The 44,795-nt window shown below is 75.2% G+C and carries 40 protein-coding genes; 15 read left to right on the top strand and 25 right to left on the bottom strand.

Annotated features, from left to right (window positions below; all coding sequences use genetic code 11):
* The 5 genes from ACFVU7_RS22405 to ACFVU7_RS22385 form a co-directional block, all read left to right on the top strand.
* A partial coding sequence (locus ACFVU7_RS22405) for a hypothetical protein (RefSeq protein WP_388046659.1) occupies positions 1–88 on the top strand: 88 nt, incomplete at its 5' end.
* 86 nt (positions 89–174) lie between these two features.
* Positions 175–645: an SRPBCC family protein gene (locus ACFVU7_RS22400; RefSeq protein WP_074004792.1), complete on the top strand. Its 471-nt coding sequence runs from the start codon at positions 175–177 to the stop codon at positions 643–645.
* Positions 646–679: 34 nt separating this feature from the next.
* Positions 680–1,603 carry an alpha/beta fold hydrolase gene (locus ACFVU7_RS22395; RefSeq protein ID WP_388046645.1) on the top strand — a complete coding sequence of 308 codons (924 nt, stop codon included), beginning with the start codon at positions 680–682 and terminating at the stop codon, positions 1,601–1,603.
* Positions 1,604–1,608: 5 nt separating this feature from the next.
* Complete coding sequence (locus ACFVU7_RS22390) at positions 1,609–2,274, top strand: 4'-phosphopantetheinyl transferase (RefSeq protein WP_074004793.1); 666 nt, start codon at positions 1,609–1,611, stop codon at positions 2,272–2,274.
* Positions 2,275–2,460: 186 nt separating this feature from the next.
* Positions 2,461–3,150 carry a hypothetical protein gene (locus ACFVU7_RS22385; protein WP_388046643.1) on the top strand — a complete coding sequence of 230 codons (690 nt, stop codon included), beginning with the start codon at positions 2,461–2,463 and terminating at the stop codon, positions 3,148–3,150.
* A gap of 121 nt (positions 3,151–3,271) precedes the next feature.
* Here the strand turns inward: ACFVU7_RS22385 and ACFVU7_RS22380 are convergent, their stop codons facing one another.
* From ACFVU7_RS22380 to ACFVU7_RS22365, 4 genes are all read right to left on the bottom strand, one after another.
* Complete coding sequence (locus tag ACFVU7_RS22380; RefSeq protein WP_388046641.1) at positions 3,272–3,835, bottom strand: hypothetical protein; 564 nt, start codon at positions 3,833–3,835, stop codon at positions 3,272–3,274.
* A gap of 156 nt (positions 3,836–3,991) precedes the next feature.
* Positions 3,992–5,149 (bottom strand): GDSL-type esterase/lipase family protein, encoded by a 1,158-nt coding sequence (locus tag ACFVU7_RS22375; RefSeq protein ID WP_388046639.1) that lies wholly within the window; start codon positions 5,147–5,149, stop codon positions 3,992–3,994.
* 91 nt (positions 5,150–5,240) lie between these two features.
* Positions 5,241–5,819, bottom strand: coding sequence for a TetR/AcrR family transcriptional regulator (locus ACFVU7_RS22370; RefSeq protein ID WP_074004797.1), 579 nt, complete (start codon positions 5,817–5,819; stop codon positions 5,241–5,243).
* Positions 5,820–5,948: 129 nt separating this feature from the next.
* Positions 5,949–6,956, bottom strand: a complete 1,008-nt coding sequence (locus tag ACFVU7_RS22365) for an AraC family transcriptional regulator (RefSeq protein ID WP_049653291.1) — start codon at positions 6,954–6,956, stop codon at positions 5,949–5,951.
* 192 nt (positions 6,957–7,148) lie between these two features.
* On the opposite strand from ACFVU7_RS22365, the gene ACFVU7_RS22360 reads away from it, so the two are divergent.
* Complete coding sequence (locus ACFVU7_RS22360; protein WP_049653290.1) at positions 7,149–7,643, top strand: DUF1772 domain-containing protein; 495 nt, start codon at positions 7,149–7,151, stop codon at positions 7,641–7,643.
* 149 nt (positions 7,644–7,792) lie between these two features.
* On the opposite strand, the gene ACFVU7_RS22355 is transcribed toward ACFVU7_RS22360, so the two are convergent.
* The 4 genes from ACFVU7_RS22355 to ACFVU7_RS22340 all read right to left on the bottom strand — a co-directional run bounded on the left by ACFVU7_RS22355 (position 7,793) and on the right by ACFVU7_RS22340 (position 11,482).
* On the bottom strand, positions 7,793–8,488 hold the full coding sequence (locus ACFVU7_RS22355; RefSeq protein WP_388046637.1) for a polysaccharide deacetylase family protein: 696 nt from the start codon (positions 8,486–8,488) through the stop codon (positions 7,793–7,795).
* 206 nt (positions 8,489–8,694) lie between these two features.
* Positions 8,695–9,297 carry a DUF1772 domain-containing protein gene (locus tag ACFVU7_RS22350; protein ID WP_049653286.1) on the bottom strand — a complete coding sequence of 201 codons (603 nt, stop codon included), beginning with the start codon at positions 9,295–9,297 and terminating at the stop codon, positions 8,695–8,697.
* A 179-nt stretch (positions 9,298–9,476) separates the two neighbouring features.
* A complete protein-coding gene (locus ACFVU7_RS22345) occupies positions 9,477–10,313 on the bottom strand; it encodes an NmrA family transcriptional regulator (RefSeq protein ID WP_181970918.1) in 837 nt (278 codons plus the stop codon).
* Between the two features lie 335 nt (positions 10,314–10,648).
* Complete coding sequence (locus ACFVU7_RS22340; protein ID WP_388046635.1) at positions 10,649–11,482, bottom strand: NAD(P)H-binding protein; 834 nt, start codon at positions 11,480–11,482, stop codon at positions 10,649–10,651.
* 113 nt (positions 11,483–11,595) lie between these two features.
* Here ACFVU7_RS22340 and ACFVU7_RS22335 point away from each other — a divergent pair, with 113 nt between their 5' ends.
* Positions 11,596–12,123 (top strand): hypothetical protein, encoded by a 528-nt coding sequence (locus ACFVU7_RS22335; RefSeq protein WP_388046633.1) that lies wholly within the window; start codon positions 11,596–11,598, stop codon positions 12,121–12,123.
* A gap of 50 nt (positions 12,124–12,173) precedes the next feature.
* Here ACFVU7_RS22335 and ACFVU7_RS22330 read toward each other — a convergent pair whose 3' ends face one another.
* From ACFVU7_RS22330 to ACFVU7_RS22295, 8 genes are all read right to left on the bottom strand, one after another.
* Positions 12,174–15,029 (bottom strand): condensation domain-containing protein, encoded by a 2,856-nt coding sequence (locus tag ACFVU7_RS22330; protein WP_388046631.1) that lies wholly within the window; start codon positions 15,027–15,029, stop codon positions 12,174–12,176.
* On the bottom strand, positions 15,026–16,921 hold the full coding sequence (locus ACFVU7_RS22325; RefSeq protein ID WP_388046630.1) for a non-ribosomal peptide synthetase: 1,896 nt from the start codon (positions 16,919–16,921) through the stop codon (positions 15,026–15,028). The genes ACFVU7_RS22330 and ACFVU7_RS22325 overlap by 4 nt, the downstream gene beginning before the upstream one ends.
* 148 nt (positions 16,922–17,069) lie before the next feature.
* On the bottom strand, positions 17,070–18,935 hold the full coding sequence (locus tag ACFVU7_RS22320) for an amino acid adenylation domain-containing protein (RefSeq protein WP_388046628.1): 1,866 nt from the start codon (positions 18,933–18,935) through the stop codon (positions 17,070–17,072).
* Between the two features lie 54 nt (positions 18,936–18,989).
* Positions 18,990–22,082: an amino acid adenylation domain-containing protein gene (locus ACFVU7_RS22315; protein ID WP_388046626.1), complete on the bottom strand. Its 3,093-nt coding sequence runs from the start codon at positions 22,080–22,082 to the stop codon at positions 18,990–18,992.
* Positions 22,083–22,434: 352 nt separating this feature from the next.
* The gene (locus ACFVU7_RS22310) at positions 22,435–23,772 is read right to left on the bottom strand and encodes a non-ribosomal peptide synthetase (protein ID WP_388046624.1); all 1,338 of its coding nucleotides are present in this window, start codon (positions 23,770–23,772) and stop codon (positions 22,435–22,437) included.
* 126 nt (positions 23,773–23,898) lie between these two features.
* A complete protein-coding gene (locus ACFVU7_RS22305) occupies positions 23,899–25,224 on the bottom strand; it encodes an MFS transporter (RefSeq protein WP_380778027.1) in 1,326 nt (441 codons plus the stop codon).
* 411 nt (positions 25,225–25,635) lie between these two features.
* A complete protein-coding gene (locus tag ACFVU7_RS22300) occupies positions 25,636–26,760 on the bottom strand; it encodes a PP2C family protein-serine/threonine phosphatase (RefSeq protein WP_388046622.1) in 1,125 nt (374 codons plus the stop codon).
* A 141-nt stretch (positions 26,761–26,901) separates the two neighbouring features.
* A complete protein-coding gene (locus tag ACFVU7_RS22295; protein WP_388046620.1) occupies positions 26,902–27,567 on the bottom strand; it encodes a maleylpyruvate isomerase family mycothiol-dependent enzyme in 666 nt (221 codons plus the stop codon).
* Positions 27,568–27,638: 71 nt separating this feature from the next.
* Between ACFVU7_RS22295 and ACFVU7_RS22290 the strand changes: the two genes are divergently transcribed.
* Positions 27,639–28,760 carry a LysR family transcriptional regulator gene (locus ACFVU7_RS22290; RefSeq protein ID WP_388046618.1) on the top strand — a complete coding sequence of 374 codons (1,122 nt, stop codon included), beginning with the start codon at positions 27,639–27,641 and terminating at the stop codon, positions 28,758–28,760.
* Here ACFVU7_RS22290 and ACFVU7_RS22285 read toward each other — a convergent pair.
* The gene (locus ACFVU7_RS22285; protein WP_388046617.1) at positions 28,673–29,827 is read right to left on the bottom strand and encodes an erythromycin esterase family protein; all 1,155 of its coding nucleotides are present in this window, start codon (positions 29,825–29,827) and stop codon (positions 28,673–28,675) included. The genes ACFVU7_RS22290 and ACFVU7_RS22285 overlap by 88 nt on opposite strands.
* A gap of 146 nt (positions 29,828–29,973) precedes the next feature.
* Between ACFVU7_RS22285 and ACFVU7_RS22280 the strand changes: the two genes are divergently transcribed.
* Both ACFVU7_RS22280 and ACFVU7_RS22275 read left to right on the top strand, forming a co-directional pair.
* Entirely contained in the window at positions 29,974–30,693 is a 720-nt protein-coding gene (locus tag ACFVU7_RS22280; RefSeq protein WP_388046615.1) for a TioE family transcriptional regulator, read from the top strand.
* Between the two features lie 34 nt (positions 30,694–30,727).
* Complete coding sequence (locus ACFVU7_RS22275; protein WP_388046613.1) at positions 30,728–31,222, top strand: SgcJ/EcaC family oxidoreductase; 495 nt, start codon at positions 30,728–30,730, stop codon at positions 31,220–31,222.
* Between the two features lie 115 nt (positions 31,223–31,337).
* On the opposite strand, the gene ACFVU7_RS22270 is transcribed toward ACFVU7_RS22275, so the two are convergent.
* Together ACFVU7_RS22270 and ACFVU7_RS22265 are read right to left on the bottom strand one after the other, a co-directional pair.
* Positions 31,338–32,192 (bottom strand): AfsR/SARP family transcriptional regulator, encoded by an 855-nt coding sequence (locus tag ACFVU7_RS22270; protein ID WP_082345890.1) that lies wholly within the window; start codon positions 32,190–32,192, stop codon positions 31,338–31,340.
* Between the two features lie 292 nt (positions 32,193–32,484).
* Entirely contained in the window at positions 32,485–33,198 is a 714-nt protein-coding gene (locus ACFVU7_RS22265; RefSeq protein WP_380778010.1) for a ScbR family autoregulator-binding transcription factor, read from the bottom strand.
* Between the two features lie 461 nt (positions 33,199–33,659).
* Between ACFVU7_RS22265 and ACFVU7_RS22260 the strand changes: the two genes are divergently transcribed.
* Together ACFVU7_RS22260 and ACFVU7_RS22255 are read left to right on the top strand one after the other, a co-directional pair.
* Entirely contained in the window at positions 33,660–34,655 is a 996-nt protein-coding gene (locus ACFVU7_RS22260; protein ID WP_079272588.1) for a ScbA/BarX family gamma-butyrolactone biosynthesis protein, read from the top strand.
* 256 nt (positions 34,656–34,911) lie between these two features.
* Positions 34,912–35,442: a DUF5959 family protein gene (locus ACFVU7_RS22255; RefSeq protein WP_198959461.1), complete on the top strand. Its 531-nt coding sequence runs from the start codon at positions 34,912–34,914 to the stop codon at positions 35,440–35,442.
* Positions 35,443–35,803: 361 nt separating this feature from the next.
* On the opposite strand, the gene ACFVU7_RS22250 is transcribed toward ACFVU7_RS22255, so the two are convergent.
* Positions 35,804–37,156, bottom strand: coding sequence for an MFS transporter (locus ACFVU7_RS22250; protein ID WP_388046658.1), 1,353 nt, complete (start codon positions 37,154–37,156; stop codon positions 35,804–35,806).
* 92 nt (positions 37,157–37,248) lie between these two features.
* Positions 37,249–37,677, bottom strand: a complete 429-nt coding sequence (locus ACFVU7_RS22245) for a MarR family winged helix-turn-helix transcriptional regulator (protein WP_049654197.1) — start codon at positions 37,675–37,677, stop codon at positions 37,249–37,251.
* Positions 37,678–37,901: 224 nt separating this feature from the next.
* Between ACFVU7_RS22245 and ACFVU7_RS22240 the strand changes: the two genes are divergently transcribed.
* Positions 37,902–38,570, top strand: a complete 669-nt coding sequence (locus ACFVU7_RS22240) for a response regulator (RefSeq protein ID WP_388046612.1) — start codon at positions 37,902–37,904, stop codon at positions 38,568–38,570.
* 51 nt (positions 38,571–38,621) lie between these two features.
* Here ACFVU7_RS22240 and ACFVU7_RS22235 read toward each other — a convergent pair whose 3' ends face one another.
* The 4 genes from ACFVU7_RS22235 to ACFVU7_RS22220 form a co-directional block, all read right to left on the bottom strand.
* Entirely contained in the window at positions 38,622–39,896 is a 1,275-nt protein-coding gene (locus ACFVU7_RS22235; protein ID WP_074004809.1) for a sensor histidine kinase, read from the bottom strand.
* A gap of 213 nt (positions 39,897–40,109) precedes the next feature.
* Entirely contained in the window at positions 40,110–41,501 is a 1,392-nt protein-coding gene (locus ACFVU7_RS22230; protein ID WP_380780752.1) for an FtsX-like permease family protein, read from the bottom strand.
* Between the two features lie 5 nt (positions 41,502–41,506).
* Complete coding sequence (locus ACFVU7_RS22225) at positions 41,507–42,271, bottom strand: ABC transporter ATP-binding protein (RefSeq protein ID WP_049658819.1); 765 nt, start codon at positions 42,269–42,271, stop codon at positions 41,507–41,509.
* Between the two features lie 97 nt (positions 42,272–42,368).
* The gene (locus tag ACFVU7_RS22220) at positions 42,369–43,391 is read right to left on the bottom strand and encodes an ankyrin repeat domain-containing protein (protein ID WP_388046610.1); all 1,023 of its coding nucleotides are present in this window, start codon (positions 43,389–43,391) and stop codon (positions 42,369–42,371) included.
* 124 nt (positions 43,392–43,515) lie between these two features.
* Between ACFVU7_RS22220 and ACFVU7_RS22215 the strand changes: the two genes are divergently transcribed.
* The gene (locus ACFVU7_RS22215) at positions 43,516–43,695 is read left to right on the top strand and encodes a hypothetical protein (RefSeq protein WP_388046608.1); all 180 of its coding nucleotides are present in this window, start codon (positions 43,516–43,518) and stop codon (positions 43,693–43,695) included.
* A gap of 62 nt (positions 43,696–43,757) precedes the next feature.
* Complete coding sequence (locus ACFVU7_RS22210) at positions 43,758–44,663, top strand: ketopantoate reductase family protein (RefSeq protein ID WP_388046606.1); 906 nt, start codon at positions 43,758–43,760, stop codon at positions 44,661–44,663.
* Positions 44,664–44,795 lie beyond the last annotated feature (132 nt).

The following is a 44,795-nucleotide window of genomic DNA, read 5'->3' as shown; positions in this document are numbered from 1 at the left end:
CGGCCCCCACTGGACCACCCTCACCAACGCCAAAAACACCTACGACCCCACCCACACCCTCACCCCCGGCCAAAACATCTTCCCCTAACACACAAAACCCGGAATCCGCGTCCGGAGAAATAGGAAATCCCCCGTCGCACGCCCCCGTTCGCCGACCGAAAGGCCGAATTCCCCATGCATGCCATTCACCACACCGACCGGGCCATCCTCGACCACCCCACCCACGCCGTCTGGGAGGCCATCGTCGACGAACTCAACGGCAGGACCACCTGGTGGCACCCCCACAACACCCACCAGCCCGGTCCCACCGGCCCCCAGCAGGAGGGCGGCACCACCACGACCACCGTCCACACGGGTGGCGTCGGGAAGCCCGGCCCCAAGCTCCGGTTCACCTCCACGACCACCCACGCGACGCCCGACGCCCGGCTGACCCAGAGCCACACCGGCCACTTCCACGGCACGACGACGTACCAGCTCACGCCCCACAACGACGGCGCCCAGACCCTGCTCACCGTCACCTTCGCCACCACCCCGCACGGCCTCGCCAAGTTCCTCCACAAGCTGACCAACCTCACCGCCAAGCACACCACCGCCACCCAGCGGGCCCTGAGCAACCTCCGCCACCACCTCGACAACCAGAAGTAAGAACCGTCACCGGAAGAGGAAGAGGAGGCCCGCCGTGACCATCACCGAGATCCGCACGCTGCCCGCCCGGCACGCCGTCACCACCACCGACCACACCGCGACCACCGACGACCACGCGCGGCTCGCCATCACCGTCCACCAGCCGGGCGAGCCCGACCCGAGCCGGCCGTTGGTGGTGCTCGTCCACGGCTGGGCCGCGTCCCGGACCGTGTGGCACGCCACCGCGAGCCAGTTGGCGGCGGCCGGGCACACGGTGGCCACGTACGACCAGCGCGGTCACGCCTCGTCGACGGCCGGACGGGAGCCGATCGGCATCGAGCGGCTGGCGCGGGACCTGGACACCGTGGTCGGGACGCTCACCACGCCGGAGCGGCCGGTCGTGGTGGTGGGGCACTCCGGTGGCGGGTACGCGGCGCTGGCCTGGGCGGCGGGGCTGTCCGCGAAGGGGCTGTCCGCGACCGGGCCGTCCGCCGCGAAGGGCGGGGCAAGTGTCAAGCGGCTGGCGGGACTTGTGCTGGTGTCGACGGCTTCGCACGGGCAGAACACGCCGGCGAACGAGGTCAAGATGATGGGGTCGAAGCTATTCAGCCGGGCCCTGGGGACGCCGTGGCTGGGCCGTCGGCTGCTCGGTGGGACGCACGGGCCGAGTGCCACCCTGGCGGCGCGGGAGGCCAACCGCCGGTTGTTCGCCGCCACGGTGCCGGCGGTCCGGGCCGCCTGTTTCGCGTCGACCCAGGAGATGGACCAGCGCGCGGGCCTGGCCGGGATCACCGCGCCGACGGCGGTCATCACCGGGACCGAGGACAAGATCGTGAAGCCCAGCTTCAGCCAGGAGCTCGCCTCGGCGCTGCCGCAGGCCGAGTTGCACCGGATTCCCGGCACCGGCCACATGGTGCCGCTGGAGGCCCCGCAGCACGTCGCGCACCACGTCCACCTGCTGGTCACGGCCGGCCGCTGACGACCGTGACCACCACCGCCCCCGCCGGCGTCCTGGCCGCGCTGCTCCCGCCCCACGTCCACTGTGCCGAGTCCTTCGGCGACCCGTCCGAGGAGCGGCTGCTGCCGTTGGAGGCGGCGTACATCCAGGACCGTTCGCCGCGCCGCCGACGGCAGTTCGCCACCGCCCGGGCACTCGCCCGCCAGGCGCTCGGCGCTCTCGGGCACCCGCCGGTGCCGCTGCTGCCGGGGCCCGGCGGGGCGCCCCGATGGCCGGTGGGTGTCACGGGCAGCATCACCCACACGGACGGGTACACGGCCTGCGCGGTCGCCGGTACCGGGCGGCTCACCTCGCTCGGGATCGATGCCGAGCCCGCCCGGCCGCTTCCCCGGGGCGTGCTGCAGCTGGTCAGCAGTGCGTCCGAACGCGGCGGCCTGGCGGCGCTGCCCGAGGGCCAAGCCCCGTGGGACACCGTCCTGTTCAGCGCCAAGGAGGCCGCCTACAAGGCCGTCCATCCGCTGACCGGCACCTGGGCTCCGCTCGCGGCCATCGCCGTCACCGTGCACGCCGACGGCACCTTCACGGCCCGGCACCCGCACCTCCCGGCCGTCCGCACCGGTTCCTGGGGCGTGCACCGCGGCACGGTCGTCACCGCGCTCGCCCTCCCGGCGTCCCGGGCGGCCGCCGCATGAGACGCCCGCCGCCTGTGGACCACGCCCGCCCCGCTCCTCGTTCGACGCCGGTACGGCTGGTGCCGAACGAGGGGCGGGGCTACGGGGTTTCGCCTGATCGGTGTGGCGCGCGGCCGGTTCGCCTGCGGCGGGCGCGGCGGGGCTCTAGCGTGGCGTCGACGTTGTCGGCGGACGGAAGGCGCTGAAGTGGATTTCCCGAGCAGGAAGGCCCTGGACGGGTTGACGGAGGCCGAGCACGGCGCGCTGGCGGCGATGCACGGCACGGTCAGCGGCCTGCACGCGGAGTGGCGCTCGGCGCTCGCCGTGGAGATGCGGTTGAGGTACGCGGCCGACGCCGCCGAGGGCCGCCGCGACGACGGGGACGACGGGGTGGCGCCGCGGCTCGACTACGAGGTCGCGCGGGAACTGAACGGCGCGGCCTTCGAGTTCTCGCAGGCGGTGGAGGTGCTGCTGTGGCGTACGGCCAGCGCGTACGCGGTGCTGGGCATCACCGTGCTGGACCGGCTGGTCGCCGGCAACCCGCCGCTGTCCGAGGGCGTGGTGGGGCAGCTGTGCGAGGAGCCGCTGCTCGGCGCGTTCGAAGCCGCGGTCGCCATCCCGGTCGAGCAGTTGCTCGTGGCCCGCGACGGCGCCGAGCAGGCGCATGCCCGCAAGGGGCGGCGGCGGATGGCCGCACTCGTGGAGCAGGCGTACGGGTGCCTGGAGGACGAGGCGCTGCCGGCCGCCGCAGGACGGGTCGCTGCGGCTCGGAGCCGTCTGTCGGTGGCGGCTCCGGAGGGCTTCGACGCGCCGTGGCTGGGCTACCTGGAGCCGCTGGTCGGACTCGCGCGGCAGGGGCCGTACGAGATCAGCGCGTTCCTGAGGCGCCGGGCCTGAGGCGCCAGGTCTGAGGCGACGGACCCGACCCGGCCGGGCCGCCCCGGCGGCGGCACGTGATGCGGCCTCCGGGGGGCCGGCTGCCGGGTGGACGGCCGGACCGGCGTGGTCGGGCAGCTGGTCAGGCCGCCGTGGTCGGGGCGCCGGGGCGGTCGTCCTGTCGCGCCGTGGCCACCGACCACTGCGGGAACTGCTCCGCGGGTATCGCGGAGGAGGCGGCGGAGTCGGGGCGCAGCGACGCGGCGGGGAGGAACACGACGCGGCAGCGCCGGCACAGCCAGGTCGCCCGCCACACCTGGTGGAGCTGCTGCCACTGCTCGTAGGTCCGCGGCCACTGGTCCGCCGCGTCGCTCCGCCGGCTCCGGTGGGCGAAGTGGACGGCGAGTCCGATGCCCAGCAGGACCGCGGCGAAGAGGAACGCCCCGTAGTGGTAGCCGAGCTGGTACGCGGCGTCGTCGACGTCGGCGGCCTTGTCGCCGGAGCCCAGCGTGGTCAGTCCCAGCAGGCCCATGAGGCCGGCCAGGACGAAGAGGGCGACCGCGGCCCCGCTCGTGCCCCGGGGCTCGGACGGCATCGTCAGCAGCTCCCGCGTCGGCGGGTCGAGCGGCCGGTCGGAGTCCAGGAGGGCGAGGCGCACGGTGACGGTTTCGTCTGCTGCGGCGCAGGTCGGGCAGGTGGTGCTCATCGAGAGGTGGCTCCGGAAGTGGTGCACGGTGTACGTGGTGTACGGAGGAGCACGTAGTACAGCACAGGGAACTGACTGCTCGTGCGACCGGCCCCGGAGCCGGGAGGCCGCTCCCGGCGGGAGGCGGCCGCGGCGGTCACGACGGGTCACGGCTCGTCACGGCGCCAGGGCGCCTCCGGGGGCGAGGGCGAGGTCGGCGAAGCGCTCCGCGATGAGCCGGTGGGCCTCCGGGGAGGGATGGAGGCCGTCGGGAAGCGGGTGGGCCTCGTGGTCCTGCTCGCCGTAGAGGGCCAGGCCGTCCAGGTGGTGGAGGTGGTGGTCGCCGTCGGCCCGGCGGTCGGCGACGATGCGGGCCAGTTCGGCGCGGATGACGGTGAGGGTGAGCCGGCCGGCGGCGACGTCGGCGGGGTCGCCGGTGGCTCGGAAGCGCAGGGTACCGCTGCTGAAGTCGGGGGCGAGCGGGCCCGGCACGGTTTCGTGGAGCGGGCAGAGCAGCGGGGAGACGAGCAGCAGTGGCGTGCTCGGGTGGCCGTCCCGGACTGTGTCCAGGAAGCCGTGGACGGCCGGGGTGAAGGCGCGCAGCCGCATCAGGTCGCTGTTCACCAGGTTGATGCCGAGCTTGAGGCTGATCAGGTCCGCGGGGGTGTCGCGGATGGTCCGCGCGGTGAAGGGGTCGAGCAGGGCGCCGCCGCCGAAGCCGAGGTTGGTCAGGTCCAGGCCCGCGCGGTTGGCGACCAGGGCGGGCCACGTGCCGGTGGGGTGGGCGGCGTTGGAGCCGTGGCTGATCGAACTGCCGTGGTGCAGCCAGCGCTTGCGGGTGCCGGCCGGGACCGGCTCGACCGGGGCGTCGGTGTCGAGGGCGATCAGTTCGGTGGTCTCGGTGTGCGGGAGCCAGATCTCGACGGTCTTGTCCCGCTCCGGCAGACCGGTGAACCGGGCGCTGCCGGACGGTCCTTCGGTCAGTTCGAAGCGGCCGGTGGCGAGGTCGACGGTGCGCAGGTTGCCGCCGGGGACGCCGGCCTGCGCGGTGAGCCGGCCGTCCACCAGGAGGTCGTAGACGCCGTCCGGGACGTTCGGGACGCCCGGGTAGGCGCGCTTGGTGGGGACGGCGTGCAGCGTGATCGTGGTGGCGCGGGTGCGGAAGGCCAGCCGGACGCCGGAGGGCTGGGACTCGGCCATCGCGAGCTGCTCGTCCGGGATCCGTCGGCGGGCGGCGGCGGGCAGGCGGTGCGGCAGCAGGCCGCGGCGGGTGTGTTCGACGTCGAGGTGGCCGTGGAGGAGGTCCTCGGTGACGGGGGTGGTGATCGTGGTCATGATGCTTCTTCGGTTCGTCGGGTCGTCCGGTCGTCAGACCGGGCTCATGGGCGGATGGCCGGACTGGTCGTACGGGAGGCCGGTCAGTCGGTCAGCCGGTCGCACGGACTCCGCCCGAGCGCAGCAGCGCGTCGAGGGAGTCGATGATCCAGTCCCAGGACTGCCGCGCGTCGACGGCGGTGTGGCTGAAGCCGCCGGCCGCCTCCAGGCTGATGTAGCCGTGGAAGACGCTGCCGAGCATCCGCACCGCGTGGGTCTGCTCCGGTTCGCCCAGGTCGTAGCCGCGCAGGAGCGCCCTGGACATCTGGGCGTGCCGGACGCCCGCGCTGGCGGCGGCCGTCTCGGCGTCCAGGCGCAGGCGGGTGGCGTCGTAGCGGCCGGGGTGGCGGGCCGCGTAGTCGCGGTAGGCGTCCGCGAAGGCGGCGAGCGCGTCGCGGCCCGCCCGGCCGGCGAGGGCGTCGGCGACGAGGTCGGCGAGTTCCTCCAGGGCGTACAGGGCGATCCGGGTCTTGAGGTCCTGGGAGCTCTTGAGGTGGGAGTAGAGGCTGGCCGTCCGGACGCCGAAGCGGCGGGCGACCGCGGCGACGGTCACCTGGTCGAAGCCGACCTCGTCGGCGAGTTCGGCGCCCGCGACGACCAGGCGTTCGACGGTCAGCCCTGCCCGTGCCATGTGCGTTCTCCCGTACGGTCGCGTCGGTGGCCTACGGACAGTATGGGATTGCCTAAATGGTTTAGGCAAATGGAAACGACCTGCTCAGCCCGCTCAGCCCGCTCAGCCCGCTCAGCCCGCTCAGCCCGCTCAGCCCGCCAGGATCACCGTCTCCGCCGGCCCCGAGAAGCCCGCCGCCTGCGGCTGGCTGCCCGTGGCGGCCAGCCGGCGGTGCTCCTGCGGGCTGACGCCGCGCACCCGTTTGAAGGCCGCCGAGAGCGCGAAGGCGTTGCTGTAGCCGACTTTGCGGGCGGCGAAGGCGACGGTGCACTCGGGCTCGCGCAGCAGGTCGGCGGCGACCGCCAGGCGCCAGCCCGCCAGGTACGCCATCGGGGGCTCGCCGACCAGGGCGGTGAAGCGGCGGGCCAGGCCGGCCCGGGAGACGCCGACCCGCTGGGCCAGTTCGGCGACCGTCCACGCGGTGGCCGGGTCGTCGTGCATCAGCCGCAGCACCGGGCCGACCACCTGGTCGTGCTGGGCGCGGTACCAGGCGGGGGCACCGGAGTCGGGGGCGGCCAGCCAGGAGCGCAGCACGGAGACCACCAGCAGGTCCAGGATGCGGTCCAGGACGAGCTCCTGGCCGGGCTCGTTGCGCCCTATCTCGGCGGCCAGCAGGTGCACCAGGGTGTCGTCCGCGCCGGTGCCGGCCGGGCGGACCAGCAGCGCGGGCAGGCAGCCCAGCAGCCGCTGGCCGATCTCGTGCTCGGCCTGGTAGGTGCCGGACAGCACCACCGAGGAGGCCCGGTCGCCCTCCCGCCCCTGGCCCCAGGTCCGGACGCCGAGCGACATCACCTCGGAGACGTCCACCCCGCCCTTGGTGCAGACCTGGCCCGGGCCGACGATCACGTCCACCGGGGTGTCCGGGTCGTCCGCCACGGTGTACGGCTCCGGGCCGCGCACGATCGCCACGTCCCCGGGGTGCAGCAGCAGCGGGGTGCCGCGCTCGGGCAGGATCCACGCGTCGCCGCGGACCATCGTCACGACCGAGAGCGGGGCCCGGTCCTCGATCCGCAGCGACCACGGCGGGGTGAGGATGGAGCGCAGCAGGAACGCGCCACGGGCCTTGGGGCCGTCGAGGAGTCCCGTCAGAGTGTCCATGCCGCCAAGTGTAGACGTCGGCACATCATTTGACGCTTCGTCATTTGAGAGACTCTTGAGTGATCGAGGTGGCCCGCACCGCCCCGATGCCGGATGATCTGCCCACGGGGTATGGACCGAGACACGGCGAACGCGATACGGCGGTACGGCAGTACAGCGGTACCGACAGCGAGAAGTGAGGGGCTCACGACGATGGAAACGGCACGCACACTCGTCCTGGTGGCGGCCACTGTCACCTGTGGACTGACCGCGGGACTGTTCTACGGATTCTCCTGCTCGGTCATGCCCGCGCTCGCGCGGGCCGAGGACCGGACCTTCATCGAGGTCATGCAGCGCATCAACAAGGCGATCCTGAACGGCTGGTTCGTCCTCGGCTTCGTCGGCGCCCTGCTCGCCACCGCGGCCGCGGTCGCCCTGCACCTGCCCTCGGACGGGCACGACGTCCTGCCCGCGACCATCGCCGCCCTCGTGCTGTACATCGCGATGATCGGGGTGACCCGCTCGGTCAACATCCCGCTGAACGACGAGCTCGAGGCCGCCGGGTCGCCCCAGCGGATCGCCGACCCGGCCGCGGTGCGCAGCCGCTTCGAGGCGCGCTGGGTGCGCTTCAACGTGCTGCGCACCCTGCTGTCGACCGGCGCGCTGGCCTGCCTCGCGTGGGCGCTGATCCTCAACGGGCAGAGCTGACCGGCCCCGACCCGCTCGACGGGCGGAGCCGACCGGGCCGAGCCCCTTCGACGGCCGGCCCGGACCCGCTCAGCAGCCGGGCCGAGCCCGTTCGACGGGCGGCCCCAGCGCGCCGCCCGTCCCCCGCCACCCTCTGCCGCCGGCCCGACTCAGCCGCAGAGGGTGGCGAAGCCGTACCCGCGCGCCTTGAGCGTGGAGATGATCGTCGGCAGCGCGGCCACCGTCTGACTGCGGTCGCCGCCGCCGTCGTGCATCAGGACCACCGATCCGGGACGGACGTTGTCCAGCACCCGTGACCGGATCGCGGCCGTGCCGGGGCGGGACCAGTCCACCGGGTCCACCGACCAGAGCACGACCTGCTTACCGAGCGCGGCGGCCTTCGAGCGCACCGTGCTGTTCACCGCGCCGTACGGCGGGCGCAGGCAGCTCGGGGTGCGGCCGGTCCGCGCGCGGATCGCCCGGTCGGTGTCGGCCACCTGCGCGTCGAGCGCGGCGGCGGAGAGCTTGCGCAGGTCCGGGTGCGACCAGGAGTGGTTCTGCACGCTGTGGCCCTGCTTGGCGACCTGCGCGGTCACCGAGGGGTGGGCGGCGACGTTCTGCCCGATCTCGAAGAAGGTCGCGCGCACCCCGTACCGGGCGAGCGTCGCCAGGACCTTGGGCGTGTAGGCGGGGCTGGGGCCGTCGTCGAAGGTCAGGTAGACCACCTTGCCGCCGGTGGCGCCGGCCGCCTCCGCCCCGGTGGCGGGCAGGGCGACCGCCGCTCCCGCCGCCAGGGCGACGACGAGCGCGCCGATCGCGGTCCGGATCCTGCCGACTGCCGTTCGCCTGCCGGGTCGTACGGTCATGTCTGCCCCCTGCGGTCGGAACTCCCGTGCACCGGCCGCCAGTCTGCTCCCGAGGGGCCGTCCGCCGCGACCCTCCGTCGATCGCGAGCGAACGGAACCGGCCAGTGGGAGCACCGGGTGGCGAGCACCGCCGGGCACCGCGGGTATCGGGCATGCCGAGGCCCCCGGCGGGGTTCCGCCGGGGGCGCGGTGCGGGGGTTCGGCGTTCAGCGCCCCGCGCGGCCGTGCAGCACCAGGGAGCGGGTCAGCGCGAACAGTCCGCCGGCGCAGAGCGCGGTGCGGAGCATGTTGACCGGCACCCAGGTGTCCGCGAACTTGGCCCGTACGGCGGCCAGGTCGTGGATCTGCGCCGGGTCGCCGGCCGCCGCCAGCTCGTTGTTGAGCGGGATGTTGACGCCCATGGTGACGATCAGCGCCACCACGTACAGCGCCGTCGCGGCCGCCGCCCAGAGCGCGGCCTGGCGCCGGCCGGCCTTGTGCTGGAGCCAGGCGGCGATGCCGGTGGCGAGGAACGCGCCGACGAAGACCAGGCCGAACAGCCCGTTCCCGTCGATCGCCTTGTTGATCTGCTGCATCGCCGCCACGTAGGTGTGGTCGTCGCCCGCCGCGAGGCCCGGCATCACCGAGACGTCGAAGGCGAAGAACAGGCCCGCCATCAGGCCCATCGCGACGGTGGCGCCCACCAGGAGCGGCCCGGCGGCCTTGCTCCGGGTGGCGGGCACGGCCGGGGCCGTACCGCCCGGCGCGAGGCCGGTGAAGGACTGTGCGGCGGTGTAGGAAGCAGGGGTCGCGGTCTGATTCGAGCGCATCGGTTTTCCTTCGGTCTCCCCGGTCCCCGCCCGACGCGGGGACCCTCCCGGTGTCCGGGCCGCCGGCCTCCTCACCGCTCCCGGCCGGGGCCGGGTGTTCGGTCAGGCGGTCGGCGCCGCCCGGCACCGACGATCAAGTGGACTGCCGTACGGACGGCAGGTGTTGCCCTTCTGGCTGGTCACGCGTTCCACACGCCCGAGGCGGCGGCCTCGCGGGCGTAGTCGGCGAAGTCCCGCGGCTCGCGGCCCAACGCCCGCCGCACCCCGTCGCCCAGCGACGCGTTGCGGCCGTCCAGGATCACCGAGAACAGCTCCGCGAAGTCCGCCGGCAGCCCCGCCGCCTCCAGCACCCCCCGGTACGACTCCTCCGACACCGCCTCGAACCGCACCTCACGCCCCGTCGCCGCCGACAGCTCCACCGCCACGTCCGAGAACGACAGCAGCCGCGGCCCCGTCAGCTCGTACACCTCCCCCGCGTGCCCCGCCTCCGTCAACGCCGCCACCGCCACGTCCGCGATGTCCTCCGCGTCCACGAACGGCTCCACCGCACCACCCACCGGCAACGCCAACTCCCCCGCCAGCACCGGCTCCAGGAAGAACGACTCACTGAAGTTCTGGTTGAACCACGCGCACCGCACCACCGTCCACGCGGCCCCCGACTCCATCACCGCCTTCTCCCCCGCCTCCGCGGCCTCCTCACCGCGCCCCGACAGCAGCACCAGCCGCCCCACCCCGCGCTCCGCCGCCAACCGCGAGAACGCCCCCACCGCCTCCACCGCACCCGGGAACGCCAGATCCGGGTAGTACGTCAGATACGCCGCACTCACACCCTCCAACGCCCCCTCCCACGTCCCCTCGTCGTGCCAGTCGAACGGCACCGCACCCGAACGCGACCCCACCCGCACCCCGTACCCCAGGGCCGTCAGCCGGTCCGCCACCCGGCGCCCCGTCTTCCCCGTCCCACCGACCACCAGCACGACACCGGACTCGACCGCGAGATCCACCACACCAGCCATCACAATCACCCTCACTCGGAGTAGGAGCCTGTTCGGATCGGCGGACCCGCCGGTGTTCGTGAACCCTGCGCGTCCGTCCTTGTGCCCACCAGTCAAGGCCACTCCGGGCCGGCGAACCATAGCCTCCGCACTCAGTTCCATGCGCGAGCGTCTACACCCCCGCCGCGCCCCCTCCGCCCTCCACCAGAACACACCCAAGCCCCCACGAACCACCCGTCTCGACCCCTCCTCCAGCAGCCCTTGAGCATCCGGCCGGACACTCCGCCGGAGTGGGCCCGGGTGGTGGCCATCGGTTGAGCACCCGGAGCCGGGCGGGGGCGCTGCCGGGGGGCAGCTCAGCGGAAGCCGGCGATGTTCTCGGAGACCCAGCGGTGGAAGGGCCTGGCGGGGGATCCGGTGACCGTTTCGACGGTGTCGCGCACCTCCAGCAGCTCGTCGTTGACGTCGCCGCCCGTCACGTCCAGCACCGCGTCCGCGGCCTCGGCCCCCAGGAGCGCGGACAGCTCCCGGTGGGCCTCCGCGCGGCCGGTCTCCGCGACGGGCACCTCCCGCCCCAGGGCCGCCGCGACGGCCTCCAGCTGCTGCCGGGCCGTCACCAGCCGCGGGCCGGTCAGCGCGTAGGTCCGTCCCCGGTGGCCGGGTTCGGTGAGCGCCACGCGCGCCACGGCCGCGATGTCCGCGGGGTGGACGGTGGGCAGCCCGGTGTCCGCGTACGGCACGCGGACCGTCCGGCGCTCGCGGACCGCCGACGCCCACCACAGGGCGTTCGAGGCGAACTGCGTCGGCCGGAGCACCGTCCACGCCATGCCGCTGTCCATGAGCAGCCGCTCGACGGCGGCGTTCTCGCGGGCGGGGCCCAGGTGCGGATGCGTCTGGACGGTGATGGACGACACCAGTACCGCGTGCTCGACACCCGCCCGGCGGGCGGCGGCGAGGATCTCGGCGTCGGAGCCGATCCGCGACACCAGGAACAGCGAGCGCACCCCGTCGAGGGCTGACGCCAGGGCGGCCGGGTCGGCGAAGTCGCCTTCGCGCACCTCCACCCCCTCGGGGAACCGGGCCCGGGCGGCGTCACGGGTGAGGGCTCGGAGGGGACCCGCTCCGTGCGCCCGCAGGTCCTCCAGCAGGGCGCGTCCGATGTTCCCGGTGGCTCCGGTCACAAGAATCATCTGCCTTCTCCTGTCATCTGACGACTGGTCGGAGGAAGGCTAGGAGCTCAAGCGGGCTTGAGGTCAACGAGATCGCCGAGAGGGCGCCCGGCGGCCGTGCGAGAATCGGGCAGGTGACGGCCGTGGACCACCCCGGCCACGGCAGGACGGAAGAGGAGACCTCGGTGACCGGGACGGTGGCAGCCGGTGCCGCGGGCTTCGATCCGGACGAGCACGTACGGTTCGCCCGGTACCGCCGGGCCTTCGCGACGGTGGCACCCGAGGAGGCGGCCGGCCTCGCCGCCCGGGTGCTCACCGACCCCGAGCGCTCGATGGCGAGCGGCGCCGTCTGCGAGTACCTGGACCGGCGGGCGGCGGAACTGCTCACGGACCCGGGCTTCCCGGCCTGGCACCGGGAGCTGTCGGGCGTCGTGGCCGCCGACGCCTTCGCCGCCCGCCGCCTGCGGGACTGGGCGCTGCTGCGGGCGGTGACCCTGGACGAGCCATGGACGGAGGAGCAGGTGCTCGCGGCGGAGAACCGGCTCCAGGAGCACCTCGCCGAGGAGTCGAACGCCCGGCCGGTCCTGGGCCTGCTCGCCGAGCGCGGCCGCACCCGGCGCACTCGCAACGTCGCCACGGCCCGGCTGCGGCAGGTCTGGTAGCGCGGGCGGAGGAGGCCGGATTGCCGGACTCCTCCGCCCGCGGCGGGGGCTCAGCGGACCATGGCCGCCAGGACGCTGCGCCAGTCCTCGCCGGGTTCGGGGGCGAGGGGAGCGGCCAGGGTGTCCGCGCGGTAGTGCCAGGGGCGGCGGAGGTCCTCGTCGGCGTCGGGGGCGGTGGTGATGGGGCTGCCGGAGCCGAGCAGGCGGACCAGTTCGGCGGTGAACTCGGGCCAGGAGACGTGTCCGCTGACCGCGTTGACGACCCGGCCGGCGGCGGGGTGGTCGGGGGTGAGGCAGGCGGTGAGGGCGCGGGCCAGGGCGGCGGCGTGCACCCAGGACGCGCCGTACCACTCGTCGCCGGCGGGCAGGCCGATCGGGCGTCCGGCCAGGGCGGCCTGGTAGAGGGCGCCGGTGGAGCCCCAGCGGAGCTGGTCGCGCAGGCGGTGGTGCGGGCCCCAGACGATCGGGGCGCGGACGGCGACGGCCTGGCCGCGGCCGGCGGCGGCCTCGAAGAGGATCCGCTCGCTGTCCAGCTTGGCCTGCCCGTACGGGGTGACCGGCGCGCCGCTGGGAGCGCCCTCGGGGACCTCGGTGCCCGGCGGGCGGCCGTACGCGTCGATGCTGCTGACGAAGACGAACGGGCCGCCCCGCCAGCCGTCGACCAGCGCGCGCATCGCGGCGAGGTCGGTGGCGTGGTCGGTGAAGGTGCAGGCGGAGTGGATGACGGCGTCGACGCCTTCGACGGCCCGGCGCAGGCTGTCGAGGTCGCCGAGGTCGCCCTCCGCGACCTCGGCGCCGTTCAGCGCGGGCAGGTGCGCGGACTCGGGCCGGACCAGCACCCGGACCGGCCGGCCCTGGGCCATCAGCTCCTGGAGCACGGCCGCGCCGACCCCTCCGGTGGCGCCGGTGAGCAGGACGGTGCCGGTGCGGGCGCCGGTGCTCCGCGGGCGGGCCCCGGCCTGGGCGAGGGCGGCGCTGCGCTCGTCCGCGCGGGTGGCGAGCAGGGCGGCGAGGGCGCGCGGGGTGCGCTGTTCCAGGATGTCGAGGCCGGTGAGCGGCAGCCCGGTGCGGGTGCGCAGGCGTTCGGCGAGCTGGACGGCGATGAGGGAGTGGCCGCCGAGGGCGAAGAAGTCGCCGTCGGCGGGCGGGGTCGCGCTGAGCAGTTCGCCGAACGCCTGCCGGACGACGTCCAGCGGGCCGTCCTCCAGCGGAGCGGTACCGGACAGCGGAGCGACACCGGACAGCGCGGCGGTGCCGGGCAGCGGGCCCGCGCCGGGCAGCCGGTCGCGGTCCGGGGTGCCGTCCGGGAGGCGGGGCAGCCGGTCCAGCAGGGTGACCGCGCGCGGCAGTTCGGCGGCCGGCAGGCGCCCGCGCAGGGCGGCCCGCAGGGCGCTGCCGGTCGGCGCGACGGGCCCGCGCACCACCGCGTAGGCGAGCGGCGGGCCGTCGGGGTGCTCGACGACGGCCGCCTCGACCACCGCGGGATCGGCCGTGAGGGCGGCCACCACCGGGTGTTCGGCGGCGGCCAGCCGCTCGCCGGGCAGTGCGGACAGTGCCAGGTCCGGGTTGGCGGCCACGGCGGTGAGCAGCGCGGCGAAGGCGTCGGCGAGCCGGGCGGCGGTGGTCGCGTCCAGCGCGTCCCGGTCGTGCTGGACCAGGACGCGCGGCCGCGGGCCGTCCTCCAGCAGCAGGGTGAGGCCGAACTTGGCCAGTCCCAGGTCGAGTTCGACGTTCTCGGTGTCGAGGCCGGGCAGCACCAGCGGGTCGGCGATCCGGAGCAGGTCGCAGCTGACCGAGAGCAGCGGGGTGCCGTCCGCCCCGCGCGAGGCCGCGCCGAGCCGCTCGACCACGAGGTCGAACGGCACCTCGTGGTGCTGCTGGGCGTCGAGCAGGGCGGTGCGGACGAGACCGAGCAGTTCGGCGAACGACGGGTCTCCGGACGGATTCGTCCGCACGGCGAGGGTGTTGACGGCGAGGCCGACGGTCCGGCGGAACTCGGGCCGCGCGCGGTGGCCGCTGGCGCAGCCGAGGACGAGGTCGTCCTGCCCGGAGGCGGTGCGCAGCACGGCGAACGCGGCGGCCAGGACAACGGTGTACAGCGTGGCGCCGTGCCGCGCGCCGAGGACGCGCAGCCCTTCCACCACGGCGGGGTTCACCGGGGCGGTGTGCAGGGCGGCGCGGCGCTCGCGGGCGCCGGGTGGGACGGGCCGCAGCAGCGACAGCGGTCGGGCTCCGGACAGACCGGCCGCGAGGGTGTCGGCGGCGGCCGTCAACTCGGCCTCCCGGGCTCGCTCCTGGCGGGCGTAGTCGGCGTATGAGGGGGCCACCGACGGGAGTTGGGCCGGAACCCCCTCGCATCCGGCGCGGTACAGCGCGGCGATGTCCGAGGCGATGAACGGCAGCGAGCCGCCGTCCACCGCGATGTGATGGATCGTCAGCAGCAGTGTGTGGTCCTCGGGACCGTGTCGCAGCAGCAGGGCGCGCAGCACCGGACCGGCGGCGAGGTCGAACGGGCGGGCGGCCTCGGCGAGGAGCTGCTCGGGGCCGGTGGCGTCCAGCACCGGCAGCGGCACCGGGGCGACCGGGTCGGTCTGCTGGTAGGGCTGGTCGCCCCGGCGCGGGTAGCGGGTGCGCAGGACGGCGTGCCGCTCGGTCAGGCCGGTGATCGCGGCGGCGAGGGCGGCCTGGTCGAGCGGGCCGCGCAGCCGGGTGGCGATCGGCACGTTGTAGAGGGCGCCGCCCTGGCCGAGGTGGTCCATCAGCCACATCCGCTGCTGGGCGTGCGAGAGCGGGGCCGGCTCGGCGGGTACGGCCGGACCGCCGGGCGCGACGGGTCGGGCGGGGGCGGTGGCGGTGCGGCGGTCGCGGGCGCGGCGCAGCAGGTCGGTCTGGTCGACGGTGCTCATCGGTCGGCTCCGGGGGTGTCGTCGGCGGCCCGCAGGGCGCGTTCCAGCAGGTCGGCCTGGGCGGCGACGGTCGGGTGGGCGAGGAAGTCGGCGAGCGACAGCTCGACCCCGAGGTCCTCGCGCAGGTCGTCCACCACCCACATGGCGAGCAGCGAGTGGCCGCCCTCGGCGAGGAAGTCGGCGGCCGGGTCGGTGATCGGGCGTTCCAGGGCCCGGCTCCACGCCTCGGCGACGACCTGCTGGATCGGGCCGAGGCCGGCGCCGGTGGCCGGGTGTGCCCCGGTCGGCCCGCCGCCGGCCGGGTGCGCGTCGGCCGTCTCGTTCACAGGCGGGTGCGCGTCGGCCGCCCCGTCGACGGCCGTCTCGTCCCCGGCCGGGTGCGCCCCGGCCCGCTCGTCGGCGGCCAGCGCCCGCCGGTCCACCTTCCCGCTGCCGGTCAGCGGCAGCGCGGCGAGCACGGTCCAGGCGGTGGGCACCAGGTGGGCGGGCAGCTGCTCGGCCAGCCGGGCGCGCAGCGCCTCGACGGCCGGGCGGGCGCCCTCGGCGAGCACCAGGCAGGCGGTGAGCGCGGCGTCGGGCTGCCCGGCCCGGCGGACCACGACCGCCGCCTCGGCGACCTCGGGCAGCTGGAGCAGCGCGTGCTCGACCTCGCCGGGTTCGATCCGGTAGCCCCGTACCTTGACCTGGTCGTCGGTGCGCCCGTGGTACTCCAGGGAGCCGTCCGGCAGTTGGGCGACCCGGTCGCCGCTGCGGTAGGCGCGTCCGATGCCCGGCAGTTCGCGGAAGCGCTCGGCGGTCAGCTCCGGCCGGTCGAGGTAGCCGAGGGCCAGCCGGTCGCCGGCGATCCACAGTTCGCCGACGGCGCCCGGCGCCACCGGCGCGAGGCCCTCGTCCAGGACGTAGGCGCGGGCGCCGCCGAAGGTCCGGCCGATCGGGACGGAGCCGGCGCAGTCGGCCGGGGTGACCCGGTGGACGGTGGTGAAGGTGGTGGCCTCGGTCGGCCCGTACCCGTTGACCAGTTCGAGCCAGGGGAAGGCCCGCAGCACGGCGCCCGCGTGCTCGGCGGAGATCGCCTCGCCGCCGACGACCAGGGTGCGCAGCACGCCGAAGATCCGGGAGCGCCGGGCGGCCAGGTGGTGGAAGAGCGCGGTGGTGAGGAAGACGGTGGTGACGCCGAAGCTCTCGACGTCGCGGACCAGGTCCTCGGCGCTGGGCCGCTCGCTCGGGGAGACGGCCACGGCGGCGCCGCGGGCGAGCGGGGCCCACAGTTCGAAGGTGGCGCCGTCGAAGGAGACGGTGGAGTGGAAGAGCACCCGGTCGCGCGGGCCGAGGACGACCGCGTCCTCCGCGGTGACCAGGTCGGCGACGGCGCGGTGCGGGACGAGGACGCCCTTGGGGCGGCCGGTGGAGCCGGAGGTGTAGTAGAGCAGGGCGGGCGCGGCCGGGTCGGCGGCGTCGGGCGCCGTGCCGTCGGTGGCCTCGGTGCCGCGCTCGGTCAGCACCAGGGTGAGCTCCTCGGGGAGCCCGGCCTCGGCGAGCAGCCCCTTGTCGCCGAGGACGAGCCGGAGGTCCGCGTCGGCGGTGAGTTCGGCGATCCGCGGGCGCGGGTAGGCCGGGTCGATCGGGACGGCCAGGGCGCCGGCCCGCCAGACGGCGAGCTGGGCGACGACGTACCGGGTCGAGCGGGCGCACAGCAGGCCGACGGCGCTGCCGGGGCCGATCCCCCGCGCGGCCAGGACGGCGGCCAACCGGCCTGCGGCGTCGACGAGTTCGCGGTAGGTGAGGACGGTGGAGCCGTCGGTCACGGCGAGCGCGTCGGGGCGGCTCTCGGCCTGCCGGGCGACGAGGGCGGGCAGGTCGGTCAGGGTGGGCAGGGCCGGCGGGTCGGTCACGGCAGACGGGGTCACAGCGGGCCCGGCAGTCACGACAGACGGGGTCACGGCAGTCACGGCGGGCGAGGACATGGTGGTCACGGTGGTTCCCTTCCGGGCGCCCCGGCCGGGTGGGCCGGGGCGCCCCGCTGAGGAGGTTCGGACGGGGTCAGGCGGTCGCGGCCAGATCGGCCACCCGTTCCTCGACCAGCCGGGCGACGGCCCGCAGGTCGGGCTGGCGCAGCACCAGGGGGGCGCGCAGCCGGACGCCGTACTCGTTCTCCAGGGCCTCCAGCAGTCTCGCGGCGGCGAGCGAATTGCCGCCCGCAGCCAGGAAGTTGTCCTCGGGACCGAGGTCGGCGCGGCCGATCAGCTCGCGGCAGAGCTTCAGCACGGTCCGCTCGACCGGGCCGTGCCCTTCCTCCACCGCGTCCGCCACGACCGCGTCCGGCACCGCCACGTCGGCCAGCAGGGCCTGGCGGTCCACCTTGCCGTTGGCGTCCAGCGGGAAGCGCTCCACCAGGTGGACGGCGGAGGGCACGGCCTGCTCGGGCAGCCAGGGCCGGACGGAGTCGAGCAGCGCCGCCGGGTCGGCGCCGTCCTCGGCGTGGACGAAGGCCAGCAGTCGGACCCCGCCGGTCGGCGCCTGCTCGGCGGCGACCACCGCCCGGCGCACCTGCGGGTCGCGCTCGAAGGCGGCCTCGACCTCGGCGGGTTCGATCCGCACGCCGCTGACCTTGACCTGGTCGTCGAGGCGGCCGTGGAACTCCAGCACGCCGTCCGGCCGCATCACCACCCGGTCGCCGGTGCGGTAGACCCGGTCGGTGCCGACCACGCCGGCGGGCGCGTCGACGAAGCGGCGGGCGGTCAGCTCGGGGTCGAGGTACCCGGCGGCCAGGCCGCGGCCGCCGATCCGCAGCTCGCCGGCCGTGCCGCGCGGCACCGGGCGGCCGTCCTCGTCGGTGACCAGGACGACGACGCCGTCGATCGGCAGGCCGATCGGCGGGGCGCCGGCGCCGTGGTCCCCGCCGGGGGCCATGGTGTGCATGGTGGTGGTGACGGTGGCCTCGGCGGGGCCGTAGGCGTTGTGGACGGTCGCGGTGACGTCGGGCCCGGGGGCGCGGCGCAGCCGGTCGCCGCCGATCACCAGGTGGCGCAGCGCCAGCCCGGCGGGCCAGGGCCGGCCGAGGACGGGCTCGGCCAGCGGGGTGGGCAGGATGGACACGGTGATGCCGGCCTCACGCCACCAGTCGGTGAGCGCGCCGGTGTCCCAGCGGACCGCCTCGGGGGCGACGACGAGGGCCGCGCCGGAGGTGAGGCCGGCCCACAGCTCCTGCACGTGCGGGTCGAAGGCGACGCCGATCAGCAGGCTGTGCCGCTCCCCGGGGCCGAGGCCGGTCGCCCCGCGGTACCACTGCAGCAGCGCGCCGAGCGCGGGCTCGGTGACGGCGACGGCCTTCGGGGTGCCGGTGGAACCGGAGGTGAGCACCGCGTAGTGGGTGCCGACCGGGACGCGCACCTGCCCGCCGGAGGTCAGGGCGGCCACCACGCCGGCGGTGGGCAGGTCCAGCGGCAGCCGCTCGCCGCCGGGCGGCAGCAGGTCCGGCTCGCCGACCAGGCAGGCCGGGCGCAGCTGCTCGGCGACGGCGCGCAGCCGGCGCTCGCCGGGGCGCGGGCCGAGCGGCAGGTGGACGGCGCCGAGCTTGGCGGCGGCCAAGGTGACGGCGACCAGCGAGACCGAGTGGGCGAGGCAGACGCCGAGCAGGTCGCCGGGGCCGACCCTGCCGCGCAGCGCCTCGGCCACGGTGTCGGCGAGGCGGTCGAGTTCGGCGTAGCTGTAGACCTGCTCGCCGTCGATCAGGGCGGGGGCGTCGGGGGTGCGGTGCGCCCAGGCGGTGAACAGGTCGAGCACCGCGCCGTCCTGGTGCGGGCGGCCGTAGCCGATGCTCAGGCCGTCCGTACTCGGGCTGTCCGTACCCGGGTTGCCCGCACTCAGGCTGTCCGTGCTCCGGAGTTCCGTGCCAAGGTGTTCCATCATCATCTCCACAGAAAGTGACGAGCCGTCAGTTCGATGCCTTGGAAGGCGCGTTCACTTGGCGTCCGCGGCGAGGGCGCGGGCCTGGTCGGCCAGCACGGCGTGGCGGAACAGGGTGCGCAGCGGCGGGCGGCTGCCGAGGTGGGGCTCCAGGTACGCGGCGAGCTGGGCGGCGAGCAGCGAGTGGCCGCCGACCTCGAAGAAGTGCGAGTCCGCGGTGAAGCGGTCGTGGCCGAGCACCTCGCGCCAGGCGGCGGCGATCAGCCGCTGGCCGGGGTCGGCGAACTCGCCCGGCGCGCCCTCCTGCGGCTCCGGAGCGTGCTCCACCAGGCGGGCGAGGGTGGCGCGGTCGGGCTTGCCGCCGGGCAGGGTCGGCATCGCGGCGACGGCCGTCCAGCTGGCCGGGACGAGTCCGCCGGGCAGCCGGCGGGCGAGCGCCTCGTGCAGGGCGGCCTGGTCGGGGCGGTCGGCGCCCTCCAGGAAGCCGACCAGGCGGGGGCCGGTCCGCGGGTCGGTGTGCAGCAGCACCGCGCAGGAGCGGCCGCCGAGTTCGGCGGAGGCGGCGGCCTCGATCTCCTCCAGCTCGATCCGGTGGCCGCGCAGCTTGACCTGGTTGTCGGCGCGGCCGAGGAAGCACAGCCGCCCGTCCAGGTCGCGGTAGCCGCGGTCGCCGGTGCGGTACACCCGGGCGCCGCCGAGCGCGGGGACGGTCGTGAAGCGGGCCGCGGTGGGCTCCGGCAGGCCGAGGTAGCCCTCGGCCAACAGGCCGCCACTGACCACGAGTTCGCCGACACAGCCGGGGGCGAGCGGGCGCAGGGTGTCGTCCAGGACGTGGACGCTCACGCCGTCGAGTTCGGCGCCGAGCGGGATCTCGCCGTCCTCGGCGACGTCGGCGGCGGTGATCTCGTACACGGTGGAGGTGACGGTGGCCTCGGTGACGCCGTAGGCGTTCAGCACGGTGGTGGCCCCGGTCAGGCCGGTCAGCGCCCGGGCGGGCAGCCGCTCGCCGCCGAGCACCAGCAGCCGGGGCGCCCAGCGGCCGTCGTCCAGCGCCGCGCGCAGGTCCTCGCGGACGGCGAGCAGGTAGCTGGTCGGCAGGTTGGCGACGGTCACGCCGCGGGCGGCCAGCACGGCGACCAGCTCGGGCCCGGTGGGCACCTCGCGCTGCGGCACGACGAGGGCGGCGCCGGCCGCGAGGGCGGGCAGCACCTCCTCCAGGGCCACGTCGAAGGACGGCCGGGCGAACAGCAGCGCCCGGTCGGCGGAGGTGAGGCGGTAGCGGTCGACGATCGCGGCGACGTACCCGGCGAGGGCCTCGCGGCCGACCAGGACGGGCTTGGGGACGCCGGTGGAGCCGGAGGTGTGGATCACGTACGCGGCACCGTCCAGCACGGCGGCGGGCTCGGCCTTCGGGAATTCGGGGCCGTCCAGCAGCGCCGGGGTGACGCCCTCCTCCGGCAGTGCCGACGCGCTCTGCCGGGTGGTGAGGACGAGCGCCGGGCTCAGCCGCTCCAGCAGCAGCCCGAGCCGGGCGGCCGGGTCCTCGGTGGACAGCGGCGCGTACACGGCGCCGTGGCGCAGGCAGGCGAGCAGCGCGACCACGCTGTCCGCGCCGCGCGGCAGCACGGCGGCGACCGGCTGGCCGGGGGTGACGCCGGCGGCACTCATTCGCTCGACCAACTCGGCGACCCGGCGGTCGAGTTCGCCGTAGCTGATCCGCTCGGTGCCGGCCAGCAGGGCGAGCGAGGCCGGGTCGTGGGCGGCGGCCGGGTCGAGCACGGCGGGGGTGACCGGGGCGGCCGGGGCGGCCTGCGCGGCCTCGGGTGCGGGGGCCAGGTCGGCGATCGGCGTCTGCGGGCGGTCCAGGTAGCAGCGCAGCAGCTCCAGCAGCCGCTCGGACAGCAGCACCGCGTCGGACTCGCGGAACAGGTCGGCGTCGTAGTCCCAGACCAGGGTCATCCCGGCGGCGCCGTGCTTCTCGCCGACCACCCGGCGGTCGTCGGGCAGCAGCACCAGGTCGAGGTCGAAGCGGGTGGTGCCGGTGTTGAAGCCCTCGTACAGCGAGACCTCGAGACCGGGCGCCTGGACGTCGGGCAGCGCCGCGTCGTGCGCGCTGAACATCACGTTGAACAGCGGGTTGTCGGCGCCGCTGGTGTGCAGGCCGAGCCGGCGGGTCAGCTCCTGGACCGGCAGGTCCTGGTAGGGCAGCGCGCGCAGCAGGACGTCGGTCACCTCGTCGACGGCCTCGGTGCCGGGGACCGTCGGGTCGAGCCGCAGGCGCAGCGGGACGGTGTTGACGAACATGCCGACGGTGCCCTCGAAGCCCTCCGGGCGGTTGCCGACGGCGGTGCCGATCACCAGCTCGCGGTGGCCGCTGTGCCGGCGCAGCAGTTCGGCGAGCAGGGCGAGCAGGGTGCTGAACGGGGTGTGGCCGTCCGCCTTGCCGCGCTCGCGCAGCCGCCCGGCCAGGTCGGCGCCGATCGACTGGCGCAACTGGCCGCCGTGGTGGCGCCGTTCGGCGCGCGGCCGGGCCAGCCCGGGCAGGGTGACCTCGCGCGGCGCGTCGGCCAGCTCCCTGGTCCAGAAGTCGAGGCCGCGGTCCCGGGGGAGGTCGGCGGCGGCGCGGGCGTGGTCCTCGTACGAGGGGGCGACGGGCAGTTGGTACGGCTCGCCGAGGACGGTGGCGCGGTAGACGGTGAACAGGTCGCGCAGCAGGATCGCGAAGGAGTGGCCGTCGTGGACGAGGTGGTGCTCGACGTGGATCAGCCGGTGGTGGTCCTCGCCGAGCCGGACCAGGTGCCAGCGCAGCACCGGCGCCCGGCCGGTGTCCAGCGGCTCCTCGGCCTCGGCGGCGAGCAGCCGCTGGAAGGCGGCCTCCGGGTCCTGCTCGGCGGCGAAGTCGCTGTGGCGCAGCTCCGGTTCGCAGTCCTCGGCGACCCGCTGGCCGGGCAGGCCCTCCGGGCTGGGCACCAACTCCAGTCGCAGACCCGGGTGGTGGGCCAGCACGGCGGCCAGGCCGGTGTGCAGCGCGTCCCGGTCGAGAGCGCCCCACAGGTCGAGGACGGCGGTGAAGTTGTAGGCGCGGCTGCCCGGCAGCATCTGCTCGTGCAGCCAGACGATCTCCTGTGACGGAGAGAGTGCGAACATCGTCGATTCCCTTGTGTGGTGGGCTGTGTCGGCACTGCGGTGGCCGGAAGCGGGCGTGGGGTGTTCCCGTACCGGCCGGTGGCCGGGCCGCACCGGGGTGAGGTGCGGCCCGGGGCCCGGGGGTCCCGTCCGGGGGCGTGTCGGACGCGCGCGGACGGGCATGGCGGATCCGCCGTTCGGGATCCTGGGTGGGAGTTCGGCGCCCGCGGTCTCGGGCGTACGGTCCCGGTCTCGGGCGTACGGTCCCGGGCGGGTGGTTCCGGGCGTACGGTCTCGGGCGGGCGGCGTCGGAAGTACGGTCTCGGAAGTACGGTCTCGGACGTGCGGTGTCGGGCCTGCGGGGCAGGCGGGTTCAGGCCTGCGGTGCCGGGCTCGGCCGGGCGGGCAGGTGGTGCCGCAGCACGGCGAGCAGGTCGTCGAAGGCCGCGTGGGCGTCGGCCTCGGGGAAGCGGTCGCGGTCCCAGGCCAGCCGGACCAGCAGGTCGTCGCCGTGCGAGGCGGAGACGGCCATCGGCGCGGCGAGCGGGCGCCCGTCCAGGGGGGTCTCCCGGCCGGGGGTGCCGCCGAGCACCAGCGGTGGGCGGCGGTGCAGGTCGTCCAGGGTGAGCAGGCCGTCCAGGGCGCCCGACCACGGGGCCCCGGCGGTGCGGGCGGCGCGGACCACCTCGTCGAAGGGGGTGCCGGCCTGGTCCAGGTCGTCCCACCAGGCGTCCCCGAGCGCGTCCAGGTCCGCGACCGGCCCCGGAGTCGCCGGGTGCACCAGGGTGTTGAGGAAGCAGCCGAGCGCGGCGGGAGCGCCCGCCGGCCGTCCGCCCCACGGGTAGCCGAGCGCGAGCGCCCCTCCCCCGGTCTCCGGCCGGGAGGGCCCCTCCGTCCGGTGCAGCCGGTGCAGGGCCGAGCCGACCGCGTCCAGCAGGGCCGGGAAGACGGCGCCGCGGGCGGCGCCCTCGGCTGCGGGCAGCCGCTCGGTGAGCATGCCGGTGGACGTGGCCGCGCTGCCGCCCGCCCCGGTCAGGCCGCCCAGCCGGCGGCCCCAGTAGGCCTGGGCGGCGGGGCCGCCGGCGGCGTCCTCGGCGTCCAACTGCAGCTCGACGGCCTGCCGGTAGTCGGCCAGCGCCTGGGGGGTGGGCCCGACCGCGGGCGGCTCGTCCTGCTCGTACGCGGCGCTGAGCTCGGCGGTGAGCACCCCGAGCGACTGCTCGTCGCAGGCGGCGTGGTCCAGTGCGACGACGAGCAGTTCCTCGGCCCCGGACGGGTCCGCGGACGGCTCCCCGTCCGGGTCCGCGGCCACCAGCAGGCGCAGCGCGGGCCCGTCGGCGGGCCAGTCCAGCAGGGCCTCGCGCAGCGCGGCGCGGGCGGTGCCGCCGGGGGCGACGGGGATCCGGGCGGCCTCGGCGGAGGGGCCGCCGGCGCGCAGCACGGGTGTGCCGCGCACGGTGGCGAAGCCTCCGCACAGCGCCGGGTGGTGGGCGGCCACCGCGGTGGCGGCGCGGGCCAGCCGCTCCAGGTCGAGGGTGCCGCGCGGGTAGGCGAACATCAGCGGGACGATGTCGCTGCGGCTCTGCGGCGTGAGCCGGCGGGTGATCAGGAACCGTCGCTGGGCGCCGGTCAGCGGGAGCAGCTCCACCGGGGATTCGGCGGCGGCGGAGCGGTACCGGGCGAGGTAGGCGGCGGTGATGCTGGCGTGCACGGGAACGGTCTCCGGTTTCCGGTCGCGGCTCGGGTCGGGGATCGGTCGAGGTGATCGATCGGGGCGTTGCTCAGGTCCGGTTGCTACGGGCAGACGGGCAGGCGGGCAGACAGACGGGCAGGCGGGTCAGGACACCCCCGGGCTCACGGCGCTCTCCTCCTCGCTGACGTCCGCGCCCTCGCCCGCGCCCGGCCCCGCCGTACGGTCCGGGTCCGGCAGCTCGCGCATCCGCCGCAGCGGGGAGAGCAGCAGCGGCAGCGGCACCAGCAGGAAGCCGACGGCGCAGACCCAGAGCGCGGCGCGCGGCCCGGCCGCGTCGGCGACCACGCCGCCGACCAGGGCGCCGATCGGCAGGGTGCCCCACACCAGGAAGCGCATGGTGGCGTTCATCCGGCCGAGCAGCTCCGGCGGGCAGAGGCTCTGCCGGAAGCTGACCTGGGCGACGTTGTAGGCGACCGCGCCGAACAGCACCACCCCGGAGGCCAGGCCGAACAGCACCACGCCCGCGCCGCCGCCGGACAGCGGCCACAGCATCGCGAACGGTGCCGTCACCAGCGTGGAGAGCCAGATCAGCCGGGCCTGCCCGATCCACCGGGCGAGCTGCCCGGCGCACAGCGCGCCGGCCAGTCCGCCGAGGGCGGAGACCGACAGCAGCACGCCGATGGCGCCCGGCGACAGGTCGAGCACCCGTACCCAGAACACCGTCTGCACGGCGGTCAGCACGGCGGAGAACAGGTTGGACGTGGCGGTGGCGGTCGCGATCGCCCGCAGCAGCGGGTGGCCGAGCACGAACCGGACGCCCTCCCCGACCTCGGCGCGCAGCGAGCGCCCCGGCTCGGGTTCCGGTCGCTGCTCCTCGACCTTGATCCGGCCGAGCAGCAGCGCGGAGACGAGGTAGCCGCAGGCGTCGGCCACGATGGCGAGCGGCGCCCCGAGCAGCTGGACCAGCCCGCCGCCGAGGCCCGGCCCGGCGATCTGCGCCGAGGAGCGGACCGTCTCCAACGCTCCGTTGCCGCCGACCAGTTGCTCGCGCGGCAGGACGGCGGGCAGGAAGGACTGGTGGGCGACGTCGAAGAACACCGTCGCCACCCCGGTGACCAGCGCCACCAGGTAGAGCTGCGGCATGGTCAGCACGCCGAGCGCGGCGGCCGGCGGGATCGACCCCACGGCCAGGCAGCGCACCACGTCGGCCCTGATCAGCACCGGCAGCTTGCGCATCCGGTCCAGCCAGGCGCCCGCAGGGAGGCCGATGAGCAGGAAGGCGGCGGTCTCGGCGGCGGTCAGCAGGCCGACTTCGAACGGCGTGGCGTCGAGCACCATCACCGCCACCAAGGGAAGGGCCACCAGGGTGACCTGAGTGCCCGTCTGGGCCGCCGCGGCTCCGGTCAGCAGGAGCCGGAAATCGCGGTGGCCGAGCAGACGGGCCTGGCGGGAGCTGGGCTTCTCGTTCATTGGTGCGACTCTCGGTCACCCCTTCGACACCGGGCAAGCACCGGGTCCGTTTCCGGACGGACCGCAGGTCGGCCGAATCCCGCCACTCGCCCGTCGGACCCTTGCGCGCTCCTTATGGACGCGTCCCGCGCGGCCGCGCCGCCGACGGCGCCCCTCGGCCAAGGCGGCGCGGCCCGACGGGCACCTTGATCACCCCGGGGCCCGCCGGTCCATTTCGACGTCCGCTATTCGGACGGGACCTTTCCGGCCACCGGACGGAGGCGCTCAACTTGGCCGGATTCCATGGAGTGCAGCCCTACCGTCACCTCATCGTGATACCGGCGTGACCGAAGCGAGCCGTAGAAGGGGATCACAGGGCGGATACGAGCCGCCCCCGGCGCGAACCGGTCCACCGGCCGCCGCCCTCGACCCTCAGCGCCGACTGTCCGCCCCCGGCTCCGCACGGCGGGTGATCGCCAGCACCGCCATGTCGTCGTCCCGGGGCCCTCCCGTCCACCGCTCGACGTCCGCCACCAGCGCGTCCAGCACCTCCCCCGGCCCGGTGAACGGCCCCAGCGGGGCCAGGCCGAGCACCGGGTCGTAGAACTCCCCCGCCGCGTCCCGGGCCTCGGTGACCCCGTCGGTCACCAGCAGCAGCGTGCACCCGGCCGGGAACGGCCGCCCCTCCGGCAGCGGACGCGCCACGCCCAGCCCGCCCATCCCCAGCGGCAGCCCCGGGTCCGCCGCGTCCAGCCGGCGCACCCGGGGCGCGGCCCCGCCCGGCGGGTACGGGCCCAGCAGGTACGGGCCGGGGTGCCCGCAGTCGAGCGTGCGCACGCTCTCCTCCCCCGGCGGGAACTCCACCAGCAGCGCGGTGATGAACCCCTCCAAGCGCAGCTCCTCGCTCATCCGCTCGCTCTCCCGCAGCAGCGATTCCTCCAGGGCGTCCGCGAGCGCGACCAGGTCCGGCAGCCGGTGCGAACCCTCCCGGAAGGCACCCAACAGCACCGACACGGCCCCGACCGCGTGCAGCCCCTTGCCCCGCACATCGGCGATCAGCCCGCGCACGCCGTACGGGGTGACCTGCAGCGCGTACGCGTCCCCGCCGATCAGCGCCTCGTCCTGGGCGGCCCGGTAACAGGCCGCGACCGACAGCCGCCCCACCCGCGCGGGCGGCTCCGGCAGCACCGCCCGCTGCGCCGCCTCGGCCACCGAACGCACCCGCTCCAACCGCCGCCCGTGCCGGGCCACCACCCGGTTCACCGCGATCCCGAGCAGCGCCGCGAACACCGTGTTCCCCAGCTCCAGGAAGCCGGCCCGGGTCCCGAGCGACCCGTCCCGGGCCGACAGCACCAGGATGCCCAGCGCGTTGGCCGCCCCCACCGCGACGGTGTCCCCCAGCACCAGCAGCGCCCCCGCCAGCACGGCGGCCGCCGCCAGCATCGGATCGCCCCAGTAGTCGGTCGGGTCCAGCGCGTTCCACACCAGCCCGCCGACGGTCAGCAACCACGGCGCGACCCGCACGTACGGCGGCCACTGCACGGACCTCGGGGCCATCGGCGACCTGGCTTCCGTCTCGCCACCATCCGGAAGTGCTCCTTCCGATCGTAGCCACGGGCCCCGGAGGCCCGCATGACGGCCGCCCTCGCCGGTGGCCGAGAAACACCTCCCGTCGGTGGGGCACCGCTCACGCGCCCGCTACGCACCGCCCGCCGTGAACCGTCCCGCGCCGGACCCGGCCAGCAGCCCCTCCGGCACCCGGCGCCCGTACGCCACCAGCAGCAGGTGCTCCGCCCGCCCCTCCACGGTGAGCCGACCGTGCCCGTAGGACCACTCCGCGTCCGTCGCCTCCAGCCGGACCCCGTCCACCCGCGCCCCGAAGAACCGCAGGGTGCGGGGTGAGACACCGGCCAGCAGGGCCGTCGTACGCGCCACCGGCAGCCGGGCCGGCAGCCCGAGCGCCACGGTGATGTCGAGACCGTGGACGGCGTCGTGGGCGAGCGCCGCGATCCGGCCGCCGACCGGCGGGCGCCAGGGGTGGTCGGCGTGGTCGGCCATGGCGGCGACGAGTTCGCGCTCGCTCAGGGCGGCGGCGTCACGGCGGGCGATCCGGCCGGCCATCCGGTGGACGTTGCCGCCGGAGCGGGCGAGTTCGAGGAGCGTGCGCGCCGTCGAGTGCCGGAATCCGGTGCTCAGGTGCGCGGCCACCTCACGGACCCGCCAACCCGCGCACAGCGAGGGCGAGTTCCACTGCTCCCAGGTGAAGGCGGCGAACACGGCGGCGAGTTCGCGGCGCTCGGCCGCGATCTGCGCGCGGATCCACCGGATCTGCCCGGCGTCCTGGTCCTGCGGCACGGTTTCCATGCGTCCAGCCTGCGGCCGGAACCGTACGCCCGTCCAAGACCGGGAAGTTCTGGCACCTATGATCAGGAGTTATGGAACTGCGGCAGCTCCAGTACTTCGTCACCGTCGCCCAGCACGGCAGCTTCACCCGGGCCGCGCAGCTGCTGCACCTGAGCCAGCCCGGGGTGAGCTCCCAGATCCGGCAGCTGGAACGGGAGCTGGGCCACCCGCTGTTCGACCGCTCGGGACGCACCGTGCGGCTCACCCCGGTCGGCGAGGCGGTACTGCCGCACGCCCGGGCGGCGCTGGCCGCCGCGGCCGCGGCCCGCCGCACGGCCCAGGAGTTCGGCGGGCTGCGGCGCGGGCACGTGCGCCTGGGCATGGTCGCCGGGGCGGCCCTGACCCCGCCGGCCGAGCTGGGGACCTTCCCTGGACTCGCCACCACGCTCGCGGCGTTCCGCCAGGAGCACCCCGGCATCGACTTCTCGCTCACCGAGGACACCACCGCGCGGATGCTCGACGCCCTGCGCGACGGTCGGCTGGACCTCGCCGTCGTCGGCCTGCCCGCCCCGGCGAGCGGGCGGGAGGGCGACGACGGCTGGTCGGCGCTGACCGGGCTCGCGCTGCACACCGTGCTGGAGGTCCCGCTGGTCGCGGCCTGCGCGTCGGAGCACCCGCTCGCGGCGGGTACGGGCCCGGGTTCCGCCGATAGTCCGGGCTCTGGCTCGGGCGCCGCCCCCGGTGTCCCCGGTGCCGACCGGAGCGCGCTCCCGGTCGCCGAGCTGGCCGGGCACGCCCTGGTCAGTACCCCGCGCGGCACCGGTCTGCGCACCGCGCTGGAGTGCGCCCTGGCCGAGGCCGGTGTCGATCCGGCGGTCGGCGTCGAGGCGGCCGCGCCACCGCAACTGGCCGAACTCGCCGCACACGGGCTGGGCGTCGCCGTCCTGCCGGACCCGGGCCCGCTGCCCGGGGTGCGGGTGCGCCCGCTCACCGGACCCGTCCCCCGGGTCCGGATCGCGCTCACCTGGCCGACCGGGCAGCCCGCCTCACCGCCGACCGCCGCCCTGGTGGCCCACCTGCGGCGGGCCTACCCGGGGCCGGCCGCCGCTCAGGCTCCGGCCCCCGTTCAGGCTCCGGCCGGTACCGCCGCGCCGTCGACGATGTGCAGCAGCGCGGCCGCGCCGTCGAGCACCTCCCGGTCGAGCGGGAAGTAGCCCTGCCGCGGGACGGTGTCGGTGCGCGTCCGGACCCCGGCCGGCAGCGCCGTGTCCGTCAACTCCCAGGCCGCGCCCCGCCCCCGCAGGTGGGCCTCGTACGTCCCCGGCGCCGGCTCGGCCAGCCCGATCGCCTCGCTGCGCCCCAGGCTCCCGGCGACGAAGGCGTACCGCTCGCCCAGCAGCGTGCCCACGATGTGGCCCGCGCCGATCCAGCGGCAGTCCAGCTCGCCCGACGACCAGGCGCTCGGGTTCCGCCGCAGGTGCAGGTTGTGGGAGAAGACCAGGGTCGGTCCGCGCCCGGCCTCGATCGCGCGGATGTCGAGGAGGTTCTGCGCCATCAGCGCGTCCCGCACGCCGGACAGGGCGCTGATCCGGGCGCTCCGGTCGAGGCCCCGGACCGCCGACTGCGCGTGGTAGCGCAGCAGTCCGATCCCGGCGGTCAGCCGGGTGCGGGCCGCGTACCACTCGGCGGACGAGGTCTTGGCGATCAATGCCGGTGCCCGCATGTAGAGTTGGAGGAGGAGGTCGTCGGCGAGGCAGCGCAGCCGCGCGGCCTCGGCACTGTCACCCGGCGACCGGGCCGGATCCGTCACCGCCTCCGTGCGGCTCCAGCGCTCGTCCTCGCCCGCCACCCCGGCGAGGTCGAGGTCGAGCCCCAGGTAGTCGCGGGCGTGTTCGAGGTAGCGGCGCGGGCTGGGGGCGCTGGTGTTCTCGGTCGGGATGTCGAAGCCATGGAAGGACAGCTGCGCACCGGACGCCCGGTCCCGGTTGAACTCCCGTATCCAGGCGACGAGTCGGCGATTGGGCTCGAGCTCCCCGAAGCCGTGGGTGAAGCCCTCCTCCAGCACCGAGTCGAGGGTGCCGACACCCTCCCGGACGTAGGCGTCCACGGCGAACGCGGCCACCCGGTCGGTCTCCAGGGCGATCGACCGGAAACCCCGGTCGACCAGCCGGGCGAACAGCTCGTTGCGGACCCACCCGAACGCCGGCTCCTGGTGCGTCGGCTCACCGAGGCCCAGAAGCTCGCACGCCGGGGGGACGAAATCGTTGATGTCCTGGTTCATGAACCTCAAGCGTATCCTTGAAAGAACGGTTGAAACTTTTCCTTCCACCACCGCCCAGGCATTGCCCAACTGTGGCCGAAAGCCTCAAACGGCCCTGAACCATCGGCCGACTCCGAACGCCCGCCCGCCCCCGAACGGAGACGACCATGCGACCCGCCGACCTCGCTCGCGAGCACGGCATCTCGACCCAGGCCATCCGCAACTACGAGCGCGACGGCTACCTCCCGCCCGCCGACCGCACACCCACCGGGTACCGGATCTACACCGAGCCGCACGCGGCCGCCCTGCGCGCCTACCTCGCCCTCGTCCCGGCGTACGGGCACGCGACCGCCGGCTCGGTCATGACCGCCGTCCACGCCGACCGGCTCGGCGACGCCCTCACCGAACTCGACCGGGGCCACGCCCAGTTACTGCGCGACCGGGAGACCCTCGCCGCCGTCCGCGCGGCCGTCGGCCACCTGACCGACGGCGCCACGCCCGGCCCCGCCCTTCCCGCACTGCCCGGCCCCCGCTCCGTCGGCGAGGTCGCGCACCGGCTCGGTGTCACCCCCGCGACCCTGCGGGCCTGGGAGGCCGCCGGCGTCCTGACCCCCGCCCGGGACCGCGCCACCGGCCACCGCCGCTACCTCCCGGCCGACGTCCGCGACGCCGAACTCGCCCACCTGCTCCGCCGGGGCGGCTACCTGCTGGACCGCGTCGCCACCGTGCTGCGGCAGATCCGCACGGCGGGCGGCACCGGTGAACTGGCCGCCGCCCTCGACGGCTGGCAACAGCGCCTCACCACCCGGGGGCTCGCGATGCTCACCGCCTCAGCTCGCCTCGACACCTACCTGGCGCTGCGCCCCGAGGTGCCCCGACGGGCTTGACCTCAAGGGAACTTGAGGTCCCAGGGTGATCCTCATGAACACCGAATCCGCAACGCCCGCGCCCGCCGACACCGCCCTTTCCGGCAGCGCCCCCTCCGACGCCGGTCCCTCCGACGCGGCTCCCTCCGACACCAAGCTCGCGGACATCGCGGCCATCGAGCAGGTCGTGGCCGCCGTCGAGCGCGCCCAACGCGCCAAGGACCCGGACGCCTTCCTCGCCCTCTTCCACCCCGAGGCGCTCTGGACCACCGCGCACGGCAAGGTCCTCCTCGGCCTGGACGCGATCGCCGAGTTCACCCGAGCCGTCCTGCCCGCCGCGACCTGGGACGGCCGGGTCACGTACGAGCCGGTGCACATCCAGTTCCTCCGCCCCGACGTGGCCGCCGTCAAGGTCCGCCAGGTCTACCACTCGGCGAACGGCGACGCGGACGGCGGCTCGGAGGGTGCACCGCTGTACGTCATGACCAGGCAGGACGACGGGCGGTGGCTGCTGCACGCCTGCCAGAACACCGGCGTGCTCACCGACTGACCGACGCCGCCCGCCGGCCGGCCACCGGTTCCACCGCCACCCCGCGCCGCCCGTCACTGCCCGTCGCCGCCCGGTGTGGTCGGGAGCGGTCGGGCGGCGACGTCGCTGGCCGGGCTCAGCCGACCCGGGTGAGGCGGGCGGTCCGGGCGACGGCTCCCTCGGCGAGCACGCCCGGCTGCTCCTGGTCCGGGCGTTCCGGGCTGGCGAGCAGGATGGAGCGCTGGAGTCGCCGCAGTGCCGCGGACGGTTCCATGCCCAACTCCCGTACCAGGGTGTTCCGCAGGCGCTGGTAGGCCTCCAGCGCCTCGCCCCGGCGGCCGGAGCGGTGCAGCGCGATCATGTACTGGCCGTGCAGGCTCTCGTGGGTGCGGTAGCGGTCGACCAGGACGGTGAGTTCGGCGAGCAGTACGCGGTGCCGGCCGAGGCGCAGGTCGGCCTCGATCCGCTGATCCAGCGCGCAGAGCCGGGTCTCCTCCAACCGCCTGACCTCGACGGCGAGTTGGCCGCCGACCGGGACGTCCGCGAAGGCCGGGCCGCGCCACAGCGCGAGCGCCTCGCCCAACTGGCGGGCGGCGAGCGGGAAGTCGCCGCCGTCCATGGCGCGGTAGCCGTGCCCGGCGAGGCGGTCGAACTCCTGGAGGTCGACCAGCCCGCCACCGCTGTTCAGCATGTAGCCGCCGGCCGAGGTGACCAGGACGTCCTTCGCGCAGGAGGCCCCCGGGCCGCCGTCCCCCTGGGCGAGCGCCCGGTCGATGAGGTCGCGCAGTTGGAGCACATAGGTCTGCACGGTGGTGCGGGCGCTGCGCGGCGGACGGCCGGACCACAGTTCCTCGGCGAGGACGCTCGCCGGGACAACCTGGTCGGCCCGTAACGCCAACAGGGCGAGCACCTGTCGAGGCTTCGGCGCCGAGGGCACCACCGAAACCCCGCACAGTCGGACCCCCAAGACCCCCAGCACGCGGATCTCCACGACGACCACCCCACATCCAGACGGATCGGCGGCCCCGACGGCCGCCGGTCGGGCGGGCGCTCCGCTGCTCACCGTCCGCGCAGGTCCGCTGGAAGGTCGGTCGAGCACCCGATACCTATCCAAAAACAGGACAGACGGTTTGTCAATACAAAACCGAACGCGCTGTTTGTTTCTGGGCGGAGCAAGCCCGTGGGAGTAGGACACCGGACCGCCGGTCCGGCCTCGAACGGCTTCGCCCGAGACCCCCGCGGACCACTCGGACCCGCCCGGAGCCCGCCCGGATCACCCCGAATCAGGCCGGACCGGCCCCGCCCGCACCCGTCCCGGCCGCCTCGCCCGCGGCCGCCCCGGCCTCCGCCTCGGCCGCCCGGGCCGCCGCCAGCTCCGCGACCACCCGGCCGCCCCGGTCCGCCGCGAGGTCGAGCGTGGCCAGCACCCCGGGCACCGCGATGCTGGGCATCACATGCTGGTACAGCGAGGCGACCCGGCGCTCCAGGTCCGACCGGCCGGACATCTTCTGGGACTGTATCTGCACGCCCGTCCAGGCCCCGGTGACCAGCCACGCCGTCTCGGCGGGCACCACCTGGGGCAGCAGTTCGCCGCGCCGGGCGGCCGTCTCCAGCACGGTCTCGGCCCGCTGGATCCAGCCGGGCGCCGCGCCGCCACTGAAGTCGCCGAACACGTCCTGGCCGAGGGAGAGCCGCGCGCCGGCGCTCAACACCGGGTCGCGCGGCATGAGATGGGCGACCACCATCCCGAGGTCCACGAACTCCTGGAGCTTGCAGTGCCGTTCGGGAATCTCGTCCCGGCCGAACTGCTCCTCGACGACCCCTTGGGCGAGCTCCCGCTTGGAGGCGAAGTGGAAGTACACCGCGCCCCGGGTCACTCCGGCGCGAGCCACGACCGCACCGATCGTCGCCCCCTCGTACCCGTACTCGTCGAAGACCGACGCCGCCGCCTCCAGGATCAGCCGACGCGTCCGGACCGCCCGTTCCTGTCGCACCACCGCAACCACCCCACCCGAAACGCTCGGCAAACAAAACCAAACACCCCGTATCTTACCCGCCGAGGTCGGCGGGGATCCCTGCGTCCCAGGTCACATAGGGCCGTTCTCGAGCGGACTAAAACCGCGTAGACGGTATGAGACGAACAGATGGCCGACATCTCACCGCCAGCCCCCTTAATCGGAACACAAGCTCTCACTTGTGGCCGGGATGGCAACGAACGACCACATAATGGCCATGAACCTGTCAAGCCCATGCATCGACATCCCCACAGGTCAACGAGGTTCACCCGTCGGAGCCGATCTCCGGGCAGTGATCGACACCCACCCACCGTGCCCGTCCGACCACGCTCGGCCGCCGACGAACCTTTGTTCTGGCTCCTTGAAAACCAAACCGGTAGGTACGTATCTTACGAGCCCTGAGCAGCCCACCCCGCCCGTCACGGCCTTTCGGAGCGCTCCCCATGACTCTGCTTGCCTTCCGTACGCCCGCATCCGTCCTCACCACCGGCACGGACTCCGGAACGATCCCCGGCCCGGCCGCAGCAGCCCCGGCGCCTCGCCTGACCAGCACCGTCGCCAAGGAGTACGTCCACCGGGCCTGCCACGCCGAGGTCTTCCTCACCGGCAGCGAACAGCTCACGGACACCACCTTCGCCGTCACCGCGCAGTGGCCGCGGGCGCACACCTTCTTCAGCACCCCGGACGGCACCCGGCACGACCCGATCCAAGCTGCTGAAACGATCCGCCAAGCCGGGCTCTACCTCGCCCACACCCGGTTCGGCGTACCGCTCGACCACAAGTTCATGATGTGGAACCTCGACTACACCACCCGGTCGCGGCAGTTGCTGATCGGTGCGGCGCCGACCGACCTCACCCTGGAGGTCCAGCTCCTCGCCCAGCCGCGCCGCTCCGGCACCACCGTCGACTTCACGCTGGAGACCGTCGTCCGACGGGGCGCCCAGCTGGCCGCCACCGGCTACGCCCGCTTCACCACCGTTCCGGACTCCACCTACCAGCGGCTGCGCCGGGGCCGCCACTCCGCCGAGCTCCCGGCGGCGCCGACCGTGACCGCCGAGCCGCTCCCGCCGGCCCGGGTCGGCCGGCTCCGCCCGTGCGACGTCCTGCTGGCCCCGGCGGACGCCCCCGGCACCTGGCACCTCACCCCCGACTTCTGGCACCCGATCCTCTTCGACCACGCCAACGACCACATCCCGGGCATGGTGCTGCTGGAGGCGGCCCGGCAGGCGGCCAACGCGCTGAGCAGCCCGGCCACCGTCACACCGACCGCCGCGGCCACCACCTTCCACCGGTACGCCGAGCACGACGCGCCCACCACGATCACCGCCCAGCACACCCCCGGCGGGGACCCGGACGCCCTCACCACCACCGTGACCGGCCACCAGCACGGCGAACCGATCTTCACCACCGTGCTCACCGGCCACCCGGACCACCGCTGACCCGACGACCGCCGCCGCACCGACCTCCGGAGTACCCCTTCGCAGCACCCGAACGGCCCGCCCGACCCTCCCGGTCCGGCGGGCCGTCCGCGTGCCGACGACGCCCGCGGGGGCTGCGGCCACGGGCACCAGCCGATTCCCGGGGGCCCACCACGGGCCGGCCCCGGCCGGAACGCCCCGCTCCCGGACTGGCACCGGGGCGAACACCTGCGCGAGGATGTCACCCCCTGGATCCCGCTGCCAACAGGAGTCCGCCGTGAGTGAAGTCCCTTCGCAGCAGAACGAGTTGATAAGACTCGCCGACCGCCCCGGCACCGACGACGCCCCCGGCTGCGACGGACGGACCGGCGGCCGGAACGTCCGCGTACGCGTCCTCGGACGGCACGCGCCGGGCTCGCTGCTCGGACACGACTGGCTGGACTGCGAGATCACCGTCACCGCGGACTCGGTACGCGGGCAGTTCGTCACCCTGGTGACCGACCGCCACCTCAGGCAGTGGGAAACCGCTCTGGACCGACTCGGCCGCGGCTCCGCGGTCCGCTGGCTGGACGAGGAACACGGACCGGAGCTACGCATCGAACCCGGCCGACCCGGCGGCCTCTGGGTGACCGTCTCCGACGCGGAGGAATCCGGCGTCACCCTCCGGGTCGTACTCTCCCCCGCACCGAACTGGCTGGCCGAGCAACGCACCCTGCTCCGCCTCGTCCGCAGCGCCTACCCCGCCGAGGTGGTCGAACTCTCCCCGGGCATCCACGCCTGGCGCGGAAACCTGCCCGACGAGAGTTGATCGATCGTCACCCCTACTACTGCGCCAGCGTTCCAAGCCGCACGGGCGATCAGTCGGGAACAGCGAGAAGGAAGACCGGGCCGCACCGCCGACCATGAACAGCGCGAGCTGGTGCAACCCGACCGTCTCACCCGGTGTGGCGCGTTCGTAGCGCCGCACCGGGTGGCCGGCGGCGCGGTCCGGGTGTGGGAGGTCGGCAAGGCGGCAGCGTCCGGTGAAGGTCGGCGGTGGTCACGGTGTGGCGTGAGGGCCTTCCGGGTGCCGGTGCGGGGTGTCGCAGTCCGCAGCGAGCCGGAAAGGCCCTCACTGAACCCCGTCACCCGCCGTCGCGGTCAGTACGTCCAGGCGAACGGATCGGCCGTCACTTCCGCTGCCGCGGAGGTGTTCCCAGTCGCCCCAGCGAACGGTCGGGCACGGTGAGGAGGAAGAGCAGGGCCGCGCCGCCGAGCATGAACAGCGCGAGGTGGTGCAGCCCGGCCGTGGTGGCACCGTGCGGGAAGAAGGCGGCGTTCGCGGCGGAGGCCGCCATGGCGCCGAGGTACATGAAGGTGCGCAGCAGCCCGGCCGCCGAGGCGATGGCGGCGGGGTCCGCCTGGTGGTAGAGGGCGGTCTGGGTGCCGAGCCCGATCAGCCCCTGTGAGACACCCGCCAGCACGCCGACTCCGATCAGCAGGGCGCCCGGGCTGTTCGCGTGGACCAGCAGCAGGGCGGCGCAGGCCGCGATCTGGCAGGCGGAGCCGACCAGCAGTTTGCCGCGGACGCCCGGACTGCGGCCGCTGGCCCCGGCGGCCGCGAGCGCGGTCAGCGAGAGCGGCAGCAGCACGAGTCCGGCGGTGGCGGCGGACAGGCCGCGCCCCTCCTCCAGCCACTGGGTGTAGCCGTAGAGGAAGGCGTAGATGGCGGTGTAGCCGAGCACCTGGCGCAGGTAGGTGGCGATCAGCGGGCGGTTGCCGCCGAGCGCCCGCAGGTCGATGAAGGGGGCGCGGGCCCGCCGCTCGCGGAGGACGAAGGCGACGGCTGCCAGGAGGGCGAGCACCGGCAGGTGCCAGCGAGCGGCGTCGGGCTTCATCAGGAACAGCATCAGGGCGAGCAGGAGGACCGCGAACAGCGCGATCCCGAGGTGGTCGAGGCGTTCCGGACGCCCGGGGCGCTCCCCGCCGTCGGCAGGGTCCGGGCGGCGGGCGGTGACGGGTAGCCGGGCCGCACCGAGTGCCAGGCAGGCCAGTGACAGCGGGACGTTGACGGCGAAGACCGTCCGCCAGCCGCCCGCGCCGATCAGCAGACCGCCGAGGGTGGGGCCGACCACCGCGACGGTCTGGTTGGCGACGGCCAGTACCGTCAGCACCCCGGTGGGGCTGGACCGCCCGGTCCGCTCGGCCTCGCTGCGGGTCAGGTGCATCGCGGCGGGGTAGGCCGCGGAGGTCCCCAGTCCGAGCAGCACCCGGGCGGTGATCAGCATTCCGAGCGACGGGGCGAGCGCACCGAGCAGTCCGGCGAGGCCGACCAGGGCCGTCCCGGCGAGGTAGAGCCGGCGCGGGCCGTGGGTGTCCACCAGCCGCCCGATCACCGGCTGGCCGATGGCGGTGGCCAGGTAGAGCCCGGTGACCAGCCAGGCGGTCTCGGCGGGCGGCGCGCCGAAGGCGGCGCCGACGGGCACCAGGGCCACCGCGATCATCGACGAGTTGATCGGGTTGAGCACCGAGCCGAGCACCATCGGCGCGATCAGCCGGCGGTTGAACCCGTCGTCCGGGGCGGGCTGCCGACGACGCGGCCGGAGTCGGGCGAGCAGGGCGGCCGGGCCGGTCGTCACCGGTTCAGCCGGTCTATCAGGGCCAGCGCCTCCAGCACGGTGGCACGCTCGGCCTCGGTGTAGTGCTCCGCCATGGCCCGGGTCAGCCACTCCTCACGGGCCTGGCGGCTGTCCGCGACCCGGGCCAGGCCGACCTCGGTGAGGCTGACCACCTGACGGCGGCCGTCCTCGGGGTCGGGACGGCGCCCGACCAGTCCGTGCTGTTCCAGCGCGGCGAGGGTGGCGGCCATCGACTGCGGACGGACCCGCTCGGCGGCGGCCAGCGCACTGGCGGAGGCCGGACCGTCGTTGATCAGCCGGCTGAGCACGGCGGTCTGGGAGGGCGTCAGGTCGCTGGTGCCGCTCGCCTCCCGGAGGGTGCGGCGCAGCCGGCTGAAGACGGCGCGCAGTTCACGGGCGGCCAGCGCCGCGCTGTCGGGAACCACGGTTTCGGCGGACCCGGCGGGCCCGGCGGGGTCGGCGGGCCCGGCGGGCCCGGCGGGGTCGGCGGGGTCGGCGGGGTCGGTACTGGCGGTTCGCTTCTCGGTCACGGTTCCACGGTAATTTCATCAGTCTGGACTGTCCAGTCTGAACTGAAGATTTCCTGAGGGCGGACCGGTCCCTCCACCACCCGTGCCCCGGCCCGGCGGCGGGCCCGGATAATGACGGCATGATCGACAAGCAGCTCCGCGTCGTCCTCGCCGAGGACTCGGTGATCCTCCGGGACGGCATGGTCGAACTCCTCACCGCCCGGGGGTGCGCGGTGGTCGCCACCGCCGGGACGGCACCCGAGCTGATCGCCGCCGTCACCGGGCACCGGCCCGACGTGGCCGTGGTGGACATCCGGATGCCGCCCACCCACACCGACGAGGGCATCCGAGCAGCCGTGGAGATCCGGGCCACCCTGCCCGAGGTGGGCATCCTGGTCTTCTCCCAGCACGTCGAGACCGCCTGGGCGGCCCGGCTGCTGGCCGACGGCGCCTCCGGCATCGGCTACCTCCTCAAGGAGCGGGTGGCCCGCACCTCCGAGTTCGTCGACGCGCTGCACCGGGTCGCCGCAGGCGGCACGGCCCTCGACCCGGAGATCGTCAACGGTCTGCTGCACGGCGGGCGGCGCAGCCGGGTGGACACGCTCACCCCGCGCGAGCGGGAGGTGCTGGAGCTGATGGCGCAGGGGCACTCCAACCGTTCGATCGCCACGCTGCTGGTGGTCTCGGAGCGGGCGGTGGAGAAGCACGTGGCCGCCGTGTTCGGCAAGTTCGACCTGCCCGCGACCGAGGCCGACAACCGGCGGGTCAAGGCCGTGCTCGCCTACCTCGCGGAGAGCGGCGCCTCCTGAGGTAGCACCTCCCGGGACGGCGACCCCGACCGCCCGGGCCGTGGCCGCCCGTCAGAGCCGGCCGGGCAGTTCGGCGCTGACCGCCGTCGGCCCGCCGGGCGGGCTGTCCACCCGCAGCGTCCCGTCCAGCACCGCGAGCCGCTCGGCCAGGCCGGTGAGCCCGCTACCCGCACCGATCACGGCGCCGCCGTGCCCGTCGTCGCGCACGGTCAGCCGGACCCTCCCCTCGGCGGCGCTCACGCTCAGCTCCACCGACCGCGCGCCACTGTGCTTGGCCACGTTGGTCAGCAGTTCGGCCGCACAGAAGTAGACGGCCCGCTCGATCGCCTCCTCCGGACGCTCCCGAAGGTCCAGCCGGACGTCGACCGGCACCGGCGAGGTGGCGGTCAGCCCCGGCAGCGCCTCGGCCAACCCGCCCTCCAGCGCCACCGGGTGGATGCCCCTGGTCAGCCGGCGCAGACCGGTGATGGTGTCCTCGGCCTGCCCACGGGCCCGGTCCACCAGGGTCCGCAGCCGCCCGAGGTCGAGCCCGTCCGAGCCACCCTCGGCCGGAAGGCCCACCGGCGGAAGGCCCACCGGCGGCGCGCCCGCCCCCAGCACGTCGTCGGCCAGCGACAGCGTGATGGCGAGCGCGACCAGCTGCGCCTGGGTGCCGTCGTGCAGGTCGCGTTCCAGGTGCCGCAGTCGGTCGGTGCCCTCGGCCAGCAGGATGGACCGGGCCTTCTCCAGCTGACGCACCCGCTGGTCCGAGCGCACCGGCCCGAGCAGGGTACGGGCCAGCGTGCGGTTCGCCCCTCCGAGCGCCTGCACCGCGGCGGGTACGGCGACCAGCACCGCGAGGCCGATCGGGATCGCGCCCAGGTCCAGCAGGCCGATCGACCTCGGGCCCGGCTCCATCATCCGCACCCAGAGCGGGAAGCCCACCAGCCAGACGCTTCCGAGCGGGAGCCCGACCACGGCCAGGAAGCCGAGCACGCCCAGCGGCAGCCGGAGGAAGAGGTAGAGCAGCGCCCGCCAGGCCACCGGATCGGTCAGCACCACCCGGCCGCGCGCTATCACTCCGGCCGGGCGCGCCAGTGGCCGCGGTGCGGGCACCTCCTCCCCGAGCAGCCGCCCGACCAGCCACCGGTGCAACCCGCCGAGCCTCCTCGCCCCGAGCAGCGCGGCCGCCACGAACGGCAGGCCCAGCACGGTGAGCGAGAGCAAGGCCCCCGCGTAGAGGACGGCGACGGCGTACACCCCGCCGAGCACCCCGAGCGGCAACCCGAGCACCGCGAAGGCCAGTTCACCACCGCGCACCGACCGGTACCGCCGCCGCTCAGCCACCGTCCACCTCACCACTCGCCCACCGACACCCACCGACAATCACTGACCAGCACTCACCGACCGGCATTCAGCCGCCGACCGGCCCCCAGCATCCACCAGGACCCGCCCGGACCACCGCATCCACCTGCCCTTCCGTCCGCACGGCCCCTCGGACAGCCATGGCACCGACCCCGCGCCCACCCGCCGTGGACGCCGGCCGCCGCCTCCTCCGCCTCACCCCCGCTCCCCGCCCGTCGTCTCCACCGCCGAACCGCCGACCGCCCACAGCCCCGTGCCCACGATCCCCGGCACCGTGAGCACCACCGCCCCCAGCACCACCCAGGCGCACGCCGCGCCCGGCACCACCGGCACCACCGAGCCCGTCACCGCCAGGCTGAACGCCCCCGAGGCCGCGGCCGCCACCGCCGCACCCAGCAGCACACCGATCGCCGTGGTCAGGACCGCCTCCACGCCGAGCATCCACAGCAGCTGCCGCCGCGTCGCCCCGACCAGGCGCAGCAGCGCGAACTCGCGGCGCCGGTCGGCGGTCAGCGCCACCAGGGTGTTGACCGTGGAGACCGCCGCGAAGCAGACCAGCATCCCGAGCTCCGCCTCGCGCAGCCAGATGTCGCTCTGCTTGGTGACGCTGGTCGCGGCGCCCGTCGCCCGGACGACGTGCTCGGCGGTGCCGGTCAGGACCAGCAGGGTGCCGGAGAGCCCGACGAGCAGCGCGACCGGCACCACCGCCGAGGAGAGCCGGGCCGCGTAGCCGCGCAGGTTGGCGTCCGCCAGCCAGCCCGCCCGGGGCGCGAGCACCCGCGCCGGGGCGCCGAGCACCGCCGCCAGGACCCGCGCCGCCACCGGCCCCAGTAGTCCGACCGCGACCAGCAGCACCAGCGAGCCGAGCAGCGCGGCCTGCCCCGCCTTGTCCAGCTCTCCGGCCGGCCGGCTCGCCGCCAGTCGCAGCAGCAGCCCACCACCCGCGAGCACCGCCAGCCCGGCGAGCACCCGCGGCACGGGCGTCCGCCGTGGCCCGCCCGCGCCCTCGGTCAGTGCGGCGGCCGGGGCGGGCCGGGTGATCCGGCGGGCCGCCACGGCACTGGCCGCCAAGCCCACCAGCAGCGCCACCGCGAGCCCGATCAGCGCCGGCACCGGCGCCCCGGGTATGCGCAGCCCGGGTGCGGCCATGCCGCGCCGCTGGAGTGCGGCGAGGAAGGCCCGGGCGGCGAGGAAGCCCACCAGGCCGCCCGGCCCGGACACCAGCAGGGTGGTCGCCACCACCTGCGCGCGCACCACCCGCCGGACCTGACGGGGTGTCGCCGCGACGGTGCGCAGCAGCGCCAGGTCGCGGTGCTGCTGGCGCAGGGTGAAGCCGAGGGCGTTGACCACGACGAACAGCGCGACCAGGACGGCGATCTCGCCGAAGGCCCCGGCGATCAGCACCAGGCCGGGCCCGGACACCGCCGTGCGCGCCACCGCGGCCGGCGCCGTGACCTGTGCGGCGACCAGCGACCCGAACAGCGTCACCGCCGCCACCGCCAGGAACAGCGCCGTCCCCAGCCCGGCGAAGGAGGCCGGGCGGCGGCGGATCTGCCCCGCCGAGAGGCTCAGTACGGGACTGCTCATCGTGCTCACCCGCCCAACCGGCTCAGCCGCTCGGCGACCTGCGCGGCCGTCGGCGCGGTCAGCTCGTCCACCAGCAGGCCGTCGGCCAGCAGCAGCACCCGGTCCGCGTACCCGGCGGCGACCGGGTCGTGGGTGACCATCACGCAGGTCCGGCCGTCGGTGTCGACACCCGAGCGCAGCAGACCGAGGACCTCCTGCCCGGTGGCCCGGTCCAGCGCGCCGGTCGGCTCGTCGGCGAACAGCACCTCCGGCCGGGAGACCAGCGCCCTGGCTATCGCCACCCGCTGCTGCTGACCGCCCGACAGCTGCCCGGGCCGGTGCCGCTCCCGCCCGGCCAGCCCGACCCGGGCCAGCGCCTCCCGCACCGCGGCCCGCTCCGGCGGCCGCCCGGCGAGCCGGCCGGGCAGCTCGACGTTCTGCCCGACCGTCATCGCCGGCATCAGGTTGAAGGCCTGGAACACGAACCCCACCCGGGTGCGGCGCAGCTCCGCCAGCCGCCGCTCGGGCAGCCCGGACACCTCCGTGCGGCCCCACCGCACGGTGCCCCCGGTCGGACGGTCCATCCCGGCCAGGCAGTGCAGCAGGGTGGTCTTGCCGGAGCCCGACGGCCCCATCACCGCCGTGAACGTCCCCGGCGCGAAGGCCACCGAGACCCCGCGCAGCGCCTGTACGGCCGCCGTGCCCCGCCCGTACCGCCGGTGCAGCCCCACCGCGCTCAGGGCCGCGTCCGTCACCCCGTCGTGCGCCGCCGTGGCGGCGGCTGTCGTCATCCCGTTCATGCCCTCCATCGTGGGCGTCCGGGGCCGGGAGATCGATTGTGCTGGCACCCGAATCCGGGGTTCGGAAAACCGAACCCCGCAGGTGGTGCTACGTCCCCTCGGGCGGGTTGCGGGCCTCCCAGGCCCGGAGGGCGAGGCCGTAGGTCGCCTCCAGGCGCACCAGCCGGTCGTCCACGTCCAGCAGTGCCGCCAGGGCGTCGGCGACCTCGGGCGTCCGGTCGGCGGACGGGGCCAGGACGGACGCGGCGGCGCGCCGCACCCCGACGGCCTCCTCCTCCGGGCACTCACGACCGCCCAGGGCTCGGAGGACCTCGGCGAGCACCCCGCCGTCCTGCTCGGCCGACGCCCAGGCGACGAGCAGCTCCGTCTCCTCCGCCTCGTACTCGACCGCGTGCCCCATCCGCAGGAGCGGGGCGTCGCACAGGAAGGCCGCGACGAAGCGGCGGTGCGCGGGGTCGGGATGCCGGTGGTGGGCCGTCAAGGCCGACCAGGTCTCCCGACTTCGGCGTTCCCCGAGCACGAACCGGACGGCCTGCTGCCCGACGTGCCCCGGCTCCCGGTGCCGAACGGCCCTGGCCACCAACTCGTCGACCGGGGTGAGGACGCGGAACCGCCACTCCAGCCCGGTCAGCACGGCCCCGTGCCCGGCGCGCACGGTCAGCCCGCCGAGGGAGACCTGCTCGACGTCCGCGTACTGCTCGGTCACCCACACCCACTCCGCCGGCCCCACGGCCCCGGTCCGTCGCCGCAGTTCCTCCTCCGTCCCCGTCTCGTGCCAGGCCCTGGCCAGGGCGAGCAGGTGCTCACGGGCGTCGGCGGGCAACCGCAGCGCCGGGTCCTTCCCCAGCACCGCCCCGACCAGCGCCGACGAACCGAGGTCCACCGCGCGCAGCAGCGGGGTCGTCCCGTCGGGCAGCGGACGGTCCGGATCGGCACCGTGGTCGACCAGGACACCGGCGACCTCGTGGTCGAACCCGTTCACGGCCACCCACAGCAGGGGCGGCCCGTCCGCATCGCGGGCGTTCGGATCCGCGCCCGCGGCGAGTGCCTCCCACACGCCGTCGACATCCCGCGCCCGCACCGCCGCCACCAGCCGCCCGTCCGTCGTCATCCGCCGACTCCCCCTCGCCGCACAGCCTCCACCGGCGCACCCTAAGCCCGCCGGAGCCGGGCACGCCCTCCCCTTTTACGCCCCCGCCTCCCGCCGGGCCCGCCCGACGGGGAATCATGATCCGGTGACCATCGACCTGCTGCCCGAGCCGCGCTTCGGCCCCACCGAGGCGGAGGTGTGCGGGCTGCCGGCCCCGCACGGCGGGCTGCTGCCCGGCGGGGTGCGCGGCACCTTCGTCCGCGGCTGCTCCCGGGCGACGGCCTGCTCCTCCAGCCGGGCGGGCGCATCCCGCCGCTCGCCGTAACCGCACCCGGCCCCCGCTTCCCCATCCCTCACCACGCCACCCACCCACCCACAGGAGTCACCATGACCACCACCCCCCTGACCGTCGCCGTCCTCGGCCCCGGAGGCGTCGGCGGACTGATCGGCGGGCTGCTCGCCCGCGACGGCCACCGGGTCGTCTGCCTGGCCGGCGAGGCGACCGCGGCCGCGATCGCGCGGGACGGACTGCGGGTCCGCAGCGCCGAGTTCGGCGAGTTCACCGCCCGGGTGGAGGCGGCGACCGAGCTGCGCGAGCCGGTCGACGCCGTCTTCGTGACGGTCAAGGAGACGGCGCTGGCCGCCGCGCTGGACCGGTTGCCCGCGGAGGTGCTCGGCACCGGGATCGTGGTGCCGCTGCTCAACGGTCTGGACCACATGGCCGTGCTGCGCGAGCGCTACCCGGCCGCACGGGTGGTGGCCGGCACGATCCGGGTCGAGGCCGCCCGGACGGCGCCCGGGCGGATCGAGCACACCAGCCCGTTCGCCGCCATCGAGCTGGGCGCGGACGCCGAACCCGACTCCCCCGTGGCCGAGTTCGCCGAGCAGCTGCGGCACACCGGTCTGGACGTCGCACTGCGCGAGGACGAGACGGCGATGCTGTGGAGCAAGCTCTCCTTCCTCGCCCCGTTCGCCCTGCTGACCACCCGCCACGCGAGCGGGATCGGCACCGTACGCACCGAGCACCGGGCCGAACTCGTCGCCGTGCTGGACGAGATCACCGCCGTCACCCGGGCGGTCGGCGCGCCGGCGGACGCGCAGACGCTGCTCGCCTCCTTCGACCGCATCCCCGGGACGATGAGGTCCTCGATGCAGCGCGACGTGGAGGCCGGACGGCCGACCGAGTTGGACGCCATCGGCGGCGCCGTGCTGCGGGCGGCCGACGCGCACGCGGTGGCGGTGCCGACCATCGCCCGCCTGGTGCACGACCTGACCGAATCCGCCAACCGGTAGCGCCTGCCCGGGCGTGGGCCCCCCCGGCGGGCCCCCCGGGGGGCGGGCCCGGGGCGTCGCCCCCAAAAAAGGACGGGACAGACCAACCCCCGGGCGCCAAAAAGGTAACAACCCGGGGCCCCCTCATACCGG

Origin of the sequence: Kitasatospora sp. NPDC058046 (assembly GCF_042885595.1) — a bacterium.
In the GTDB taxonomy this organism is placed as follows: Bacteria; Actinomycetota; Actinomycetes; order Streptomycetales; family Streptomycetaceae; genus Kitasatospora.
This window is presented reverse-complemented; position numbering and strand designations above follow the sequence as displayed.

Coding starts and splice junctions, on each gene's coding strand:
- ACFVU7_RS22280 (WP_388046615.1), top strand. CDS start 29,974: ATGCGACCCGCCGACCTCGCTCGCGAGCACGGCATCTCGACCCAGGCC.
- ACFVU7_RS22290 (WP_388046618.1), top strand. CDS start 27,639: ATGGAACTGCGGCAGCTCCAGTACTTCGTCACCGTCGCCCAGCACGGC.
- ACFVU7_RS22300 (WP_388046622.1), bottom strand. CDS start 26,760: ATGGCCCCGAGGTCCGTGCAGTGGCCGCCGTACGTGCGGGTCGCGCCG.
- ACFVU7_RS22295 (WP_388046620.1), bottom strand. CDS start 27,567: ATGGAAACCGTGCCGCAGGACCAGGACGCCGGGCAGATCCGGTGGATC.
- ACFVU7_RS22330 (WP_388046631.1), bottom strand. CDS start 15,029: ATGAGCACCGTCGACCAGACCGACCTGCTGCGCCGCGCCCGCGACCGC.
- ACFVU7_RS22250 (WP_388046658.1), bottom strand. CDS start 37,156: ATGGTGCTCGGCTCGGTGCTCAACCCGATCAACTCGTCGATGATCGCG.
- ACFVU7_RS22345 (WP_181970918.1), bottom strand. CDS start 10,313: ATGGCTGGTGTGGTGGATCTCGCGGTCGAGTCCGGTGTCGTGCTGGTG.
- ACFVU7_RS22225 (WP_049658819.1), bottom strand. CDS start 42,271: ATGACGACAGCCGCCGCCACGGCGGCGCACGACGGGGTGACGGACGCG.
- ACFVU7_RS22400 (WP_074004792.1), top strand. CDS start 175: ATGCATGCCATTCACCACACCGACCGGGCCATCCTCGACCACCCCACC.
- ACFVU7_RS22370 (WP_074004797.1), bottom strand. CDS start 5,819: ATGGCACGGGCAGGGCTGACCGTCGAACGCCTGGTCGTCGCGGGCGCC.
- ACFVU7_RS22260 (WP_079272588.1), top strand. CDS start 33,660: ATGACTCTGCTTGCCTTCCGTACGCCCGCATCCGTCCTCACCACCGGC.
- ACFVU7_RS22220 (WP_388046610.1), bottom strand. CDS start 43,391: ATGACGACGGACGGGCGGCTGGTGGCGGCGGTGCGGGCGCGGGATGTC.
- ACFVU7_RS22365 (WP_049653291.1), bottom strand. CDS start 6,956: ATGGACACTCTGACGGGACTCCTCGACGGCCCCAAGGCCCGTGGCGCG.
- ACFVU7_RS22350 (WP_049653286.1), bottom strand. CDS start 9,297: ATGCGCTCGAATCAGACCGCGACCCCTGCTTCCTACACCGCCGCACAG.
- ACFVU7_RS22380 (WP_388046641.1), bottom strand. CDS start 3,835: ATGAGCACCACCTGCCCGACCTGCGCCGCAGCAGACGAAACCGTCACC.
- ACFVU7_RS22340 (WP_388046635.1), bottom strand. CDS start 11,482: ATGATTCTTGTGACCGGAGCCACCGGGAACATCGGACGCGCCCTGCTG.
- ACFVU7_RS22210 (WP_388046606.1), top strand. CDS start 43,758: ATGACCACCACCCCCCTGACCGTCGCCGTCCTCGGCCCCGGAGGCGTC.
- ACFVU7_RS22320 (WP_388046628.1), bottom strand. CDS start 18,935: ATGGAACACCTTGGCACGGAACTCCGGAGCACGGACAGCCTGAGTGCG.
- ACFVU7_RS22230 (WP_380780752.1), bottom strand. CDS start 41,501: ATGAGCAGTCCCGTACTGAGCCTCTCGGCGGGGCAGATCCGCCGCCGC.
- ACFVU7_RS22305 (WP_380778027.1), bottom strand. CDS start 25,224: ATGAACGAGAAGCCCAGCTCCCGCCAGGCCCGTCTGCTCGGCCACCGC.
- ACFVU7_RS22315 (WP_388046626.1), bottom strand. CDS start 22,082: ATGTTCGCACTCTCTCCGTCACAGGAGATCGTCTGGCTGCACGAGCAG.
- ACFVU7_RS22355 (WP_388046637.1), bottom strand. CDS start 8,488: ATGACCGTACGACCCGGCAGGCGAACGGCAGTCGGCAGGATCCGGACC.
- ACFVU7_RS22375 (WP_388046639.1), bottom strand. CDS start 5,149: ATGACCACGATCACCACCCCCGTCACCGAGGACCTCCTCCACGGCCAC.
- ACFVU7_RS22360 (WP_049653290.1), top strand. CDS start 7,149: ATGGAAACGGCACGCACACTCGTCCTGGTGGCGGCCACTGTCACCTGT.
- ACFVU7_RS22240 (WP_388046612.1), top strand. CDS start 37,902: ATGATCGACAAGCAGCTCCGCGTCGTCCTCGCCGAGGACTCGGTGATC.
- ACFVU7_RS22285 (WP_388046617.1), bottom strand. CDS start 29,827: ATGAACCAGGACATCAACGATTTCGTCCCCCCGGCGTGCGAGCTTCTG.
- ACFVU7_RS22275 (WP_388046613.1), top strand. CDS start 30,728: ATGAACACCGAATCCGCAACGCCCGCGCCCGCCGACACCGCCCTTTCC.